The organism is Bowmanella yangjiangensis (assembly GCF_017255015.1).
In the GTDB taxonomy this organism is placed as follows: Bacteria; Pseudomonadota; Gammaproteobacteria; order Enterobacterales; family Alteromonadaceae; genus Bowmanella; species Bowmanella yangjiangensis.
Genome location: NZ_JAFKCS010000013.1, coordinates 57672 through 114532, shown reverse-complemented (window position 1 = coordinate 114532; position 56861 = coordinate 57672). Strand labels below are relative to the sequence as shown.

Below are 56861 nucleotides of genomic sequence, written 5' to 3'. Positions count from 1 at the left end.
TAATCTTTATCTTATCTTCAGTGATACGGTGCAAGCACCACCCGTTCCCTTTACCAACACGGGCATCACCGGCTCCAACCCAGTACCATCCACCATAATCTTTATCTTATCTTCAGTGATACGGTGCAAGCACCACCCGTTCCCTTTACCAACACGGGCATCACCGGCTCCAACCCAGTACCATCCACCATAATCTTTATCTTATCTTCAGTGATACGGTGCACGCACCACTCGTTCCCTTTGCCAAAACGTGCATCACCGATAATCCGAAATGTAGATAACGTTATAGAATTTGTGCTGTTTTAATTTTCTTAGTTAGCTATCCAGGCTTGAATACACAGCTATTTCAATTCCTATCCCCAAAATATTCTCTATATCGCGCTTATTTTTCCTTACCAAACAAAGTCGCTTAGCTGATAAAGCATTTAAGCATCCTGCAAAATATGCGATAAGCTAAGCCTAAGTGATGAAAAAAGAGCAGGGTTCTATGGATGCGAAGCTGGCCAAAACCTGTCGGGTACTCATTATTGATGAGCAGGTCCTGGCGCAGGGGTATATCAAATACTCACTGGAGGAATTAGGTTTTCGCGACATTACTTATGTGGATAAAGCTAATGCCGCATTGAAGATCATCGAAGAGGAACATTTTGACCTTATAGTTTGTTCCTACAATCTGAAAAAAGATCAGGACGGTTATTACCTTTACGACCAGCTTAAAAACAGCCACGCCTTGCCTCTTACCACCGCTTTTATCTTTATCAGTGCCGACACAAACTCTGAGCTGGTGCATAGTATTATAGAGCTCCAGCCTGATGACTTTCTTGCCAAACCCTTTAGCGTTAAGGATCTGGACAAACGTTTAAGCCGGGTTTTAAAACGCAAGAAAGTGCTTAATCCGATTTACCGCCTGATGGACAAGGACGATTTTGTAAACGCTCTGGATGCCATTGAAGAGTTTTTAACCCGCCCGGAATTTGCTGAATTTTTTCCACTGGCATTAAAGACCAAAGGTGAACTGCTGCTCGCCTGTGACAAAGCCAGGGAAGCCAAAGAATTCTATCATGCAGTGATCAATGTACAGCCCTTTACCTGGGCAAGACTCGGGTTAGTCAATGCTTTGATAAAGCTGGATGAAGATGAAGAAGCAGAAAAACTGATCCTGCAACTGGCCTTTAAACCCGACTCACAGCTAGTGGCCTATGATTTACTTTGCGGCTTGAACGTGAAGCTGCAGGATTTTGAATCTGCTTTAGAAGCGATACTAATGGCTGCGGAAATTTCCCCCCGCAACCTACGCCGTCATCGGGTAGCAATTAATTTATCCCGTCTAACCCATGACTATGAGACCCAATTTGAAGCTGCTAAGCGCATCGTAAAATTTGCCAAGCATTCCATTCACGATATGCCGCAAAACTATATCAATGTAGCCAGAGCAGGCATTGATTTCGCGATGACCGCCGATGAACAAGAGACATCCAACCTGATAAAACAGGCAAACGACTATATTCGTCAGTTTCAGCAAGCCTTCCCCAAATCGGAGTTACAGGAACAGATAAAGGTCGTTAATGCCCGCCTTTTGTACCTACAGGATGAGAAAGAAAGGGCCCGGGCACTGGTGGAACAGTTAAGCGAGGAACCCAACCAAAGCCAGGATTTAGAGGATTTGCTCGACAAAGCTAAAGCATTTCACACGCTGGGCTTATATGACCGTTGCCAGAATGTGTTAGACGAAATAGAGAGGCGCTGCCGACTCACGCCAGAGCACGGCGAGCTTTTCCTGCATTACATTCAGCAGGAAAAACGTGAGAAGGCAGAAATCCGTCAAACGCCTAAAGAGCTCAACAACAGCGCCGTTGATTTTTATCAAAGCGGTCAGTTGGAAGAAGCGCTCAAAGCTTTTCGTCAAGCTTACAGCCTGATGCCCAAGAATCCATCTATTGCATTGAACTTGCTACAGGCAATTGCCATGAAAGTACGCGAGCAGGGCTTGTCTGAAGGTGCAGCCAGCATGGTGGAGCGCTGCATCCTGACAATTGAAAACGGCAAACTGAATGATGAGCAGGAAGAACGTTATCTGAAGGTAAAGAGCTTTCTTCAAGAGGCGGTATAGATTTCTTCTGACGGTTGTTACAATCCGCCCCCTAACTACTCAATTTCAATAACATGCGCCGCAGTAAATTTCCCATAGATGAGGATCAACAGGTCAACTGGTCAGTTTTTTGGCAGCTCCTCCCTTACCTCAGAGAGTTCAAATCCCGGGTTTTATTGGCACTGCTATGTCTGGTCGGTGCCAAGCTTGCCAGTGTCGGCATGCCTTTTGTACTTAAGCACGTGGTAGATGATCTAAATGTCTCAACGCCAGAGGTGGCTTTAGTTGCAGTACCCATTGCACTCATAGTTGCCTATGGTTTGCTTAGGCTATTCAGCGTGTTAGCGGGTGAAATCCGCGACACCTTGTTTGGCAGAGTTACCGAGCGTGCCATGCGTCGTCTAGGCCTTAAAGTTTTTGAACATTTACACCGACTGGACCTGGATTTTCACCTGAATCGCCAGACCGGCGGCCTGTCGCGGGATATTGAGCGCGGCACCACGGGTATCGGTTTTCTGATGCGTTTTATGGTGTTCAATATAGTCCCAACACTGCTGGAAATCAGCCTGGTGGCCGGGCTGTTGCTGCACAACTATGGCGTTGGCTTTGCTGTGGTGATTATGCTGTCTGTATTTGCTTATGTATGGTTTTCGGTGAAAGCCACCCATTGGCGCACCCGCTATGTACGAGAAGTGAATCTGGCCGATTCCTCCACCAATTCAAGAGCCATAGATAGCCTGCTGAACTACGAAACCGTTAAATATTTTAATAACGAAGATTATGAAGCCAAACGTTACGACCAGGATTTAGCCGACTGGGAGCAAGCCCGGCGTAAAAACCGTTTGTCACTTTTTGTATTAAATGGTGGGCAAGCCTTTGTAATCGCTGCAGCCATGACGGCCATGATGTGGATGGCCGCCAACCAGGTAGCCGCAGGTAAAATGACTTTAGGTGATTTTGTCCTTATTAACGCCTTCACCATGCAAGTTTTTATGCCGCTGAACTTCCTTGGCTTTGTATACCGCGAAATCCGTGGTGCACTGGCTAATATTGAGAATCTGTTCAAGTTGCTGGATAAAGTCCCCGCTATCAGTGATGCCAATAACAGCACTTCGCTACACATAAGCAAGGGGAAAATAGAATTTAAAGATGTCAGCTTCCATTATCGACATGACCGCCCTATCTTACGCGGCGTCAATTTCAACGTTGAACCCGGTCAACGGGTTGCCGTAGTCGGCGAGTCGGGAGCAGGTAAGTCAACCCTGGTTAAGTTGTTGTTTAGATTTTACGATGTTTCCGACGGCGGCATTTTTATCGACGGTCAGGATATCAGAAAGGTTAGCCAATCATCGTTACGCAAAGCCATTGGTATCGTCCCGCAGGATACCGTACTGTTTAATGACACCCTCTACGAAAACGTGCACTACGCCAGACCCGATGCCAGCGAAGAGGAAGTCAAACAAGCCATTCGCTTGGCGCACTTGGAACATTTCGTAGAATCACTGCCAGATGGATATCAAACTATGGTGGGCGAACGAGGGCTGAAATTATCCGGAGGCGAAAAGCAGCGGGTTGCTATCGCCAGGGTTATCCTCAAACGTCCGCCTATTTTGTTATTTGACGAAGCGACATCATCGCTGGACAGTCAATCCGAGGGAGCCATACTCGCGGCGCTGCGCGAAGTAGCCCAAGGCCACACCAGCCTGGTGATTGCCCATCGCTTATCCACCATAGTTGATGCTGACAATATCCTGGTTATGCATCAGGGCCGCATTGTTGAGCAAGGTCAGCACAGCGAGTTGCTCGCAGACAATGGCTACTACGCCAGACTCTGGCAACACCAGCAGCAGGAGGCTAACGAATGAATGAGCAACAGCTGATGCTGGACGCCATTAACCAAACCATGCCCTTTGGCAAATATGCCGGTCGCAAACTGTTGGAATTGCCTGAACCCTATCTGGTGTGGTTTGCCCAACAGGGATTTCCTGCTGGCAAACTCGGAGAACAACTCGCATTAGTGCATGAAATTAAGGTTAATGGCTTAGAGCAAATGCTAAGACCTTTATTAAGGTAACAATATGCGCAGCCACCATAAAAAAGACCGCCCTTATCAAATTAAGAAAACCGGCATTAAGGATGAAAACATCGACCGGCAGATTCTTATTCTGCATAGAGCCATGCTAGATAAGCTTTGCCAGCACCCTATCCTGGTTGAAAATGTATTCAGCACCTTGGAAAGCCGAAAAGAGCAAGGACGGCTCGGTCATGGTGCCTATTTGACCTGGTACTGTGCTCTAGAGCACTTAACTGATGCGCCACAACAAATGTATGAGGCATTATTGGAAGACAGCCCCCGTATGCGCAAGTTGCGCCGCCAAACTCCGCTGGTAGGAATACTGACAGAAGAAGAGCGTCAGCAAGCACTATTGGCCGATGCGCTGGGCCAAACCAGTATCCAAACCCTGTTAGGTTAACCTGTATGTTTCACATCCCAAAGCCGCTTAAGAAAGGCGATACCGTTGCCATTACTGCCCCCTCTTCCGGCGTGCCGCAAGCAATGCATCCCCGTTTAGACGTGGTTTTAGCGCATCTACGTAATCAAGGCTATCACGTCATTGAAGGACAATGCCTACGCGCCAATCATCAGCATGTCAGCGCCAGTAAGGCGCACAGAACAAAAGAACTCATGGACTTTTTGCTGGATCCACAAGTTGACGCCATTTTGCCCCCCTGGGGTGGCGAGATTGGTATGGATCTATTAGACGCCCTTGATTACAACCAACTGGCCACAGTTCGTCCTAAATGGCTGGTCGGCCATTCAGATATCAGTACCTTGTTAAACGCCCTGACGAGCAAATTAGGTTGGTGCACTGCCCACACGACTAATCTGATGCAGATGGTACCGTCAGAAAGCGAGCCGCTAACCGCCTCAGCATTAATGCCGCTTAGCTTAGCATCAGGCCAGTCCTTTACTCAGCATGCATCCAGCCATTATCAACAGCATGGCGTGAGTTTTATTGAATATCCTGAGCAGGGACTGCAGCTAGGGCCAAAGAGCCAGTGGAAGATTTTAGGTCAGGCAGATGAAGTGGAATGTCGCGGTCACTTATTTGGTGGTTGCCTGGATATCCTCATCCACCTTGCCGGTACCGAATATTTTGACATAAATAGGTTTGAACAGCGGTCGCAAGGCCAGGGCATGATTCTCTATCTGGAAAATGCTGAGCTAAGCCCACCAGCTATGTTTCGCGCCTTGCAGGGGTTGAAATACCGAGGCTTCTTTAGACATCTCAATGGACTGCTAATCGGCCGCAATGCCGCTCCAAGTCATGACCCAACATTCAATGACCAGCAAATACTGACACAGCTATTTGCCGACGCGCCATTTCCGGTGATTTATGATGCTGATATAGGTCATCTGCCACCCAATATGACACTGCTAAATGGTGTTCTTGCAGTGGTCAAGGTTAGCAGAGCCAGCACTTCATTAACCCAGTATTTATAGACCTAGTTAGTTGGCATCAATACATGTCTGTTTTTTTTACACCGCATGTAAAACTCTTGCAAAGGAAAAACGTAACCAATTGAAATAAAAAGAATATAAACATTGGCACAAATTTAGCTTTGGCATGGCACAACTTCTTCATGCCGTACCTCCTGCATAACAAAAAGTTGTCACCCTCACACCGAATTAAGTAGTTACTTTTGGGAATAAAACATGAAAAAACTTATCACGCTTTTAAGCTTTTTCGGATTTTGTTGTACTGCGCAAGCCGCACTAATCACATCATCCTTTACCGGCAATTTTAACGATGACAATAGTCGCTACTACATCCAATTTGATGTAACAGCAGACAATACTCAGGTCAATTTGATCAGCTTCAGTTACGCGGGTGGCGTGAATGCTGCTGGTACCAGCATTGCAGATGGCGGCTTTGACCCGCAGTTGTTTGTATTTGATAGTGCAAACAATCTGCTGCAATCCGATGATGACAGCTCTAATGTAATATCAGCGAGCTCCGGCAATTCATGGGATGCCCTGATCAATATTTCGCTGAATATCGGCACTTACTTTGCCGTGCTGACACAGTACAACAGTGACTATCAATCTGGTGATCTAGTGACTGGTATTTGGTCAGATGCAAACACAACTAACTTTGTTGATGTTGATAATAACGTTCGCTCTTCATTTTTTGCTTTTGATATCAGTGGCGAGAACCTGGCCAATGTTGGTGGCATTGGCCACAATGTGACTACGGTTCCAGAACCATCCAGTCTGGCACTGCTGGGCTTGGCGCTGCTTGGTCTAGGTGCACGTCGTAAGTTTTCCTAACGTTAAGCACTTTAAAAACAACCGCCTATTGGCGGTTGTTTTGTTTATAGCGCAGAGAATCTACCTAATACTACACGCGAACGCTTAATCCACGCGATAGTGCTGTACGATATGACAAGATAGCCGGTATCAACGCCAACACAGCGGCCAACCCAACGATAATCCCCAGGTACCCCAAGGTTGAACCAGAAAGCGGCAAGCTATTGATAAACAAACCATACTCACTGCTTATCCAGCCCTTTAACAACGCCAATAAACCAGCTAAGCCCAGATAACCTGCCGCCGCCCCAACCAGAGCAATTAAAATGGCTTCCAGTTCTATCAGCAGCAACACAAAGCTGGCGTGTGCGCCGATAGCACGTAATACCGCAATCTCACGTTCACGCTCCCTCATTGAGGCCAACAGCATAGTCGTCATGCCCAATAAGCTGGCCAGTAATACAAGCAAGGCAATCAGTGCCAGGGCTTTTTCCACCATCCCCATCATCTGCCATAACTCGGCAAGGGCGACACCGGGGATAATCGCCAGTAGCGGTTCTGCTTTGTATTCATTGACCTTACGCTGAAAGGTCAGTGTACCGATACGGGACTTCAGCCCTACCAGCATGGCGGTAACCGAGCCGGGCTGAAGATCATGCCCTACTCCCTGCGCCGCATGGTCATGGTCATGGTCATCATCATGTTCTTGATTCGATTGAGCTTGAGAAGTTCCTTGCACTTTCGGATGGTCGCGCCCGCTATGACTGCCCGAAGCGTGAATCAACTCAATGGAAGCCAGATTGACGTGCACTGTCTGATCAACAGGTGTGCCGGTCGGTGCCAGGATCCCAACCACTTTAAACGGGTAAGCATCATGATGGGTAAAACTCACCTCACCGGTGCCATGAGAAATGACCAGCTCATCACCTAAATGATAATGCAGCTTGGCTGCCACCTCACTGCCCAAAACAACTTGCTGTGTGGTGGAAAAGGCTGCCCCTTTATCAAAGCTAAGAGCCTGACGACTACCATACTTAAAGTGCACAAAATAATCCGGCGTCGTACCCATCACGCGATATCCCTTGTGGGAGTCACCTAAAGAAATAGGCACTGCCCAGGCCACTTCTTTCGACTGACTTAGTGCCTGGTAGGTCTGCCAGGATAAGTTGTTGCTGGGATTGCCAATACGAAATACCGAGTACAGCAATAAGTTAGTAGAGCCGGTCCTGGCCCCTACAATCAAATCAACACCAGAAACCGTGCGACCAAAGCTGCTCTTCAGTTCATTTTTCAGATGATCCACCCCCAGCATAATGAATACCGAAACAGCGATGGAAAATGCGGTTAAAAGTACCGTAAGGCGACGATTCCATAAACTGGCAGAGGCAATACGTAGCAACATCAGGCAGTCTCCTCAATGACAGAAAGCGCACGCAAGTCCTGGTGAATATCAAAATAATCTTTGAGGGTCTTATCGTGACTGACAAATACCACTGTGGCCTTAGTCTCTTCTACGCAGCCAAGCAGTAAATGCAAAAATTGATCTCTTAAATCTGAATCCAATGCCGACGTTGGTTCATCAGCAATGATAATTTCGGGTTTGTTTAACAAAGCTCGAGCCACCGCCACCCGCTGCTGCTGTCCCACACTCAAATTACTGGCCCGGCGCGCCAGCAGCGCCTCGTGCAATTCCAAACGCTCCAGCATATGGGCTAGAAACCCTTGGTCACGCTCACCATTGCTGCCAAACTTCCAGGCTAATTCGATGTTTTCCCGTACGCTTAGATAGGGTAAAAGATTAAACTGCTGGAAAATCATACCGATATGCCTGGCCCGAAAACGATCCCGCTTGCCAGCGCTAAGCGCCGTTATATCCTGCCCCAACAGACTAATCTTGCCTTGCTGAGGTTTCAGAATACCTGACAGTAAGTTCAGTAAGGTGGACTTACCACTGCCGGACGGCCCGTATAAAAATACCCTTTGGCCTTTTTCCACTTGCCAGTGCTGGATATCCAGTAAAGGTTTACCTTCCCAGCCAAAACGAACTTTATCCAGTTGTATTACGGGTTGGATTTCTTGCATCGTCATGTTCTCTTCAGACTGCATTTTGTTATGATGTAACATTATTTGGTTTATTGTGTCGGTTTCCAATGCGACTTGCAATTTTGCTTATCCTTGTATTCCCTCCGTTGGTCTTAGCTGGAGATGTTTTTCGCACTATCGAGTGGCAAGCCTTGCTACCAGAACGTGATCAAAAGGCCTTTGATGAAGCGCCACCAATCAATCACAGTGAGGATCCTTTCGTTGTTCCACAGACAGATCAGCAGGAAGCCGACAGTATTCAACAACAAATTGATGAGATTAAACGCAAGCGACTAAGCGAAGCCTTGGTATCGACCCGCATACGCGCCGAATTCGACCAGCAGGCGTTGCGCCTAGCCGGGTTTGTCGTCCCCCTGGAGTACCATTCAGATAACACAGTACAAAGTGCATTTCTGGTTCCCTACTTTGGCGCCTGTATTCATATGCCCCCACCACCACCCAACCAAATTATCTATTTGCAGTTTTCTCCCGGACATAAGGTCGAGGATATTTATCAGGCCTATTGGCTGTCAGGCATTCTTTCCACACAGCTTACCGAAAACGAGGTTGCCACCGCCGCCTACAGCATGCAGGTAAAGGAAGTTCACCCATACGAGGGCTAAGTGAACTGAGTGGCCTTACCTGTTGTAATGACTTCAAGCAAACAAGCCAATGAGATTGATTCGCAATAGCACAATTGTTAAAGTTAGCGCGCTTTAATTTCTTCTCGCACACATCAACCTTGATGGATTTATCATGACACACAACGTTTCCAAGCTGGCACTGGCACTTGCTATTGCTGCTTCCCCTGCTTTAGCAAACGACGATATCGAAAAACTCACGGTTTTGGGCTCAACAACAGCCATCAATCATATTCCTGGTTCGGCCCACTACCTTGACAGTAAAGCATTGGCACAATTTGCTTATACCGATGTGATGCGCGCCCTGGTTAGCATTCCAGGTGTTTATGTTACAGAAGAAGATGGCTATGGCCTGCGTCCAAATATCGGCATGCGTGGCACCGGCCAGGATCGTTCAGACAAGCTGATTATTATGGAAGATGGCGTACTTGCGGCGCCCGCTCCTTACACCGCCCCAGCGGCTTACTATTTCCCCACCATGGGACGTATGCAGTCGGTGGAAGTGTTAAAAGGCACTTCCTCCGTTCGCTTTGGCCCCCGCACCACAGGTGGCGTAATTAACCTCAATTCCGTCGCTATTCCAGAGGTAGCCTTTGCCGGTCAACTTAAACTCGCGCTGGGCACAGACAACTTCAATAAAGAGCATCTTGTACTGGGCGGCTCAAATGAGCGCTTCGGAGCCGTGGTGGAAGGTTTTCGCTATGCGGCTGATGGTTTCAAATCGCTACCAGGAGGACAAGACACCGGCTTTGAAAAACACGATCTGCTAGGTAAGTTTTCCGCACAGCTTAGCGAAGATGGCCGTCATCACCTGTTAGTTAAACTGGCGCAAGCCGAAGAGCGTTCTGACGAAACCTATATTGGCATTCTCGATAAAGACTTCGCTAGCGACCCTTTCCGTCGCTACGCTGCCTCTCAGTTGGATGTGATGAACACCGATCACGACCTGATTCAGGTATCACACACCTGGCTGATAACTAATGACAGTAGTTTGGTTACCACTGTCTATCGTAATGAATTTGCCCGTAACTGGTATAAGGCCGATCGCATCGGCGGCAAGAGTTTAAGCGGTGGCGGTTTGGAGCTGGCCAGTGAATTTGAAGCCAATCCAAACGGTGAATTAGCCGTGCGTTTAAAAAACAATAACCGCCAATACCTTAGCCAGGGAGTTCAGACAGAGTACAGCCTGAGCCTTGGCGACCACCAGTTGGTGCTAGGCGCACGCCTGCATGAAGATGAGGAAGACCGTTTCCAATGGACGGACACTTATATGATGAACAGCAGCCTGGCTATGCGCCTGGACAGTGCTGGCGTGCCAGGTACAGATACTAACCGTTTGAGCAGTGCCAATGCTCTGGCCTTATATGCTCAAGGCAGCATGGTATTTGATGACCTTACCATTAACGCAGGCTTACGCTACGAAGATGTTGAAATGAAGCGTGAAGACTGGAATAAAGCGCCGGATCGTCTGCAAGACCCCAGTGTGAAAAAGCACAGTCTGTCGTTACTCAACCCCATGTTGGGTATCAGCTATCAGTTGGCTGACAACTGGGTCATGATCGGCAGCGTTCAACGTGGTGTGGCCCCCCCATCGCCGGGCAACGAACAAACTGCCGAAGAAAAGAGCCTGAATATGGAAGCCGGGGTACGTTATCGCGATAACGAACTGGCCTTTGAAGCCATCGCCTTCAACAGCGACTATGACAATATGCATGGTAACTGTACCGCCAGCCAGGGTTGTGATGACGCCAATATTGGCAATCAATACAACGCCGGCGAAGTAGATATTCAAGGGTTCGAAATGCTGGTCAGCCAGGCTTTCCAATTGGATAACCTGCGCATTCCGGTCAGCCTGACCTACACCTATACCAAAGGTGAATTTAAGAACAGCTTTGAGTCCGACAATGAAATTTGGGGCAGTGTACAAAAAGGCGACCAGTTGCCTTACCTGCCTGACCATCAACTACTGTTACAAACCGGCCTGCAAAACGGCGACTGGCAGGCGAACCTGAGTCTGCGTTATCAGCAGGAGATGCGCACCAGCGCTGGTCAGGGAAGTATTGCCGATCTGGATAAGGTCAAAGCCCAAACTGTGGTAGATGCCAGTGTCCATTATCAATTGGCTGACAATCAGCGCCTGTCGTTGCTGATCGACAATCTGTTTGACCGCGAATACGCCGCTACCCGCGTGCATGGCGGCTTGCAGCCGGGTAAACCGCGCTATATCACGCTTGGCTATGAACTGAGCTTCTAAGCCAATAAAGCCGCATCCAGATGCGGCTTTTCATTTATAAGTCATCGGTAAAATCCGTTTCCTCAGCGCTGCAACATACAAATTAAGAAGCATCAGCCTTGGCTTCTAAGGCCCGGGAAAATCGCTCATGGCCGCACTCCAGACAGGGACGAATTTTTTCAACATGGGTTACTGAGTGGCGGTGATGGCAGCGGGTACACTCAAGCTCGCCCAGCGCCACCAATTCACCAACATGATAGATACCCTGATGTTGAATGTCCCGCAGGGACTCATGCAGGGCTAAGCCACTTTTATCCGACGCATCAGCCAATAGTGACCATAGCTTGTCTTTCGTTGCCTGCCACCAGGGAGAAGCATCAGCATCTTGCTGCCAATGATGCGCAAAGGTTTCCAGATCTCTGGTCAAGGTGTTTTCAAGTAAACGCATCTCTTCCTTGCTCAGCTCACCGGCTGCCTGCAGATAGGCTTTTGCCCTGGACTGAATGGCGATCAGGTCTACCACATCCTGCTCTACCGATTTCGCTACCCAGTCAGATATTTGCTCAAGCAACTTGCTGTAGCGGGATGAATCGTTGTCTTTCATATTCACTCCTTATCATCAACTTTCAGGCTAAGAATCACCTTATATCCATCAACACGAACAAAATTCGCTGGCAAAGCCCGCTCACTGACCGTCAAAGCCAGAGAAATGCCCCCTTGCTATTGTTCCTGATGGCCCCAGTGAAGTATTCTATGGGGCTACACCTTTATCAACTTTTGTAGTTCGGAACCCAAGATTGATGGAAAGACAGTACAATCCCCAGCAGATAGAAAAAGACGCCCAGCAGTACTGGCAACAAAGCGGTCTATTCAAGGCCCTGCCAGATAACGACAAGGAGAAGTTCTACTGCCTTTCCATGTTCCCCTACCCCAGTGGCCGTCTGCATATGGGCCACGTACGTAACTACACCATAGGCGATGTGATCAGCCGTTTCCAGCGCATGCAAGGCAAGAACGTAATGCAGCCTATGGGTTGGGATGCTTTTGGTCTGCCAGCGGAAAATGCCGCCATCGACAACAAAACCGCACCGGCCAAATGGACCTACGCCAATATTGATTACATGAAAAACCAGTTGAAGTCGCTGGGTTTTGGCTATGACTGGGATCGTGAACTGGCCACCTGCCAACCGGATTATTACCGCTGGGAGCAATGGTTCTTTACCCGCCTGTATGAAAAAGGCTTGGTGTATAAGAAAAACGCCACGGTCAACTGGGATCCCATCGACCAAACGGTACTGGCCAATGAGCAGGTGATTGACGGTCGTGGCTGGCGCTCTGGGGCACTGGTCGAACAAAAAGAAATTCCACAGTGGTTTATCAAGATCACTGACTATGCTGAGCAGTTGCTGGCTGACTTGGATAAACTGGAAAGCTGGCCGGATCAGGTTAAAGCCATGCAGCGCAACTGGATTGGTCGCTCTGAAGGCATTGAAATGACCTTCCAGGTCAAAGACAGCGACGCCAGCTTCGATATCTACACCACGCGTCCGGATACCTTGATGGGCGTCACTTACGTAGCACTGGCAGCCCAACACCCGTTGGCATTGGAAGCAGCCAAGCAAAACCCGTCTTTAGCCGCATTTATTGAAGAATGTAAGAACACCAAAGTGGCTGAAGCTGATATGGCGACCATGGACAAAAAAGGCTGTGCCACAGGTATTACCGCTGTTCACCCTATTACAGGTGAAGACGTACCGGTTTGGGTTGCCAACTTTGTTTTAATGGATTACGGCTCCGGCGCAGTGATGGCCGTTCCAGGCCACGATCAGCGTGACTGGGAATTTGCCACAAAATATGGCTTGAACATCAAACAAGTTATTGCCCCCAGTAATAGTGACGACGTAGATCTGTCCAAAGCGGCCTACACGGAAAAGGGCCTGCTGGTCAATTCCGGTGCATTCGATGGCCTGACCTCAGAACAAGCCTTCAACGCGATTGCCGATAAGTTAAATGCCGAGGGTAAAGGCCAGCGCAAGGTGAACTACCGTTTGCGTGACTGGGGCGTATCCCGTCAGCGTTATTGGGGTGCCCCCATCCCAATGTTAAATTTACCAAACGGTGAATCTGTGCCCGTGGCTGCAGATGAATTGCCGGTGCGTTTGCCTGAAGATGTGGTAATGAATGGTGTCACCTCACCAATCAAGGCCGATCCAGAGTGGCGAAAAACCACCTATGAAGGCCAGCCTGCTGAGCGTGAAACCGATACCTTCGATACCTTTATGGAGTCGTCCTGGTATTACGCCCGTTACTGTTCAGCGCAGTTCTCGCAGGGCATGCTGGATGCCAAGGAAGCCAATTACTGGTTGCCGGTCGATCAGTACATCGGCGGTATTGAGCACGCTATTTTGCATTTGCTTTACTCACGTTTCTTCCACAAATTATTGCGTGATGAAGGCCTGGTGCAGTCTGATGAGCCGTTTAAGCGCCTGCTGTGTCAAGGTATGGTGCTGGCGGACTCTTTCTATCGCGAAGATGCCAAAGGTGCCAAAACCTGGTACTCCCCTGCTGATGTGGATGTAGAAAAAGACGAGAAAGGACGAGTTGTGCGCGCCATATTGCGCAGTGACGGCCAGGAAGTGATCCATGGCGGCATGACCAAAATGTCCAAGTCAAAGAACAACGGTATCAACCCGCAGGAAGTTATCGACCTGTACGGTGCAGATACGATACGTTTGTTTACCATGTTCGCTGCACCGCCCGAGCAAACCCTGGAATGGGTAGAGTCAGGCGTAGAAGGCGCCAACCGCTTCCTGAAGCGCTTGTGGAAACTGGTACAAGATCATCTGGCCGCCGGTGAGGTGAGCGCCTTAAATACCGACGCACTGAGTGCTGACCAAAAAGCCCTGCGCCGTGAGGTGCATAAGACTATCGCCAAAGTGTCAGACGATATCGGCCGGCGCCAAACCTTCAATACCGCCATTGCCGCGGTAATGGAACTGCTTAACCACCTGCAACGTGCACCGCAGCAAGAGGCGCAGGATCTGGCAGTGATGCGTGAAGGTATCGAAGTGATTCTTGCCCTGCTTAACCCTATCACCCCGCATATTTGTCACAGTTTGTGGACCCAGCTAGGTCATCAGGACATTGAATACAGCCCCTGGCCACAAGTAGATGAATCTGCGCTGGTAGAAGATGAAAAACTTATCGTAGTACAAGTCAACGGCAAAGTGCGGGCCAAGCTGACTGTGGCCACCGATGCTACGCAAGAGCAGGTACAGGCCCAGGCACTGGAGCAAGAGAATGTGCGCCAGCATACCGAGGGTAAAACACTGCGTAAGGTAATTTACGTGCCCGGCAAACTACTTAATATTGTGGCTAATTAATGGGCAGGCTGAGTGTCGTACTGATTGCAGCGCTACTGCTGAGTGCATGCGGGTTCCATTTACGTGGAACCGGCTTACTGGGCGACAAAGTGACTAAGGTACATGTCGCCAGCGACAATCAGCATGCACCACTGCCACGTGTATTAAAGACCAGTTTAAAGGGATACAAGGTGCAGGTATTACCTGCACCAAAAGAGCAGGAAATTACCCTCTACCTTTATCCCGAACAACTGGAGCGTAGTCTGTTATCCCTGTTCTCTACCGGCCAGGTAGCCGAGTACGAACTCAATTATCATGTGCGTTTCGAAGTCAGGCTACCGGGACAGGACGCTCAGTTGGTGGAATTCACCTTGAACCGTGAGTACCAGGATGACCCCAATGCCGTCTTGGCGAAGTCCAGGGAACTGAATCTGATCCTTGACGAGCTGCGTAAGCAAGCGGCTGATCGCATCATTCGTCAGTTGAGCCAGCTAACCGAACAGCAGCCCTGATGCAGCTTTATCCCAATCGCCTTCAAGATGCTCTGAATAAAGGCCTGGCAGCGTGTTACCTGATCTTTGGTGATGAGCCGCAGCAGAAACTGGAAAGTCTGGAAGCCATTCGCCAACAGGCTCGTCAGCAAGGTTTTGATGAGCGAACCTCATTGGTTGCGGACACTAGTTTTAACTGGAATCAGTTGCTGGAGGCCAGTCAAACCCTTTCCTTGTTCGCCAACCGACAGATTATCGAAGTTGAGATGCCAAGTGGCAAACCAGGCATTGAAGGGGCAAAAGTGCTCACACAGCTAGCTGAGCAGCAAAACCCCGATGTATTACTTATTTTGCATGGGCCACGTATTGGCAAAGATGTGCAAAATGCCAAATGGTTTAAACACCTCGACAAGCACGGTGCTTATATTCCCTGCTACCCGCTGGAAGGCAAACAGCTAAGTGGTTGGATAACCGACCGTCTTCGCCGTGCTGGCCTGCAAGCCACGCCCGATGTCACTAAGCTTCTAAGCGACTATTGTGAGGGTAATTTGCTGGCCGCCCGCCAGGAAATCGACAAGCTTGCGCTCCTCTATCCCGGTGGTCAGTTAGATCAGAGTAAGGCCGAGCAAGCGCTGGTTGATCAATCCCGTTTTAATGTTTTTCAACTAGTGGATGTATTACTGGCAGGCGATGCACAAAAAGCCGTAAAGATGCTGTATAGGCTTGAAAGCGAAGGAATAGAACCGACCATTGTATTATGGGCTTTGGTACGTGAATGGCAGACCCTGTCAAATTTGCAGTTTGCCCGCAGCCAGGGACAGAACCTCTCAGGCCTCTGGAGCAAGTACAAAATCTGGAGCAATCGACAGTCTCTCTATCAGCAAGCACTCCAGCGTTTGGATGCTAAGCATCTGCAGCAGATGCAAAGCAAGCTAGCCAGTCTGGACCAGGCGCTTAAGCAGTCAGCCTTGACCAGACCTTATATTGAATTATGCCACCTTTGCCTGCTATTTATTCCCATGCCACTGCAGGGTATCCCTCTGGAGTATACATGAGTGAGGTCATTGCTTTATTTGGCGGCACCTTTGACCCCGTACATATGGGCCATCTGCATGCCGTTTCTGATGCAGCCAAACAGGTTGGGTTAACCAAGGTTCATCTGCTGCCCTGCCATATTCCACCGCATAAATCAGGCCCCAAGGTCAGTGCAGAACATCGGCTGGCCATGTTAGAACTGGTTTGCCAGGATTGGCCTCTGTTTTCGGTGGACAAGCGAGAGCTAGAGCGAGATACGCCTTCCTATACAGTTGAGACTCTGCGGCAGTTCCGTCAGGAATCGCCAAAGGCGGCACTGATTTTTATCATAGGCATGGACTCATTAAAAAGTCTCGACAGCTGGTATCACTGGCCAGAGTTACTCAAGCTTTGCCACCTGTTGGTTTGCCAACGAGGAGACTGTCCCGCCGAGTTTAATCCGACCATTCAGGCCCTCTTGGCTCAGCACCAGACGGATAACCCAGAGCGTTTGAAAGACACACCCAATGGTCATATTCTGCTGGCCGCAACTCGCGCGGTACATCAGTCGTCCACCGCGTTGCGTCAAACGCTTGCTCAGGGCCATGAGCCGGATTTGTTGCCCCCAGCAGTTCTGGCCTATATTCAGCAACACAAGCTGTATCAGGCGCCTTGTTAGGCATGCTAGAATATGCGCCCATTTTTTTACTGCGGTTCAACCGCGAATTGAGCCTTTTTGTCTTGTAAGGAGAACCTTTGGAACACGAGCAGCTCAAACAATTTGTTATTGATAAAGTCGAGGATATGAAAGGCCGCGACCTTGTGGACTTGGATGTGGCCGAGAAATCCACCATCACCGATACCATGCTGGTATGCTCAGGTAACTCCAAACGCCATGTAGTGTCCATTGCGGAAAAAGTGGTCATCGAAGCTAAGCAAGCTGGCATCACGCCACTTAGCATCGAAGGTCAGGACACAGGTGAATGGGTGCTGGTGGATTTCGGCGATGTGATCTTGCATGTGATGCAGGATGAAGCCCGTGATTTCTACCAATTGGAAAAACTCTGGGGATAAGCTGAGGTGAAACTTCAACTTATCGCTGTCGGCACCAAAATGCCGGACTGGGTGGAAACGGGCTATAACGAATATGCCCGGCGCTTTCCGTCAGATATGCCGCTGCAATTGGTAGAGATAACCGCCGGGAAACGTGGCAAAAATGCAGATATTCAGCGCATTTTACACAAAGAAGGCGAGCAAATGCTGGCAGCCGTCTCCAAAGGAAACCGTATTGTAACGCTCGAGGTAACAGGCAAGCCCTGGGATACCGGCCAGCTCGCTGGGCAGATGCAGCGCTGGCAAATGGACGGGCGGGATGTCAGTCTGTTAGTCGGCGGACCAGAGGGATTAGCGCCGCAATGTATACAGGCATCCGAGCAAAAGTGGTCTCTTTCAGCCCTGACCCTGCCTCATCCGCTGGTGCGTATTGTGCTGGCGGAAAGTCTTTACCGGGCCTGGTCGTTGAATAATAATCACCCCTATCATAGGGAGTGAGGTGTGGAAAATTAGTCGTTAATGCCACCAAAACGCATAACTATCCGAGATCATAGTGCTGAAGCAAATCTGTTTGCCAGGCGGACCGTCATTACCTTGCTTGGTATACTCGGCTTGTTGTGTGTGCTTATCAGTAATCTGTATTATTTACAGGTTACCCGCTTTCAGGATTACCAAACCCGCTCCAACGGCAATCGAATTAAAGTGTTGCCGGTCGCTCCAAATCGCGGTCTGATATACGACAGAAACGGCGAATTGCTGGCCGAGAACCGCCCTTCATTCAGCCTGGAAGTCATCCCCGAACAAGTCGAAAACCTGGATAACACACTGGCAGAGCTCGCTGAACTGTTAAATATCTCGTCTGAGGATATTGAAGATTTTCGCGAAGAGCTGAAAAGCCAGCGCCGCTTTAAACCCGTAGCATTAAAGACCCGTCTTAGTCATGAAGACGTGGCCAAATTTTCTGCCAAACAACATAGATACCCCGGGGTATCCGTCGAAGCACGCCTGACCCGACATTACCCTTATGGGGATACTCTTACCCATATGCTTGGTTATGTAGCTAAGATCAATAAGAAAGATCTGCAAAAACTGGTAGAGGCTGGGCAGGAAGACAACTACGCCGCCACTTATAATATCGGCAAGCAAGGTGTCGAGAAGTTCCATGAAGACAGGCTACATGGCCAGGTTGGTTATCAGGAAGTAGAAGTTAACAACCAGGGGCGAATCATTCGCACATTGGAATTTCAACCCCCGATCCCCGGCGATGATATTGTCCTGAATATCGACGTTAAACTACAAAAAGTTATACAAGATCTGATGGCCGGATACCGCGGCTCTGTGGTGGTTATAGACCCTAACAACGGTGCAGTGCAGGCACTGTACAGTAACCCCAGCTATGACCCTAACTTGTTTGTGCATGGCATTAGCAGCAAAGATTATCGCCAGTTGTTACAGTCTCCAGATCGGCCATTGATTAATCGCGCCACACAAGGCCAGTATCCTCCCGCCTCAACGGTTAAGCCTCACTTAGCCCTGCTGGGCTTGGAGGAAGAAGTCATTACCCCGCAGACGCGCATGTTTGACCGCGGCATCTATCAGCTCAAAAATGTTGAGCGTCCCTGGCGAGACTGGAAAAAATGGGGGCACGGCTGGGTGGACGTCACTAAATCCATTGAAGTGTCCTGTGATACCTTCTTCTACGACTTAGCCTACCGACTGGGCATAGATCGCATCAGCGATATGATGGTTAAATTCGGATTTGGCGATTATACCGGCATAGACTTATACGAGGAATCAGACGGCAACATGCCCAGCCGCGGCTGGAAACGGGCAAAACATAATCAGCCCTGGTATATTGGCGATACTATATCGGTGGGTATCGGCCAAAGTTACTGGACCACCACCCCCTTGCAATTAGCTAAGTCTGTAACCGTGCTGGTTAATCATGGCACCCGTTACGTCCCCCAGTTACTGCGTGGACGCTATGTGGATGGTCAATTGCAATTGAATGAACCCCGCGAATTGGCGCCACTGGTATTAAAACATCCTGAGAACTGGGATGTAGTGATGGACGCCATGTACGGCACAGTCAATCGTGAACATGGCACCGCACGCAAAGCGTTCAAAGACACTAAGTACATCTCCGCCGGTAAAACCGGTACGGCACAGGTCATTAGTATTGCCGAAGGCGAAGAGTATGATGCTGAAAAGATTGCTGAGCATCATAGGGATAACGCCATGTATATAGGTTATGCCCCTTATGATAACCCGCAGATAGTGGTTACCGTTGCCATGGAAAACGCCGGTGGTGGCAGCTCTCAAGCCGCCCCTATTGCACGCCAGGTAATGGACTATTTCTTTACTATCCACCCACTTGAGTCTCATGCAGAAAACCAAGTTAGATCCGAATAAGCAAAGTATCTGGCAAAAGATACACATTGACCTGCCATTGCTGCTGGGGCTGCTTACCCTTATGGGCGTGGGCCTGTTTGTTATCTATAGCGCAGGCGGACAAGACTGGGATCTGATCAAGCGACAGTTAATTCGCTTGGCTCTGGCACTCACAGTGATGTTAGTGGTCGCACAAATCCCTCCTCTTGCTTACCGCCGCTTATCCGTGCATTTTTATGTGGTCGGCATATTAATGCTGGTGGCGGTGTTAGCCATAGGAACAGTAGGTAAAGGCGCGCAGCGCTGGCTGGATCTCGGTTTTATGCGCTTTCAGCCATCTGAAATTATGAAGTTGGCAGTGCCTATGATGATGGCATGGTATATCAGCCGCTTTAATCTGCCCCCCAGACTCTTGCATATTGTCGGCGGTTTTTTACTGCTGGTGGTCCCCACTCTACTTATCGCCAAACAACCGGACCTGGGCACCTCATTGCTGATTGCCAGCTCTGGACTATTTGTGCTGTTTTTGGCGGGCATGAGTTGGAAGCTAATTGGCTCAGTGGCCGTATTGGCCTCCGCCTTTGCACCTGTGATGTGGTTTTTCCTAATGAAAGACTATCAAAAACAACGTGTACTGACCTTTTTGAATCCCGAGTCGGATCCTCTCGGTTCCGGCTATCATATTATTCAATCTAAAATTGCTATTGGCTCGGGTGGCTTTTCTGGCAAGGGATGGCTGCATGGTACACAGTCACAATTGGAGTTTTTGCCTGAGCGCCATACTGATTTTATCTTTGCAGTCTTCAGCGAGGAATTCGGCTTTACCGGCATCCTGCTGCTGCTAGTTTTATATTGTTTTATCATTGTACGTGGCATGATTATCGCCACCCGAGCCCAAGAGGCATACAGTAAGTTGTTGGCAGGCAGTCTCACGCTAACCTTTTTTGTCTATGTATTTGTCAACATGGGCATGGTTTCGGGCATTTTGCCGGTAGTTGGTGTTCCACTGCCGTTAGTCAGCTATGGCGGTACATCCATGGTGACATTGCTGGCGGGTTTTGGCATGCTGATGGCCATTGGTACACAAAGACGTCTGTTATCAAGATAGAAGAACAACATGAGACTATTGTTGGCCATTTCCCTGACAACTCTAATTGCAGCTTGCAGTACAGCTCCCACAGGACGCTACAGTCAGCGGCATGATTCTGCACCACATCGTTTGCCCACCGAGATTTCATTGCATGACGCGGTGCCGGCTTATGAAGACCAAAGCCGGGGTGGTAATGCCCCATACCAGGTATTTGGGCAGCACTACACCCCCATAAAAACCGCCAAAGACTTTCAACAACAAGGTGAAGCCTCCTGGTACGGTCAGAAATTTCATGGGCATTTGACCTCAAACGGCGAAGTTTATGATATGTATGCCATGACAGCAGCACATAAAACCCTGCCGCTTCCCTCATTTGTACGAGTGACCAACCTGGCAAATAACAAACAGGTTATAGTACGGGTTAATGATCGCGGCCCTTTTCACGGTGGGCGAATCATTGATTTGTCCTACGCTGCCGCTATGAAACTGGACATGCTTAAGACCGGCACAACCAAAGTCAAACTGGATGCCATTCATGTGGAACCAGACGGCACAGTGATGATCGCCGGCGAGCCTCAATTACCGCCTCTAAAACCTATCGATGGCCTATCTAAGGCTTGGTTTGTACAAGTTGCCGCCCTCTCAGATGGTGCACGTGCTGAGCAGCTAGCCAAAGGGTTGGAAACGCTTTATCAACTCCCCACTCACGTGCCTCAGGATAATGGTATTTATCGTCTGCGATTAGGTCCGCTCGATGACGAAGGCCATGCCAGACAGTTGATGGAAGAGCTCAAACGGAACGGCTATGACAAAGCCTATCCGTTGTTTGCGCCACACTAGCGCCCTTACCAGCAAGAATAATCCGAAAATTCAGCTAAGTTGCGGCACTTTTTCGGCTAAATGCACTCTAAAATTCGCTAACCTGGCGGCACAAGACAAGTGATTAATGTTATATTGTCGCTCCAGCTGTGATTGACACCGTAACCATCAGGAATCGGTGTGCAATAGAACATGACAGATACAATAAAGTGGACGGGTAATGCTTAAAACCAAACTTTCTTCGACAACATCAGTTGTCAGCTTCATTTTCCTACTCTTTAGTACTTTCTCTTATGCGGCCGTGGTTATTCCAAGCCCTCCTGAGGTTGCAGCTAAGGGCTATATCCTGATGGACTTTAATACCGGCAAAGTCATCGGCGAAAGTAATGCAGATATTCGTCTGGCCCCCGCTAGCTTGACCAAAATTATGACCGCCTATGTGATTGGCATGGAGCTGAAAAGCGGTGCCATCAAAATGGATGATATGGTCACCGTGTCCCAGAATGCCTGGGCTAAGAACTTCCCTGAATCTTCTAAAATGTTTATTGAAGTGGGCAAGCAGGTCAAAGTATCTGATTTGCTCCACGGCATCATTGTGCAATCGGGCAATGATGCGTGCGTCGCTATGGCTGAGCACATTGCAGGCAGTGAAGAAGCCTTCGCGAGCATGATGAACAGCTATGCAGAAAAGTTAGGCATGACCTCTACTCATTTTGTCAACAGTCATGGTTTGGATGATGCCAACCATTACACTACACCCCGCGACATGGCTTTACTTTCAGAAGCAATCATCCGCGATGTGCCCCAGGTTTACGGGGTTTACTCGGTTAAAGAGTTTGAATTCAACGGCATCAAGCAATACAACCGTAACGGCTTGCTTTGGGACAAAAGCCTGAATGTTGACGGTATCAAAACCGGTCACACCAATGATGCAGGTTACAGTCTGATCACATCCGCCACTCAGGATGATATGCGTTTGATTTCTGTGGTAATGGGTACCGACAGCGAGCGCACCCGTAAAGAAGAAAATCGTAAACTGTTAAAGTATGGCTTCCGTTTCTTTGAAACCATCGTCCCTTACAAGGCTGGCGAGAGTTTTGTTTCGCACAAGATTTTCATGGGCGACAAAGACACAGTCGATTTGGGTATCAGCGCAGACACACCTATCACCATCCCCCGTGGCCAACGTAAAAACCTTCAGGCCAACTTTGAGTTGAACAAAAAGCTTGAAGCGCCCCTGGCTAAAGGCGAAGTGGTAGGTACTCTATATCTGCAACTGGATGGCGATGATGTTGCCCAGTACCCGTTAGTAACTCTACAAGAAGTTCAGGAAGGCGGAATATTCAAGCGCCTGATGGACTGGGCAAAAATGAGTGTAGGCCTGGACGGCTAAAGATAAAAAAACCAGCCTAAGCCTAATGCCGCTCACTTAAGGTGAGCGGCATTTTTATTTTTAGCCACCGGGTAGCGATTTTTCGATACCTTTAGCGTTCTTAGATAACTTCGTTCCCGCTTTCCTTCGAGCTTAAATTGACAGGCATTTCTGTCTATTTCCAAGATGAGTCCTGGCACATTACCCGGCGTATAAATTGGCATCAGAGTGAGCTTGTGGATGATGTGTGATGAGGCATCCCTAAAGCTCAGCCGGTTAGAGAATAAACCTTTAAGTGACTTGTCCATCAGCCCCATTTGATATCGGATTAAGTTGTAAGCCATAGGGTCGACCATAGACGCGAGTATCCTTACCTCTTTTCCGTTGATTTGCTTCGTCAGCAGGCGTGCTTCGATGGCCAGGAGTAACTCAGGTCGCTTCTTTCTGGCCTGCGGCGTGATTGTCAGACGGATGTGTTTATCGTGCCGGCCAAGACTTTTTCTTACATCTACACAGGATCGGTCAACCGATCAGGAAAATATTTCTTAACTGATCGGCATTAGGCAATCGCCCCTTTTTTATGGCACCGGATACCAAAGTTCTTTTCTTGTCAGCGGCGTCTGCGCTGGAAGAATCGGATTATCCAGATGCAAGATAGTGCGTTTCTCCAACCCGGCGTTTTCCAGCATGGCTTTATGTTCAAACATAAAGAGCTCGTCAAACTTGCCGTTAGCAATAATTTTTTCCAACCCGCTTTCAATCAGCTTAGCCAGCACGACATTTTTACGATTAACAAAGAAGTACGTCGCGGTGGGATAGTAAAGTGCCACATTACGATCAATGCTCAGCGGTTGCTGATCAACATGCAATTCAAACTCATACCAGATTTCAACAACAGAGCGCGGAAGAAAATCACCACGTTCCTGCTCCAGCATAGAGAACAACTGGTCATAGTCATCAGCCAATACCACTTCAAAACCGCTGGCCTGCAAAATCTTCGTGTCTGGCCAGTCACTGCCAGAGATTGGCCTGAAGTTCAGCAACCCTTCAAGGTAATTGATGTTAGTAAAGTTGGCGCGACTGCCAATTTTGACCAGAGGTAAACGTAAGCCAATCAGGCCCTTAAAAATCGGTATACGAATGGGTAACAGGTCTGCTTCGCGCTGGTTGTCAGTCATGCTCCATAGCACGTTAATTTCGCGGTTGGACTCAAGCTGACTGATGGCTTTACCCTGTAACATGATTCGGTCACTGGCAGTCAGATTAAAGTTCACACCGGTGTGCTCAAGGGCCAGGGTAAGAAGCTCAACTGGATAACGAGTACGATCATCCAGCTCCGACATGGGCCTTGGATAGACAATATTCCAGGTGGCTGCAGCCACTGTACTGCTAAACCATAATCCAGCAAATGCCAACAATAATTTGGACTTCAACATGTTACTCTCTTCACAACAGCATAAAGCTATTCTATGCCTATATACTTGTGGGTTTGAAGGGATAAACGCCAATTGCGTTGAATACAGGTCGCTACAGCCAAATCAGTGGCGCGTTTTTGCTGGCTGATAGGTTGCAGAAAGATTTGTGCGGCGGGATTAGTCGCCGGTCTTGCCAACAACGCATCTAACTCTTCTACGTGCTTCAGCATGGCGATGGGATGTTTAATCTCATCTGCGCGTGCTAATGCCTGGTCGACTATTTCATAGCCGCCCTGCATATTCACTTTAGGCGACAGGGTGACCCAGGTTTTATCATCTACCAGGATCTCAAAGGTACCACTGGTTTCAATTTGCACTGAATACCCTGCATCAATCAGTACGCTTGTCAGCGGTCGGAGGTCGTACATGGCAGGTTCACCGCCAGTGATCACTACATGTTTTGCCAGATAACCTTGCGTGGCAAACAACCTGAGAATGCCATCAGCTGTCTCGCTGAACCAGCTATCATCCGGCGCTTGTTTAACCAGCACCTGTTGAACACTTTGCTCGCGCTCAGGATTAATCTCCCAGGTATGTTTGGTATCACACCAGGGGCAACCAACCGGGCAGCCCTGCAGACGGATAAAAATTGCCGGCATGCCGGTAAAGCTGCCCTCGCCCTGAATGGTTTCGAACATTTCATTGATTTTCAGGCTGTTGCTCAAAGGATATTCCTGCATGTAAATAAGCGATACCGACCGCCCCTGAACATAGAGCCTGGTCGGACAAAACTGGTATGATTAGCACCAAGTTGGCAGATTATAGAGAAGGCAGCCAGATGGCACAAAAAGTAGTAGTGATTTTTTCCGGAGGCATGGACTCCTTTACGGTACTCAACAAAGCACATCGTGAGGGGTTCGAGGTATATGCACTTTCCTTTGACTATGGTCAGCGTCACAAGAAAGAACTGGTCTATGCCGCCAAGGTATGTGAAACCTTGGGCGTTCACCACAAGGTGGTGGACATCAGTGCGATTAATCAACTGATTGGCAATTCTTCACTAACCAGCACAGATATTGACGTGGCTGAAGGCCATTATGCCGCTGAGAACATGAAAAACACTGTGGTGCCCAATCGCAATATGATCCTGCTCTCCATGGCAGTGGGCTACGCTGTGTCGCTTGGTGCCAGCAAAGTCTATTATGGTGCCCACTCCGGCGACCACAATATCTACCCTGACTGTCGCCCGGAATTCGTGATTAAAATGAATGATGTGTGTGCCATCGCTAACTATGAGCCAGTGGAAATAGTCAGCCCTTATTTGCATGAAAGCAAAATAGCCATTCTCACCGACGGACTTGCCATGGGATTAGACTACAGCCAGACCTGGACCTGCTATAACGGCAGAGAAAAAGCCTGCGGGAAATGTGGCGCCTGTAATGAAAGGTTAGAGGCATTTGCCGAAAACGGGGTCACAGACCCTCTGCCCTACGAATAGCCATAAAAAAGCCGCCCAGGGGCGGCTTTTTATTAGGTATTCTTGCTAGCGAAATAGGCTAACTCTCGAATGCAGTGTTTTAGCACGGGATTCAGTATGGTGTTTTTCCCGTTAATCGCATAAAACTCATGCTTAAAGCTAAAGTCTATTCCCCCCACTTGCACCAGTCCCAATCCTGGGTTGCTGTTAACCAGTGAGTGTGGGAGTAGTCCCAGATAATTCCCCGTCAGTATCGCCGCCATACAGGACTCAAACGAATCGGAGAAGGTGTGAATCGACATGCGCTGATTCTCACCAATGTAGTTCGATGAGGATAAACCTGTGATGCCGATTGAAGCATAATCCTCTAAACGCACTTTATCTGGAAATTCATCCCGGTACTTAGCCAGCGGGTGCGACTCGTGGCAATAAAGTCCACCACTGTTAGCCACACCTAGGGGATGAAATACCAGGGATTCAGGCTTCACCATATCGTAGCTGGATACCACTAAATGGCATTCCCCCGACAGCGCCACATGCTCAACTTCGTTGTAAAGACGAGTTTGGATATTGAAATGAATATCATCAAACTTCTGCATGGTACTTTTTACCGCCTGACTAACCGCTTGAGACAAGCTCATCGGCAAGCTGGACATCAGCACCAGAGTGATATGACCTGAATAGTCATCATGCAAACTTTTGAGATTGAAGACAAAATTGTCGAAGGCATTAAAAATTCGCTTGGTTTCCTGAAAAACCACTTCGCCTTCTTTGGTCATTTGGAAACCACCTCGACCACGATGACACAACACCAAATCCAGTCGCTCTTCCAATTTTTTGATTGCAGCACTGATGTTGGGACGCTGCATGCGCAAAACCGGTTCAGCTGCGGTGAAGCCATTACAGGACGCTACAGCGTAAAACACCCGCAACAATTTGATATCAGATTCTTGTAGTCTGTTTAGCATATGGGTCCAGATCTTATAGGTATGCCAAAAGATACTACACTTGTTTAGACCAGCCTTGCAAACAACAATTTATCGATTACAGGTATATTTCATTATCCTGTAACCGGTACTTATCGCGAATATTGGCTTATTTGTCACGAAATAGCGACTAATTGCTGGCGTAATTGCTCGATCTGGTCTCTTACCGCAGCAGCCTGTTCGAACTCCAGTTCTCTGGCGTGCTTGAACATTTTTGTCTCAAGTTCAGAAATTTCATGCAGCAGCTTATCGGGCGAATTCACTTTGTAACCCTTGGATCTTTCCGCCACTTTCGCCAGTCGCTCGCTACGACTGCGATCTCCGAGATCCATGACATCGGTGATGGGTTTGTTCAAAGCCTGCGGCTTAATACCATGTTCTTCATTATAAGCTTGCTGTTTCTCACGACGTCTATTGGTTTCGTCAATGGCCCGCTGCATCGAGCCGGTAATAACATCGCCATACAGAATCGCCCGCCCATTAGGGTGGCGAGCCGCGCGCCCGATAGTCTGAATCAATGATCGGTCGGAACGCAGAAACCCCTCTTTGTCAGCATCCAGAATGGCCACCAGCGAGACTTCTGGCATATCCAAACCTTCGCGTAACAGGTTAATACCCACCAGCACGTCAAACTTACCCAGACGTAAATCACGGATAATTTCCATCCGCTCAACCGTATCGATATCTGAATGCAGATAACGCACTTTGACCCCGTGCTCATCCAGGTAATCACTCAGATCCTCTGCCATACGCTTAGTCAGTGTAGTGACCAATACGCGTTCGTTCACCGCAACCCGCTTACGCACTTCGGAGAGCAGGTCATCCACTTGTGTGCCCACCGGGCGAACTTCCAATTCGGGGTCTACCAAGCCAGTAGGCCTGACTACCTGCTCCACGATATCGCCAGCAGACTTCTCCAGTTCATATTTTCCTGGCGTGGCTGACACATATATGGTCTGGGGCGACATTTGTTCAAACTCTTCGAACTTAAGCGGCCGGTTATCAAGTGCAGACGGCAGACGGAAGCCATACTCCACCAATGTTTCCTTACGCGAACGGTCACCTTTATACATGGCCCCAATCTGTGACACGGTTACATGGGATTCATCAATAAACAGCAAACCATCAGCAGGGAAATAGTCGATCAGGGTCGGAGGCGGTTCGCCTGGTGCCCTGCCGGATAAATAGCGCGAGTAGTTTTCAATACCAGAGCAGTAGCCCAATTCCAGCATCATCTCTACATCAAACTGACAGCGCTGGGCTATGCGCTGCTCTTCAATCAGCTTATTCACGCTTTTTAGCTGCTCACGTCGTTCCTTTAATTCCACCTTGATATGCTCTATGGCATCCAGGATTTTCTCTCTGGGGGTAACATAGTGAGTCTTAGGAAAGACAGTGGCGCGCGCCACGGACTTTTCAATAGCGCCGGTGAGCGGATCAAACAGGCTGATCTTCTCAATCTCTTCATCAAATAATTCGACCCTGACGCCCTGACGGTCTGAGTCTGCGGGAAAAATGTCGATGACATCCCCACGTACACGAAAAGTACCGCGCTCAAAGCTGACATCATTACGGGTATATTGCAGTTCAGCCAGGCGACGAAGAATATCGCGCTGATCCATCAGATCGCCCTGACGCAGATGCAACAGCATTTTCATATAGGACTCGGGATCGCCTAAGCCGTATATGGCTGACACACTGGAGACAATCACGACATCTCGCCGCTCCATCAAGGCTTTGGTCGCCGATAAGCGCATCTGCTCGATATGGTCATTGATAGACGCATCTTTCTCAATAAACGTATCTGTAGTAGGTACGTAGGCTTCTGGCTGATAGTAATCGTAATAAGAAACAAAATACTCCACCGCGTTGTTGGGGAAGAACTCTTTCATCTCCCCATATAACTGGGCAGCCAGGGTCTTATTGTGTGCCAGGATCAGCGTGGGTCGCTGCACCTTTTCAATCACACTGGCCATGGTAAAGGTCTTACCGGACCCCGTTACCCCAAGCAGGGTTTGACACGCAAGGCCACTATCCAGCCCTTCCACTAGTGCTTCTATGGCTTTAGGTTGGTCGCCAGCAGGACGGTAGCTAGCCCTGAGTTCAAATCCTCGGTTCATCCTGCGACCTCCTGTGTCTGCTGCAACTGATATTCTTCTTCCAACAATCGTTTAAACCAGAAAAACGCCACCAGGGCAGTCAGCAAATTCGCCAATATTCCGGCAGCGAACATACCCGGCAGTTCGTACAAGCGACTGCCCAAATAGGAAATCGGTACGAAAAACACAAACAACCTCAGCAAGCTGAGAAGCAGCGCACTCATGGGTTTATGCATAGCGTTTAAGGAGGAGTTGGTCAGAATGATAATACCCTGAAGACCGTAACCGAGCGGCACTATCATTAAAAACAGTTGGATCAGCTCCGCCACCTTTTGCTCTTCAGCAAAGGCCATCGCAATTAACGGAGAAGCAATCCAGAGTAATAAAAAGATCCCAAACTGCCACAGCATGACAAAACGCATACACAGCAGGTAGCCCTCTTTAACCCTGTCAATCCGGCCAGCGCCGAAATTCTGGCTGATAAAGGGCGGCAAACTCATCGACAGTGCCAGTACAACAATACAGGCTATGGACTCCAGACGATTCCCAACTCCCCAGGTAGCCACCGCTTCAGCCCCATAAGTGGCGACAATAGCCGTTAACACGCCATTAGCGATTGGCGTCAGCATATTTGCACCCGCAGCGGGTAAGCCAATCTTTAGCACAGCACGGCTGGTCATGCGAAACTCACTGAGCGTCAGCAAGCGAGGCAGAACCAGTTCCCTTTTTGCTACCAGCAGATGCAGAATGTAAACGCAGCCAAACATCCAGGCTATCATGGTCGCGATAGCAGCCCCCTGTATACCTAGTGCGGGAAATGGCCCCCAACCAAAGATCAGTAAAGGATCTAATATTGCGTTAATCAGTCCCCCAACGGCCATAACAGCACTGGGTGTTTTGGTGTCACCAAAGGCCCGAAGTACCGCATTGCCCACCATAGGTAAGGCTAAAAACACACCGGCAACATACCAGATATGCATGTAGTCGCGAATATGCACAAGCTGTGATTCGGATGCCCCAAGTAAACGGAACACCGGATCAATGGTTAGAAAGCCTGCTACGGCCAAAATTCCAACCAGCAAAAAGGATAACATCAAGGCACCGGTCCCAAACTCCTTGGCCAGATGTGCATTACCCGACCCCAGATAACGAGCAATAGTAGCTGATGTGCCTATTCCCAGGCCAATATTCAAACTGATTAGGGTAAAGGTAACAGGAAAAGTAAAACTGATTGCCGCCAACTCTTCGGTGCCAAGTAAACTCACAAAAAAAGTGTCGACCAAACCAAATGTCATCAGCATCACCATGCCCATAATCATGGGAAGGGTCATTCTTTTCAGCGTGCTGGCAATAGGCTGGTTTATCAAATCATGGCTGGCAGAAGATCGCACAATATCGCTCAGTCTTTAAAAGGGGCTCACATAATAAGGGAGGATCCATCAGAAGACCATCCAATAGACAGGCAGCATTTGTGTAGAAATGTGAGCATTTCCCCTTTCAGGTTTAGCAATCGATGACGGTGGACTAAGTCAAGCGCTATACAAATAGAACTTGCGTTATCCATTTAATCGACTGATTTAAAGGAAAATTTAATTTCCCTTGATTAAAACAACTAACAAGGAATACGTGATCGCGTGCAAAAATCGGCCAAGATGTCCAACCATTCACCAAGAAGCAGGTTATCTATATGTTTTTATTTGATTTTCTCAAAATAAACAGGTTTTCATGCCTTAGCCCCTTGACAGCATTTTTACTGCGCTCAGCGCATTTCTTCCCGATTCATCAACATAGTTATCCACAGATTTAGTGGATAACTCATGCCCGCCCAGTGAGCTCGCGTTTTTCATCCAGCTGTGGACAAAAAATGGTAAGTCGCCACTAACCTTTGGGACGTGAGTGCTATGTTGCAGTTTTGTTAAACACTGTTCATTTAAACAGTCAGCAAGGATTTTGTAATAACAAATGCTGCTAATAGGTCATTTTTTATGCCCAATAGCGATCCCCCGATCATTACCACAGTGAGAAGCCATTTCCTGCTTGATCCTCCTCGTTCTTAATTCGCGCTGGAGGATGAAAAGCACTCATTGCCTAGCAAATAGGCAAACAGTCATAAACTAGTAAAATTTATTGATTCGGTTGTTGACACCCATCAGGCAGCTCATTAATATTCGCCTCCGTTGAAACAGCCTGACTAACCAGTCAAATCCTTTCAACAGTGAATATCTACTCCCCCTTAGCTCAGTTGGTTAGAGCGACGGACTGTTAATCCGCAGGTCCCCCGTTCGAGTCGGGGAGGGGGAGCCAAATTCACTTGCAATTTTCTGCTCCCCCTTAGCTCAGTTGGTTAGAGCGACGGACTGTTAATCCGCAGGTCCCCCGTTCGAGTCGGGGAGGGGGAGCCACTTCACATTTCCTAAAATTACCTCCAAGCCTTATAACACCTTAGTTGTACCCATAATAACCCTAGTAATATCAAGTTGTTAATCTGGTCGTAAAAACGGATAATAGCACCAGCAATTCGAATCCCCGTATTAGGCATGACTGAATATCTCCTGCTGCTTATTGGCACAGTGCTGGTAAACAATTTTGTATTGGTCAATTTCCTCGGCCTTTGCCCTTTTATGGGCGTGTCTGGCAAGTTGGAAACGGCTATTGGCATGTCCATGGCCACGACCTTTGTATTGACGCTAGCTTCTTTGACCAGCTACCTGGTCGAACACTACATTCTGCTGCCTCTGGGCATTGGCTATCTGCGCACCTTAAGTTTTATTCTGGTGATAGCTGTGGTGGTGCAATTTACCGAGATGGTTGTGCATAAAACCAGCCCCACTCTTTACCGATTGTTAGGGATCTTCCTGCCCCTTATTACAACAAACTGCGCGGTGCTGGGTGTGGCGCTGTTAAACGTTCGCGAACAGCATAATTTTATGCAATCCGTGGTATATGGCTTTGGTGCCGCCGCTGGATTTTCTCTGGTATTGATACTGTTTGCTGCCATGCGTGAACGTTTGGCTGCCGCTGATGTCCCCTCCCCATTCAAAGGGGCGTCCATTGCCATGATCACCGCAGGTCTGATGTCACTCGCCTTTATGGGCTTTACCGGTTTGGTCAAACTCTGATGACGCTGTTGTATGCACTTTTTGCCATAGGTTTGCTGGCATTAGTCTTTGGATTGGTGCTTGGCTACGCAGCCATTCGCTTTAAAGTGGAAAGCGATCCGCTGGTAGAACAAATCGATGCCATTTTACCGCAAACTCAGTGCGGACAATGTGGTTTCCCGGGTTGTCGGCCTTATGCAGAAGCCATTGCCAACGGAGACGACATCAACAAATGTCCGCCGGGCGGTGAAGCTACAATAAAGCAACTGGCCGATTTGATGGGGGTGGAAGCCAAGCCCCTGGACGGCGCCCATGGCGAAGCCGACGTAAAGAGGGTGGCCTTTATTCGTGAAGACGAATGCATTGGCTGCACTAAGTGTATTCAGGCTTGTCCTGTCGATGCCATAGTCGGTGCCTCAAAACAAATGCATACCGTTATATCTGCGGAATGCACGGGCTGTGACTTATGCGTTGAGCCCTGCCCAGTGGACTGTATTGATATGCTGCCGGTTAAACCAACGGCAGCCTCATGGCGCTGGCAGTTAGATGCTATCCCGGTAAAAACCCTAGATTGAAGAGCGAAGTACATTGCAATCATTGATAGACAAAATTCGCCAGGGCCGTTTTTTTGATTTTCCCGGAGGAGTCCATCCACCGGGACGCAAAGAAATGTCTAATCAAGATCTTATCGGTAAAGCGGGTTTGCCTGAACGCCTGTATCTGACGGTTAAGCAACACATAGGAACCGAAGGACAGTTACAGGTTGCCGTAGGCGACCAGGTCTTAAAAGGACAAGCGCTGACCCGCAGCACTAATCTGTTCTCACTGCCGATTCATGCGCCGACTTCAGGGCAGATAACCGCTATTGGCCCCCATGTTTCCGCGCATCCGTCTGGCATGGCGGAACTGACCGTGGAAATCACCCCGGATGGACAGGATCGGTGGCACAGCCTAACGCCCCTGCCCGACTACCAGCAGTTGCCCAAGATCAAGATTATAGAAGCCATCTGTGATGCAGGGATTGCCGGTATGGGGGGGGCGGGCTTCCCCACTCATATCAAGGTGAGCCCTAAAAAGGATGTCGAGTTCCTGATCATTAATGGCGCGGAATGTGAACCCTACATAACGGCTGATGATCGCTTAATGCGAGAACATGCCTGGCAAATCCGTCAGGGCATTGATGTACTTTGCCACTTGCTTAATCCCGGCCATGTACTTATTGCCATCGAAGACAATAAACCTCAGGCAATCCAGGCCATGCAGGTAGCCTGTCAGGAAAATCCGGATTACATCGTCTGCCCCATCCCCACTAAATATCCTGCAGGCGGCGAAAAGCAGCTGATACAGGTATTAACAGGCCGTGAAGTGCCCCACGGCAGGCTTCCCATTGATGTGGGCGTGATCATGCAAAACGTCGGCACCTGCTTTGCGGTAGCCGATGCCATTTTTACCGGTAAACCACTGATACAACGTGTGGTGACTCTGACCGGCGAGGCGATGCAGCGCCCATCCAATGTGTGGGCCTTGTTAGGCACACCGGTCAATCATCTGCTTGCCCAAGCCGGTTACCAGGCACAGCGGCAAAACACCCCTCGACTGATTATGGGTGGGCCCATGATGGGCTTTAGCCTGGTATCCGACCAGGTTCCCGTGGTGAAAAGCACCAACTGTATACTGGCGCCCACCGATCAGGAGATGATCCTGCCAGAGGAAGAGCAGGCCTGTATTCGTTGTAGCGCATGCGCCGATGCCTGCCCGGTAAGCTTATTGCCGCAGCAGCTTTACTGGCACAGTAAAGCCAAAGAGCTGGATAAAGCGCAGGACTACCATCTGTTCGACTGCATTGAATGTGGCGCTTGTGCTTATGTGTGCCCCAGTCAGATCCCACTGGTACATTACTACCGAGTGGCAAAAGCGCAGGTGCGCCAGCAAGAAGAAGAAAAGCAAAAAGCCGATAAAGCCAGAGACAGATTTGAAGCACGCAAAGAACGCCTGGAGCAAGAGAAAACAGAGCGCGAACTTAAACATCAGCAAGCCGCTGAGGCGCGCCGGCAGGCTATGGCAAGCAAAGAGACGCAAGCCTCCTCAAATGCCGCTGCTGCGCTCGATAGAGCCAAACAGCGCCAGGCTCTGGACCAACCTGCATCCGATTCTGGCAGTAATGACAGAGTCGCCGCAGCTATTGCCCGTGCCAAAGCCAGAAAAGAAGCTCAGGCAGCCGAAGGCAATACAGTAGCGCCGGCGGAGCAGCCACCAGAGCAGAATAAACAAGATAAAGTCGCGGCGGCCATCGCCAGGGCTAAAGCGAAGAAAGCCGCACAAGCTGCTGAAAATACCCAAGCCTCAGACAACGCGCCAGCCGAAACCGATAAGCAGGCCAAAGTGGCCGCCGCTGTCGCCAGAGCCAAGGCAAAAAAAGCCGCACAGGCTGCTGAAAAGACCGAAACGTCTGATAGCACGCCGGCCGAAACCGATAAGCAGGCCAAAGTGGCCGCCGCTGTCGCCAGAGCCAAGGCTAAAAAAGCCGCACAGGCTGCTGAAAAGACCGCAACGTCTGACAGCGCGCCGGCCGAAACCGATAAGCAAGCCAAAGTCGCCGCCGCTGTCGCCAGAGCCAAGGCCAGAAAGGCCGCTCAGGAAGCGAGCACAGATAACCAAAGTGACACACCGGCAGAAGCCAAGGAAAAGCCGGTAAAGGCTCCCAGGGCCCCTCGCAAAGTAAACAAAACCGCAACGGACAATGCCAAGGCAGAGACTGACGATCCCAAAGCCCAACGCATTGCGGCAGCCATAGAACAAGCCAAGGCCCGCAAGGTACAAAAAGACCAAGCCGCCAAGCCAACCGATGAAGAGCCAGGAATAGCAATGGCTCCTGAGGTGACCATAGACGAAGATAAGAAGCAGCGTGTGGCCGCCGCTATTGCCAAAGCGAAGGCACGTAAAGCCAAACAAAATGCGCAAAGCAGTGCCGCTAACCAGCAGGAAAACACTGAAGAATGAGCCTTAGATTAGCCAGCTCCCCTCACCAACATCAGCAGCGCAGCACCGCTCAGTTAATGCGGCTAGTCTGCTATTGTGCCCTGCCCGGCTTTGCTTTGCAGTGCTGGTTTTTTGGCTGGGGAAGCTTGATCCAGTTTGCTATTGCGGCAGTATTTGCCTTAGGTATTGAGGCGGCCATATTAGAGATTCGTAAAAAAGACTTCGAACGCGCGTTGGCCGACGGCAGCGCACTGCTCACTGCTTTATTGCTGGCTATTTGCATTCCGCCACTAACCCCTTGGTGGATAACCGCAATTGGTGCCTTTTTTGCCATAGGCATTTCCAAACAGCTGTATGGCGGGCTTGGCTTTAATCTGTTTAACCCGGCCATGGTGGCCTATGTCACACTGTTGGTGTCCTTCCCCGTCGCCATGACATCCTGGATGCCACCCGTTGCCCTCGCCGAACAAGGGTACGATTTCTTTGATGCACTACGCGTGATTTTCACCGGATTCACTGCCGACGGTTACAGCCTGAGTCAACTTAGGATGGGTGCTGACGGTTTTACCATGGCGACACCGCTAGACAGTGTTAAGACCGATATTGGCCTGGGTTTAACCCTGCAAGAAGCCACCAGCAAGGTACAATTTGCTGATGGATTCGGCATTGGCTGGCTATGGATTAATTTGGCCTATCTGACCGGTGGTTTGCTACTGCTCAAACTGCGCGCCATCAAATGGCAAATTCCCGTGAGCATGTTGGGCGCCATCTTACTGGTTGGTGGTGTGATTCATCTCGCCAGCCCGGATCTCTTCACTTCGCCCTGGTTTCATCTGCTAAGTGGCGGCACTATGCTGGGGGCCTTTTTTATTGCCACCGATCCAGTGTCTGCCAGCACCACGGACAAAGGCCGCCTGATTTTTGGTGCGGGTATCGGCGTACTGGTAATTGTTATCCGCACCTGGGGAGGCTATCCGGATGCCATTGCCTTTGCCGTGGTACTAATGAACATGACGGTACCACTGATTGACTACTACACCCGCCCTCGCACTTATGGTTATCAAAGCAGAGGCAAGAAAAGATGAAAACCCATCTAAAACGCAGTGGCACCACACTGACCGCCTTTGCGCTAGTAACCACAGGTCTGATAGCCATAACCAATGAACTAACCGCGCCGCGCATTAAAAGCCAGGAGCAACAACAGCTGCAGAAAATTCTTGGCAGCATTGTGCCTCCCGCGCTGCACGACAATGATATTGAACATGACTGTACCTTGGTCACCGATGCCAATTTGCTCGGCGATGACAGCCCTAAGACCGTTTATCGCGCCCGTTTACAAGGTGAGCCTGTTGCCCTGGTGCTGCAAACCATGACGCCCGATGGCTACAGCGGCGATATCGATTTATTGGTGGGCGTCAACTTGGCAGGAAAAGTGACTGGGGTTCGGGTACTTAAGCATCAGGAAACCCCCGGACTGGGCGATAAAATAGATATCAGGATCAGCGATTGGATCTTGAGCTTTGACGGCAAAGGGATAGACAATGGCGAGCAGAAAAACTGGGCGGTGAAAAAAGACGGTGGTCAGTTTGATCAATTTACCGGCGCCACTATTACCCCTCGCGCTATGGTAAAAGCCGTTAAAAATGCCTTGTTACTGGCATCCGAGCAACAGCAGATGCTGTTTGCAGCCCCCAATCAATGCCAGCCCCATAATTCAGATAGCGGAGACCACCATGAGTGAGCTCAAAACCCTGTCTTGGCAGGGGCTTTGGAAAAATAACCCGGCCCTGGTTCAGCTCCTGGGTTTATGCCCGCTACTGGCGGTTACCGGCAGTTTTATCAATGGCCTGGGCTTGGGGCTTGCCACCACGGCGGTATTAATCGGCTCCAACACCACGGTATCACTAGTACGAAATCTGGTGCCCAACGAAGTGCGTATTCCCATTTTTGTGATGGTCATCGCTGCCTTTGTTACCGTGATCCAGCTATTGATGAATGCGTATACCTATAACCTGTATTTGGCTTTGGGTATTTTTATTCCGTTAATCGTGACCAACTGCGCCATTATCGGGCGGGCGGAAGCCTATGCATCAAAGAACCCGGTTGGCCATGCCGCCTTCGATGGGTTAATGATGGGTATTGGCTTTACCCTGGTATTAGTCACACTGGGCGCTCTGCGTGAAATTCTCGGCAATGGTACCCTATTCAGCGGGGCGGAAACCTTGTTTGGCGACTGGGCCTTAAGCCTTAAGCTGACTTTATTTGTCACCGAGCATAAATTCCTGTTGGCCATTCTTCCACCGGGGGCCTTTATCGGCATGGGGCTGCTGATTGCCTTAAAAAACTACCTGGACAAACGCTTTGAACAATTACACAAGCAGCCAGCTAAAGTCGTGCAACGAGCGCGGGTGACCGCAGAAAGCCAGTAAGCGAGCTACGAGCTACGAGCTACGAGCTACGAGCTACGAGCTACGAGCTACGATAAAATAATAAGAACTAAGCATGAATCAAAAAAAACGTATCGACATACTTAGCCGCCTGCGCAATGAGAACCCGCATCCCACCACGGAGCTGAATTTCTCATCGCCATTTGAATTACTGGTCGCCGTTACTCTTTCGGCCCAGGCGACCGATGTGAGTGTGAATAAAGCCACTGACAAATTGTTTCCGGTTGCCAATACCCCCGAAGCCATTTATGCCCTCGGCGTTGATGGTTTAAAGGAGTACATCAAAACCATCGGCCTGTATAACGCCAAGGCCGAAAACGTTATAAAAGCCTGCAAAATTCTGATCGAGCAGCACAACTCCATCGTTCCGGAAAATCGCGAAGCCCTGGAAGCCCTGCCCGGCGTTGGCCGTAAAACCGCCAATGTGGTACTCAACACAGCCTTTGGCTGGCCGACCATAGCCGTGGATACCCATATTTTCAGAGTCAGCAACCGCACAGGGCTGGCACCCGGCAAAAATGTGCTTGAAGTGGAAAATAAACTACTTAAGGTTGTGCCTGCCGAGTTTAAGGTGGATGTACACCACTGGCTGATTCTGCACGGCCGCTATACATGTGTAGCGCGTAAGCCTCGTTGCGGCAGCTGCATTATTGAAGATTTATGTGAATTTAAAGAGAAGACTGAGCACTAAATATGGTTGTTTGCAGCAAAGTAATCTTAAAACACTGCACCGCGTTCATTCATCTGCGAACGTAATTTTTAGGTTAGGTCCCCGTTAAGTCGACTGCAGTTATTTACCACATAAACAAAACGTCGTCTCAAAATCATGGTGACAGGCTTTCTTTTAGCTGTTTGCTAAAGGTTCTGCTGACTTTTAGCGACTTATGATTCACTAAAATTAGGTTGTACTCTGAATTAATTAAGGGTTCGAGTTTAACCACGTGCTGCAAGTTCACAATAGTTGACTTATGAATACGCAGAAAACCATCAGGTAACACATCAGTTATCAGACTTTTCATTCTGGCACGCATTACAAAAGTGTCGCTGCTAGTGTGAACACACATATAGTCGCCAGCGGCATCTATCCATAGTATATCTTTATAGGGCAGCAGTTGAGCAGGATGGTGCCCGTCCTGTATCACCAGTTTTTCTTGCTCAACCCGATATGCTGTACTGGTGTCAGTTGGATGTGTAGCGCCACCATTTTGCAAAAAATCCGCAACTTCCAGCATTTGCGGCTTTTTTGCATGAGTATCAAAATTGGAAGTGACCCTGGCGATAGCTTCTGCTAAACGCTCTCTTTTCACCGGTTTTAGTAAATAATCCAGCGCCCTTACTTCAAAGGCTTTAACCGCGTATTGGTGAAAGGCAGTAACAAAGATAATAGCCGGACATAACTCAGGTTGTAACTGCTTTATCAATTCAAACCCCGACTTTCCCGGCATTTCTATATCGAGGAAAATCAAATCTGGCTGCGATTCGGAAATGAGTGCCAACGCAGCATCAACATTACGCGCGTGACCAATAATCTTGATCTGCGGAAACGCGCCAAGCCTGATAGCCAGCCCCTCGATCGCACTGTATTCATCATCTACCAACAAGGTTTTCAGAACCTTCATTGCACCCTCTCTGAATATTCCAGAGGGATCGCAATGCTGACGTTGGCACCACCATTCTCGCCGTTATTAAGACTTAAATGAGCACAATCTGAATAAATCAATCGCAGTCTGTCCTGACAATTTTTAATACCAATGCCATTAGAAGTTAAGGTTGAAAAGTCAAACCCTACACCAGTGTCACTGACAGTAATAAGCAGTTGGTTGGCAACCCGCGCAAAATTGACGGCAATAACGATACCGCTGTTTTGAACGATGCCATGTTTGAGTGCATTTTCAACCAAGGGCTGTAACAACAATGAAGGTATCAATAGATTGAAACAGGATGGGTCCGCGGTTATTTTTACGTTAAGTTCACTTTGAAACCTACCCTGCTCAATATCGAGATAAGTTTGCAATATCGCTATCTCATCCTGGACTGTTATCTTGGCCAATGGATCGGTATACAGGCTATAGCGCAAAAAATCACATAGCTTCTCTAGCATTGCTACGGCATTGGCGTTGTGCTGCTTAAGAATAAGCGTACAAATTGCATTGATACTATTGAACATAAAATGCGGGTTTAACTGATAACGCAACATCTTAAGTTGCGACTCTTTAGCCAGGTGTAGCGCTTCTGCCGCCTGGTGCCGCTGCTCTGCATTGTCCAGGTACATTTTTATACCATAATAGCCTGCAGTCCAGGTAGCCAGCATAGTGAGAGAGGCAGATGTCCAGGTCCCAAAGTCAAACCAGGTCATTGGCTGCCACAAGGTACCATAAAACCACTGTAAGCTGTGCCACTTGAACTGGGTCCACAACAGTGAAGCAAGCAGTAAACAGATTATGTGTAAAATTGCGCTAACTAAAATTTTCCGTAGCCTGAACCGCGCATAAAATTTTCTCAACAACAAAGTAACAGAGAAGCCGCAACAGGTGTCCAATAACAAATGTGGAAGATGGATAGCCCAAGGTTCCTGCCCTGGTATTTTAATCATCAACTCGGTCAGTAACGCATAGGCTAACCAACCACAATACTGGCACAACCAAAACAGCTGTTTTTTCGAGTCAATCTTTATCAATTAATTGCCTTAACCCTGAAGATCATCCCCGGTATCACTCATTACTGGGCATGATCTTCACTTTTACTGCTTACATTCCAGTGTCAGTGTTGACGCATCGACTGTTTTAACTAAGGCTACATCTGCAATAGCCAGGCTAAATGTCTGTTTTGTACTGAACCGCACCGCTTCTTCTGCCAATGACGGTGTGCTTAACGGGTCACCACAAGACAACGGCAGCGCGATAGTAAGCCATTGCCCCGGCGTCATCTTCTGCAGCCATGGTTGCAGAGAGACTGAGCGCAAACAACGGTTTTGCTGACACATTAAGCCAATTTCCACATCGTCAGCCGGAAACTGATCAATCCGGATATCCATTTGCAAAAATTTGCTGTTGATTGTCTCCGTTAAAACTTGCACATCTGTGTACGACAGACTGGCTGAAGCGGTTTCACCGGAGCTTTGCCAGACAAATTTTCTGCCGTCTTCCTGATAAGCCAAGTTGACAGACTGCATCGTTATACTTTTGCCGTCGGCACTGACTGCGGAAGGTGTCGTAAACTTGTTCAGCGACTGAGTGCTATCTGACAAAGCCCACGACATGCCGTCGGCCAAATTTCTGACAAACAACGGTATCTGTTCGCCAGTATTTTGTTGTATCACCGCGCGGGTCGTTTCAGAGAGTGGCTCAAGCTCAGTGTGCTCGGCATAAGTGAGGCCATAACCGTAAGCAAACAAGGGAGTATACTGCTCCTGACCAACATTCAGCCGATACTGATCATCATATTGGGGCCAGGAGAAGCTTAGTTTGCCGACAAAATCATACTGAATGTGACCATCCTTGTTTGTCAGCAACACATCCGCAATACCCTGACCTTCAGAGCCCGGCAACCAGGCCGCCACAAAGGCATCAGAGGCATTCAACTCTTTGTTAACCCAAAGCGGCCTGCCACTCAGAAATACCGTTACCACCGGAATATTCTGCTGCTTTAAACGTTGCAGCAGCGCTAAATCTCCCTTATTGCTGTGCTGGTATTCCAGTTGCTGAATATCACCAAACCATTCAGCGTAAGGCTCTTCACCAATGACTACAATGGCAACATCCGGTTTGTCGCTATAATGCCCGTCTATACTCAGCTCTACCTTACCCCCGGCAGCCTCTATCTGTTGGCGCAAACCGGCATAGATTGATGTTGCGTTGGGGAAATCAGCATTAGTATTATCGGTTCCCTGCCAGGATACACTCCAGCCACCAGCCTGCTTGGCGATGTTATCCGCGCCATCGCCGGCAATAAGCACTTTGCTTTTGGGCGAAAGCGGCAGGATGTTGTTCTTGTTCTTCAGCAACACCAGTGACTTACGCACCGCCTCTCGGGCAAGCAAGCGGTGCTCTGGCGCATTAAACCATTGCGGATTGGATTCAGGCCGGCTGGATGGTTTACCGCGGCTAAACACGCCCCAGCGTATTTTGGCACGTAAAAAACGTCTGACCGCATCATCCAGGCGCGCAGCAGAAATCACACCGCTTTTTACCTGCTGTAATGTATTGTGGTAAAAAGCTTCAAAGTGCTCTGGCACCATCATCACATCGACACCAGCATTAAAAGCAGCCGCGCATTGCTCTAAATCACAGCCATCAACAAACTTATGCGCATTCCAGTCGCTGATCACAAAACCGTCGAAACCCATTTGCTGTTTCAGCACTTCAGTCAGCAGGTAGTGATCGCCGTGCACCCGCTTGCCATTCCAGCTGTTAAAGGACGCCATTACAGACTGCACGCCTGCCGCTATAGCGGTATAGTAACCAGCGGCATGAATATCTCGCAGTTGCTGCTCGGTGCTAACCGTATCTCCTCGGTCTATACCGTTTTCGGTGCCTCCATCACCAACAAAGTGTTTTGCGGTGGCGATACGACGATAATCTGTTAAAAACGTCTCGCCAATCTCACCCTGAACGCCGGTTACCATAGGGCCGGCATAAGCGGCAACAATGTCCGGGTGTTCCGAAAAGCTCTCGTAGGTGCGCCCCCAGCGGTCGTCTCTGACTACAGCAACGGTTGGTGCAAACATCCACTCAATACCTGTTGCCGCCACTTCTTTGGCTGTCGCCTGACCAATTCTGTGAATTAACTCTGCGTCCCGCGCCGCGCCAAGGCCAATGTTATGTGGAAACAGGGTGGCGCCATACACATTGCTATGACCATGCATCGCATCAGTCCCCCAGATAGTGGGAATACTGCTGCCATCCTCGCTGTTATCGACAGAGGCTGCATACATTTCATCAGCATACCTGAGCCAGGTTTTAGCATCGGCTTGCTTTTGGCCATAAGGTGCAGAGTTACCGCCATTCAGATATGACCCAAAACCATATTTGCGCATTTGCGCCACGCTTAAATAGCCAATCTCAGGCTGAATAATCTGCGCCACTTTCTGTTCCATGGTCATGCTGGCCAACAGAGTATCAAGCTGCTGCTCTACCGCCTCGTCAGGCTGCAGTGTAGTGTTAACTTTAGGCCAACTGACTCTCGCCGGGTCAGCGTGAATGTTGCAGACAACCAGCGCTGCGCAAATACACAAGGTTTTAGTAAACGCAGAATGTAAAACAAAAGACATAATGAAATCCTATGCGTCTGCTGTAACGGGATGCCGCAATGACATACCTACAGACACTTGTACTTAATGGGGAATGTATTCAATAAAATCGTAATAAGCCGAGGCCGTGTCGCCATAGTACTGACCAGGAAAGTAAATACCGCTTTGAGAATTGTCGCCATGCCAGGTGTAAAGCCGCAACCAAAAGGCGAAGCATTACTGCCAGATCTGGCGGACCAGATATCACTGTTAGCCCCCCAACTAAAGTCATCTTTAAAGTACCCGGCCTGTACAGTCGTCGTGCTGAAAAAACATAAAGCAGCACAGATCCAGCTCTTAGGCATGTATTTCATTTTGATATCCTGTCATTTACAAGAAAGTGCGCCCGGCGCAAAACCGCGCAGGTACGGGCGCATCATGAACCTAAGCCAAGCTTAGAAATTAAAACCAGCCCGGATACCGTAATACCGCGGCATCCCAAAACTGCCTTTATTGAACCCTTTGCCGGTATTGTTCCAGTACTGCACAAGCTCATCAGTGGCATTGTTGATAAAGACTTCGGCGTACCAGCCCTGGCTTTGCGGTTCATATTTAAGCGACGCATTGACCATGGTATAGGCATCTCGCTTGTCGGTAATGTACAGGGCTGCTTCATCACTAACAGTAAAGTCCATATCGTCCAGATGTTTATCCAGATTCCAAAGGGTGGTGTAGGACTTATCTTTGAAGCTCAGATTAAACCAACCATGCACATAGCCAAACCGACCCAGTTCGAAGCTGTGGGTATAGCTGACATTGGCGGTAAATCGCGGTGTCATCGCCAGGTCATTGCCTTTAAGGTTGGTCGTCAGCAAGGTGTTCTCTGGGTCTATTGAATCTTCATACGACAAGCCAAACAAATATTCCGGGTCGTAATCCCACTTGGTGATCCAATCTTCGCTAACGCGGGCATGAGTCCAGGTGGCGTAGCCAGTGATACGGCCATTTGGATAAGGTTTCCAGTCAAACTCAAACTCAACGCCTTTAATGGTGGAGCCAGGCACGTTTTGCGTGTAGTAGGCAATCACCGGCTGGTTTTGATAATCCAGCACCGGCATGCCGTTTTCATCCAGGATGGGCGCCCCGTCTTCATCTTCAACCGGTGACAAGCGCTCAACATTACCAATTGAGCCAACCGAGGCATACTGCATATCGGTGTAGTCGGTATAGAAAAATGCCGCCTGCAGGTTCAGCGAGTTATTAAGAAAACTTGATTTGGCACCAAGTTCCAGCGTCAGCACTTTCTCCGGGTCAAACTGGGTTTCAAACCGGCTGACTTCGCCAGTCCTGTCGTTGACTACTTCAAACACATCACCTATGCCGCCAGCTTTAAAGCCCGACGCCAGGTAACTATACAGCATAGTGTCCTGGTTCAGGTTGTAATCCAACCCGATCCTGAAATCGTGATTACGCCATTGCCCCTTGTTGTCATTTGCAAAGTAAGAAGCATAAAGCCCCGGGTCATTGAAATAATCAACCGCTAGCTCGCTCAAGACGGTTCGGTTTAACCAGCCAGGGGCACAACCATCGGCATTCGAGCAACGATAAGTGCGGCCACCTTTATCCTGCTTGGTTTCGTGGCTAAAACGGTAGCCAAATGTAGCGTGCAGATCCCCGGCGACTTTGTATGTTGCCTGGCCAAACAACGCATACGCCTCGGTAGAGCGATCTGGCTGGTCCCAAAAGGCTTTATCATCCATGGGGTTGTCGTAATAACCCAGGGTTGTTGTCTTTTCATGGAAATAATTAATACCAGCTATCCATATCAGATCGCCAAACTCATCAGATTGCAACTGCAGTTCTGTGGAATACGATTTTGCGCCGGTTCCTTTGAGGAAATAGGTCGCCCCATCCCACGGATCCAACCCTGTTTCACTGTCCTGGGCCGATGACCTTTCCATTTTTTCATAGCCAAGTAACCACACCAGGCTTAGCTCATCGCTAAGACTGTAGTTCAGGGTATTGCGCAGGTAGGTAATATCCAGGTTGAGTTTGCCGGGCACATTCACTACTGCCTGATACGTATTATCACTGGGCAAAAATGATGAACAATCGCCGCCGTATTCCTCAGGTCGTCCTCGCAGTTGGTCACAGTTCACTAAATCTAACGTGCCGGCACTGTCGTTCACATATTGCTGAAAAACCGTATGGTTGCTGAACTGTCCATCCGATGGTTCCCATAAGGTACTGATTCGAAAAGAGTGTTCGTTTGCATTGTTATAAAAGTCGCTTTTGTCAGCTGGGGTCAGCGCACGTACCCGCTGTGCCTCTGGATTGGTACCAGCACCATCTATCCACCAGTTTTCTCTCTGCGTCACAGTGGAGCCGACGCCCTGATATGAGTTTTCCGAAATGACCGGTGCATTAAGCACCTCATCACTCAGATGACGAGTGTCATACTGGTTAGGATCCCAGTACCCTTCAAGATAAGAATCGCGCTTTAAGCCTTTCGCTGCGATGCGCACAGCAAACTCGTCATTCAGCGGAATATTGACAAAACCGCCCAGACTCTTGTTCTTAAACCTACCGGCTTCAGCGTTGAGATTACCGAAAAGGCCGGAGAAATCAGGCTTAGCAGATATCACATTGATACTGCCGACGGTTGAGTTACGACCAAAAAGGGTGCCTTGTGGCCCCCGTAACGCTTCAACCCGCTCTACATCATACATTAGCGCCAGGGCGCCTTGCATTCGCGGAGAGTAAATACCGTCTAAATGCACACCCACAGCCGGGTCGCCCAGTTCTGTTATGTTAGTAGAACGCACACCGCGCATTGAAATAACAGGGGCAGCCTGATCAGTGGCGGACGAGATATCAAGGCCCGGCACAAGGTCAGCGATGTCTTTCACATTGTTGACACCGCTTTGCCTCAGTTGTGCTTCACTTAGCGCTGATATCGCAACGGGGGTTTCCATTAATTTGGTTTTACGCTTGGTTGCAGTCACAGATATTACTTCAATAGCAACATCGTTCTTGGCGGCTTGATTCGCTGGCGCATCAGACCTGACTTCCGCTTCCTGCGCAATAACGGGTAATGAAAAAGCCATTAGCATGGCCGTGGTTATAGTGTTGATTTTTTGCATATTTGCCCTTCCACCCAATGTGTACTTACTTTTTGCAGGTACAAGAACCCTGCTGTTATTATTTTGTTAAGTACTTTAGTCTTGCCATCTGAGCGAAGGCTATGTCATTGCGGTAAGCCGAAGCACTGGTAATACAACCCGAATGCTTTATCACTTCCCTCGTTATCCTTTTAAGAGAAACTAAAAACAAACCAACCACGCTCAAAGATAAATGAACCTCAGTTCGGTAAATCGGCATGCTTTCAGGTCAGGGAACAATACCGGGCAAGAGCGCAGATGCAGTTGAGTAAACATGGTGTAAATTCGTTTTAGGCTGAATGTAAACTGGATATTCACCATTGGCTCTTGTGCGGTGATCGTTATACTGTGTCGCGTTTAAACCAAGATGCAGCTTATGCATAACGAAGATCTCTGTAAGTTCAGAGATAAAACTGAAACATAATAAGATTACACTCACCACAGACCAAAAAGGACCAGAAGTATGAGACTACTGCATACCATGTTGCGCGTTGGCAATCTGGAGCGTTCCATTGAATTTTATACCGAGTTACTTGGTATGAAACTGCTGCGCACCAGTGAAAACTCTGAGTATCAATACACCTTGGCGTTCCTTGGCTACGGTGAGGAAGACACTCATACTGTCCTCGAATTAACCTACAACTGGGACAAAGACAGCTACGATATGGGCACTGCCTATGGCCATATCGCTATCGGCGCCGACGACATTTACGCCGTATGCGAAGAACTTGAGCGTCGCGGCGCAGACGTGTACCGCAAGCCAGGGCCGGTGAAAGGTGGCTCCACGGTTATTGCCTTTGTACGCGATCCTGACGGCTATGCGGTCGAACTGATTCAGGAATAATAAACACATGATAAGGACGTTGATTACCTTAGTCCTGCTGTCAACATTGAGCCTGGCGGCCATCGCCAGGCCAGTGGTAATAGCCCATCGCGGTGCATCCGGTTATTTGCCCGAGCATACCCTGCCAGCGGTCATTTTGGCCCATGGTATGCGGCCGGATTATATTGAGCAGGATTTGGTGTTATCCAAGGACGGGATATTAGTGGTCTTACACGATATTCATCTGGATACCGTAACTAATGTGGCGGATATTTTCCCGCAGCGAAAACGCACAGATGGTCGCTTCTATGCGATTGATTTCACCCTGGCGGAATTAAAAAACCTGCGGGTGCAGGAAAGGCGCGATGAAAAAGGTCTACAGGTATTTGCCAACCGTTACCAGGAGGATGGCAGTAATGCTGAACTTTTCCGCATCGCCACCTTCGAGCAACAGATTACCCTGATCCGAGAACTCAATCGCAGCCGCGGCACGAATATTGGCTTGTATCCTGAGCTAAAATCTCCCGCGTTTCACAGAGCTGCCGGGCAGGACATCAGTAAGATTTTTATGGCGATGTTGGCAAAGCACAACCTCAATCACGCTGAGGCTAATGTTATTGTGCAATGCTTCGACTTTAACGAAACCCGCAGACTGCGCAATGAATTGGGGCTTAAAACCAGCCTGGTACAATTGCTGGCGGAAAATAGCTGGCAGGAGTCCGATAACGACTACGCCTACCTACGTTCCCCTCCGGGCCTCAAAGACATTGCAAAAGTGGCCGATGGTATAGGACCTTGGTTACCTCAGTTGGTTGACTTTACTTCCAGGCAACCGACCTCGTTGCTGCTGGATGCCAAAGCCCTTGGTCTGAAGATTCACCCTTACACCTTAAGGGCCGACCAGCTCCCGCCTAATATGAACTGGCAGCAAGCATTGAATCTGGTGTTTGACTGGCTGAAAGTAGATGGCATCTTTACCGACTTTCCAGATAAAGTAATTGATTATCTACAAAACAAGCAAAAATAAGGGCGCTCTTGGCGCCCCTATTTTTAATAGACAATCACAGCCCTTTTTCCATACGGATAATCACCCGCCGGTTCTTAGCTCGCGATAACTCGTTACTGTTTTCCGCCACATGACGCCGCTCGCCATGGCCTGTCACTTTGATTCGCTCGGCATCCACGCCCTGCTCTTCGAAGAATTTTTTGACCCGCTCGGCCCGACGAATAGACAACTGCATATTACTCGAACTGCCACCGTAGCTGTCTGTGTAGGCATCCAGCAGCACCAACTCAATATTGGTGTCTTCCTTCAGATAATCACTGATCATGCTGAGCTTTTTGCGCGAACCACGGGTAAACTCATCCGAGCTTTTTTGATAAGACAGCACAGTGTAGGCAATATCTTCAAAATTAAATGGCAGCAGATTTGCCACACATTGTGAAAACTGCCGATATTGGTCGAGGAAGTTGCTGGCATTCAATCCAACTGCGACGCGATCCTGCTCGTTGTACCAGTCCCGGTAATAAATAGTCGGCCAAAAGCCCTTTTCCAGTTCCGATAAAATGGTCCAGGCGGCCTGTTCAGGCAAATCGCCGTTGTACTGTTTACGGATAGGCATTTCAGCGATCTGGCGTTGCATCATACCTGGCATCCAACTGGGCGGAACCGAATATACCGCTGCCACACCATAGTTTTTGGGGAGCTGCAGTATGTCCAGTTCAAACTCCATATTCAACTGCTTACTGGCCATACTGGTAAACATGGCATCACCATAACCCGGCACATTGTGCTTCAAGGTGCACTGCAAGCGGCTTTGGCTACTGAGCTGCCAAGACGACGTTTCGACAGGTGCGGCATAGTGACGCAGCCCAGCTGACGCCGGCACGCTCAGAAAACCTAGTAGAACACAAAAGAGTTTATTCATAGCGTCTCAGTCCAATTCCTTATCCAGATATCGGCCGTTATGCCAGGTTCTTGACCTGCATATTGCGCATTCACTGGATAGCCTCGGCCAGACTTGTCATAATCGCGGCCCAGATGAGGCGGATGCCCTAGCCAAAGAGTAAACAGAGTAAAAGATGACAGCAGAAACGCAACAACTCAAGCAAAGATTCAGGGGCTACTTCCCTGTCGTTATAGATGTCGAGACCGCCGGATTCAATCCTCTCACTGACGCCTTGCTGGAGATTGCTGCAGTCACCTTGAAACTGGACGGCAACGGCCAACTGGTACGCGATAAAACCATTCACTTCCATGTTGCCCCTTTTGAAGGCGCCAACCTTGAGCCCGCCGCTTTGGAATTCAATGGTATCGATCCTCACTGTGCCCTGCGCGGAGCCCTGTCCGAAACTGAGGTAATGAAAGAGCTCTGTAAGCAAATCCGCAAAGCGCAAAAAGATGCAGACTGTCAACGCTCGGTCATTGTCGCCCACAACGCCGCCTTTGATCAGGGCTTTGTCAATGCTGCCATTAACCGCTCGGCGATTAAACGCACGCCCTTTCATCCATTTGTCTCTTTTGACACCACTAGTCTGTCAGCCCTTGCTTTTGGACAAACCGTACTGATTAAAGCCTGTAAAGCCGCTGGTTTGGCTTTTGATCAGGCACAGGCCCATTCGGCCTTATATGATGCAGAACAAACCGCCGATTTATTTTGTATTATCGTCAACAAATGGCAGGAATTGGGCGGCTGGCCGCCAGCCATCGAACAAAGCTAGGCCGTTGATTCTGTTTCTGATATAACTCAGCTACCCGAGCCAGATTTACCTGGTTGAAAACAAAAAGGAATGTGCTGATGAAACAGATTTTGGTGATTGCAGATCTGCCAGGCAGTAAGCCCAAGGCCTTAGCCAAAGCCAAGCTGATTGCCGATGCCCAGAATGCGAAAGTAACTGTACTTAGCTTTGTCTATGAGCAACTGAAACACTTACCCGACAACCTCAGTGCCAGTCAGCAGAAGGCCATTCAGCAAAGCTTAGTAGAGCAGCGTCAGCAATGGCTGGAACGCCAGATTAAGGACCAGGATCTCAACCCCGAGCAAGTCACCTGTCAGGTGATTTGGGAAAAGAACATTGCCAGTTGGACAGAAGAATTCAGCCGCAAGCACAAGCACGACCTGATTGTTAAGACAGGGCGACGCAGTGAAGGCATGTTTTATACCCCCACGGATTGGCATCTGCTTAGAACCAGTCAGGTACCTGTACTGCTTGTTTCAGAAAAGAAATGGAAGAAACAGCATAATGTCATGGTAGCGCTGGATTTAGGCAGCAAGTTACAAAGCAAGCAGGCCCTAAACCAACAACTGCTCAGCACGGGTATTGACTGGGTCAGACACTTTGGTGGCGAATTGCACTGTGTATATTGCCTGCCTATGTCACCGGTATTGAAAGATTTAATGGGACTGAGTGGCAAGCAGATGGCCAGTGACGCCAAGGCGCAATATATGCCTTTGATTCAAAAAATGGCCGGTGATTTTCCACTTAGTCCAGAAAATGTACACATTAAGGCCGGCGACCCAGACAAAGTGATCCCCAGTGTCGCGGCAGATATTAATGCCGGATTAGTTACCATTGGTACAGTCGGGCGTAAAGGTTTAAAAGGCAAGTTGCTTGGCAATACGGCAGAAAATATTCTGTCGCTGCTGAAGACAGACATTATTGCCTTGCAACCCTAAGTCGGGATGAATAGCACAAAAAAAGCCGCGATAACGCGGCTTTTTTATCTTTGGGCAATTACAGCTTGTCGCTGTTCTCAGCCAGGTATTTAGCAACGCCTTCTGGGCTTGCTTGCATACCTTCTTTACCTTGCTGCCAGCCGGCTGGACATACTTCGCCGTGCTCCTGGTGGAAGTTCAGCGCATCAACCATACGCAGCATTTCGTCAACGTTACGGCCCAGTGGCAGGTCATTGACGACCTGGTGACGTACATTACCTTCCTCATCAATCAGGAAAGAACCACGGAACGCCACACCAGCTTCAGGATGCTCTACATCATAAGCCTGACAAATTTCATGCTTCACGTCAGCCACCAGAGTGTACTTCACAGGACCAATACCACCCTGGTTAACTGGGGTGTTACGCCATGCGTTGTGGCTGAACTGAGAATCGATAGATACACCAATCACTTCCACACCACGCTGTTTGAACTCATCATAGCGCTTATCAAAAGCGATTAGCTCTGAAGGACATACAAAGGTGAAGTCCAGAGGATAGAAAAACACAACGGCTTTCTTGCCTTTGATGGCATCTTTCAGGTTATAGCTGTCAACAATTTCGCCATTGCCCAGTACGGCAGCAGCGGTAAAATCCGGGGCAGGACGACCAACTAATACACTCATCATCTTCTCCATTTCTTGGTTGATGTTCGGCTTTTTCCCCTAGTGGGGCTGTAAGCCAATAAAAAGCTAGAACACAAGATAAGGGCAGTAGTGCAGCAAACCAAGGGCAAAAGTACAGTTAAATGCATAAATGTCCAATTAGTGTACTTCGTTATGTCATTCCGCGAAATCAAGCACCCCATTAGCCAATTTTGTTTGATGATTAATAAATCACTTGGCAAAACCTCTAATAACAATTATTATCATTTGTAATGTTATAGGAGTTGTATTTTGTTCGTTTGCCTCTGCCACGGTATCACCGACAAACAAATTGCCCGCGCCGTTCGCGAAGAAGGCGTTGGAAATATGCGTGACTTACGTAAGCAGTTTGGCGTGGGTAGTCAATGTGGCAAATGTGTACAACTGGCACAGCAGGTTATCGACAATACCATAGTTGATGAATCGCTGTTCAAGGAAGTCTGCTAACAGCAAATCCGAATTGTGCGGTGACGCTTAAGTTTTTGTTCTCTATAATGAACAAATCTTAGCTCGCTGATTTTTGCCTATCTGCAAAACAGCACGTCACGGAGTCCGGCTATGAAAGGCGATAAGTCCCTTATCAAACACCTGAATAAAGTCCTGGGTCATCAACTGGTGGCAATCAACCAATATTTCCTGCATTCCCGTATGTTCAAGAACTGGGGCTTAAAAGGCCTGGCCGACAAGGAATATCATGAATCTATCCGGGAAATGAAACGTGCCGACGATTTGATTGAGCGCATTTTATTTTTAGATGGTATTCCTAACCTACAGGACCTGGGAAAACTGCAGATAGGTGAAGACACCGAAGAAATGCTCAATTGCGATTTAACCTTCGAGCATAAAGCCATTCCAGACTTGCGCAGCGCCATTGAGTACGCAGAATCTGTGCAGGATTATGTTAGCCGGGATCTACTTGGCAAAGTACTAGATGGCCAGGAAGAGCACGTAGATTGGCTGGAAACTCAGTTGCAGCTTATCAGCAAACTGGGCATTGAAAACTACAACCAATCACAAATGCATGATGATTAATTGAGAAGGGGCCGATACGAGCCCCTTTTTTGTGTCAGTTATTCAGTGCTGTCCTGCTCTTCACCTTTACTGGCTTTAGCACGGGCGACGGCCTCTTTGATTAAGGGCTGCAATTCACCTTGCTGGAACATTTCCAGCATAATGTCGCAACCACCCACCAGCTCACCTTCAACCCAAAGCTGAGGGAAAGTTGGCCAATTGGCGTAAGCAGGCAACTCCGCACGGATATCTGGATTCTGCAGAATATCCACATAAGCGAAAGGCTCACCACAAGACATAAGTGCCTGAGAAGCCTGCGCCGAAAATCCACAACTGGGCAGCTTAGGAGAGCCCTTCATATAAATCAGGATAGGGTTTTCAGCGATTTGCTGTTTGATTTTTTCCAATGTTTCCACGATAACTGCCTCTTAATTGGGTTAATACCGATTTGTGGTCATTATACGCCTTTTCAAGGTCTGGCCCACGGCTTTGTTTGGACATCTTGTTTTTCCAGCGACAAGCCTCATATTCAGAAGGTGAGTTAGCTGGCTATTTGCCCCTATTGGCTTTAGACTAATTAATAAACCAATAACTTTATAAACAACGATACAAAGCACGCTTTGTCTTGTGTCGTCTTTTTGACCAACATGGAGAATTTACATGGCTTTCGAACTTCCGCCCCTGCCGTATGAAAAAAATGCCCTAGAACCGCATATCTCTGCTGAGACTCTGGAATATCATTACGGTAAACACCACAACACTTACGTGGTGAAACTGAACGGCCTGATTGAAGGTACAGAATTCGCCAATAAATCACTGGAAGAGATTGTTCGTACTTCTCAAGGTGGCGTATTCAACAACGCGGCGCAGATTTGGAACCACACTTTCTACTGGCACAGCCTGAGCCCTAACGGCGGCGGCGAGCCAAGCGGTGCACTGGCTGACGCCATCAATGCCAAGTGGGGCTCTTTTGCAGCTTTTAAAGAAGCTTTCAACGATAAAGCCGTTAACAACTTCGGCTCAAGCTGGACCTGGTTGGTAAAATTGGCAGACGGCAGCCTGGATATTGTTAACACCAGCAACGCCGGTACGCCCCTGACTGAGGCCGGTGTAACCCCGCTGATGACAGTGGATCTGTGGGAACACGCCTACTACATTGACTATCGCAATCTGCGTCCTAAGTACATGGAAGGCTTCTGGGCCTTGATTAACTGGGATTTCGCTGCACAAAACTTCGCCTAAGCGATAAACCCAGTCACAAAAAAAGCGCCTTAAGGCGCTTTTTTTACGGACACTTATTCTTAATCCACTAAATCTTGTGGCATTTCCTCACGGATCTCATGCCATATCTTGCCGCTGGCAATACCGTATTTACGGATCAGGCCAGGCACCTGCTCATGCGCGCCAGTTTGGGCAAGCTGAAGCAATTGCGAATAGTAGTCTCGTGCCAGGTTTCGAGATTTGCTATTGGAGAAATAGTAACCACCAATTCGAGCGTATAAGCCTCTGAATCCGTTCATCATAAGCACATAAACTTTGTTACCTGAAGCCAGCGCCAAATCATGATTAATCTGATAATCATAGTCAGCAAAGGCTTGGCCATCTTCCGCTACATCGGCATAACCTTTAAGTATGTCTGCCGCTTTCTCCGGAGAGTGCTTAATGGCGCCACGAATAAACACTGCACTAACGCTGGTACGAGCAGCCAAAAGGTGATCTACCAACTCTGGGATGCCATCCTGATCCAGACGAGCCAAAGTTTCGAGGATATTCAGACCACAGGTCTCCCAGAAGTTATTCACTTTAGTCGGTTTACCATGCTGAATAGTTAACCAACCATCGCGAGCCAACCTTTGCAAAACTTCACGCAGGGTTGTGCGTGTCACCCCAATCAGTTCGGACAATTCACGTTCAGCAGGCAATATAGTGCCGGGAGGAAATCTGCCGCTCCAAATTGACTCGACAATATATTCTTCGGCAAATCCGGCTGGACTTTGGGATTTATAGATCATGCAAAAGCTCGCTTAACACCGCTTAATTGTTATTATCCAACTGATTGTACCAGATGTCATTGCTAATTAAACCAAATAACTGTAACACCAGAAAGTGCCTGAAAAACGGCTTTTCGCCACCATCCTCACACAGATTAAAGCCCCTTCCGCTCACCGCAATATAAGGGGTAAGCATAAGAATTGGCTTGCTTTTTTGTAAACTTCTCATTAAAACATTCTAAGCCGGATTCCCTCGCTGGGAACCCAGCGGCTAAATACATCAGGGATTTGCATAGCGGACAAGAAGATCCGACCTTAATGCTTAGCCGATGGCACCACCGACATGTAATCCGCCCTACTCACTGAAAGGACCACATAGCATGCAACAATCCATGGTCGTCGCACTGTTCAGAAATTTTCTCGGGAATGCGCCTGACTGGTATAAAAAGGCCATTATTGCGTTTTTAATTATCAACCCCCTGCTCTTTCAGGTCAGTCCGTATTTAGCGGGTTGGGCACTCATACTAGAGTTTATTTTTACCTTGGCTATGGCATTGAAATGCTATCCATTGCAACCCGGCGGCTTGCTGGTCATTGAAGCGGTGTTTATCGGCATGACCAGCCCTGAACATATCAAACATGAAATAGTGGTGAACATTGAGGTGCTGTTGCTACTGATTTTTATGGTGGCAGGTATCTACTTTATGAAAGATCTGTTGCTGTATCTGTTCACTAAGCTTTTAATCAGATTACGCAGTAAAACAGCACTTGCACTGGCATTCACGCTCTCTTCGGCGGTACTTTCCGCCTTCTTAGATGCATTGACCGTGATTGCGGTGATTATCAGTGTCGCTACCGGTTTCTACTCCATCTACCATAAAGTCGCATCTGGCAAAGATTATCATCACGAACACGATCACACCGCGGATGACAGCATGCCTATGCCCAGTCGAGAAGACTTGGAAGGTTTCCGCAGCTTTTTGCGCAATTTGATGATGCATGCTGCCATTGGTACGGCACTGGGCGGCGTTACTACCATGGTGGGTGAACCACAAAACCTGATTATTGCTGATAAGGCCGGTTGGAACTTTGTTGAATTCCTGGTACGCATGGGCCCTATTACCTTGCCAGTGCTGATCGCCGGGTTATTGACCACTATTCTCCTGGAGAAATTCAAACTTTTCTCTTATGGTGCACAGCTTCCCGAGACCGTGCGCACTATCCTTGCTGACTATAGTAACCACGTAGATAAGCAGCGCACGAAGCGCGATACCGCAAAGTTAATGATCCAGTCTTTGATTGCCGTTTGGTTGGTAATTGGTCTGGCTTTCCACTTGTCTGCCGTAGGCTTAATTGGTCTATCTGTTATCGTGCTGGCGACCGCCTTCTGCGGCGTTGTTGACGAGCATCAAATTGGTAAAGCATTCGAAGAAGCCTTGCCCTTTACTTCACTACTTTGCGTATTTTTTGCTGTAGTAGCGGTGATTATTGATCAGGGATTGTTTACTCCTGTTATCGATTGGGTATTAACCTTTGAAGGCAAAACTCAGTTAGTCATGTTCTATCTGGCTAACGGATTGTTGTCTATGGTCAGTGACAATGTGTTTGTGGGCTCCGTGTACATCACTGAAGTCAGTACCGCCTTGAAACACGGTCATATTACCCGTGATCAGTTTGATATGCTGGCTGTCGCCATTAACACCGGGACTAACCTACCGAGTGTTGCTACGCCTAATGGTCAGGCTGCGTTTTTATTCTTACTGACATCGGCATTAGCGCCATTGTTAAGATTGTCATACGGTCGAATGGTTTATATGGCTTTACCCTATACGGTAGTGCTTACCCTGGTCGGCCTGGCTGCAACCTATTTTGGTTTATTAGAGTCCACTGAGTGGCTATATCACATGGAGTGGATTAATCACCATAGTCCTTCTGAGATGCCTCACGAATAACTAATCAGACGCCTCGCAAGAGGCGTTTTCACTTTTGGTAAGAGAGCGTATGCAATTGTTTTCTCAAATAGCAGAATGGCCAACCAAACGCTGGCCCTGGGCATTGTTATTTATCTCAGCTTTGATACTGGAACTCACTGCATTGTACTTCCAGTATGGTATGGGCCTTGAGCCTTGCATCATGTGTATTTATCAGCGCAATGCAGTATTCGGCCTGCTGTTTGCCGGTCTGTTTGGCCTGCTTCTATACAAAGCCTGGTTTGGACGACTGTTGGCCTTTGGCTTATGGGCTGTATCAGCCATTTGGGGATTACTGGTCGCTATTGAACATGTGGATATTCAAACTGCTGCGAACCCATTTTTTACTGTCTGCGAAATTGTTCCCAACTTCCCCAGTTGGTTGCCTCTGCATGAGTGGATCCCGCAAATTTTCGCAGCTACAGGTGATTGTGGGGACATTGACTGGTCATTTATGGACATGAGTATGCCGCAGTGGATGGTCGTGATTTTCGCGGTCTACACAACACTGCTAGCCACAACACTTGTCGCCAGACTGGCAAGATTCAAAAACATATAAATACTGAGGGCTGGTAACACAATGCTGGCCCATTTTCTTTGCGGTCAAATATAAATATCCAGGTGCCCAGGACCTGCTCGGTTTTCTCCTTCAACCGGCTTTTCCGCTTCCTGTTTTGGTTTTTTCTTGCCCTTCTGCTCTTGCTGCTGTTGCCGACTTTGCCGCTCTTCAGCGGTCAGATTTCGGTCATCTTCTTCAAGTGAACGAAGCTTGGCCTCTTTACTGACCTGCTCGACACGCTGTTCATCCTGAACTGGGTTCGTTTTTCCCTGCTTAGGCAAGATTGGAAACAATAAATCGCTAACCATCT

General features: G+C 48.7%; 53 protein-coding genes, 2 tRNA genes and 1 pseudogene. 37 read left to right on the top strand and 19 right to left on the bottom strand.

Going from position 1 to position 56861, the window contains the following annotated elements; all coding sequences use genetic code 11:
* The first annotated feature begins 487 nt into the window (after positions 1 to 487).
* The 6 genes from J0A65_RS13950 (at position 488) to J0A65_RS13925 (ending at position 6422) form a co-directional block, all read left to right on the top strand.
* A complete protein-coding gene (locus J0A65_RS13950; protein WP_206594793.1) occupies positions 488 to 2110 on the top strand; it encodes a response regulator in 1623 nt (540 codons plus the stop codon).
* Between the two features lie 53 nt (positions 2111 to 2163).
* Positions 2164 to 3954 carry an ABCB family ABC transporter ATP-binding protein/permease gene (locus J0A65_RS13945; protein WP_206594792.1) on the top strand — a complete coding sequence of 597 codons (1791 nt, stop codon included), beginning with the start codon at positions 2164 to 2166 and terminating at the stop codon, positions 3952 to 3954.
* A complete protein-coding gene (locus J0A65_RS13940) occupies positions 3951 to 4163 on the top strand; it encodes a DUF3820 family protein (RefSeq protein WP_206594791.1) in 213 nt (70 codons plus the stop codon). Before J0A65_RS13945 ends, J0A65_RS13940 begins: the two co-directional genes overlap by 4 nt.
* Before the next feature lie 4 nt (positions 4164 to 4167).
* Positions 4168 to 4563, top strand: a complete 396-nt coding sequence (locus J0A65_RS13935; RefSeq protein WP_206594790.1) for a hypothetical protein — start codon at positions 4168 to 4170, stop codon at positions 4561 to 4563.
* A gap of 5 nt (positions 4564 to 4568) precedes the next feature.
* Positions 4569 to 5594, top strand: coding sequence for a S66 family peptidase (locus J0A65_RS13930; RefSeq protein WP_206594789.1), 1026 nt, complete (start codon positions 4569 to 4571; stop codon positions 5592 to 5594).
* A 213-nt stretch (positions 5595 to 5807) separates the two neighbouring features.
* Positions 5808 to 6422 carry a DVUA0089 family protein gene (locus J0A65_RS13925; RefSeq protein ID WP_206594788.1) on the top strand — a complete coding sequence of 205 codons (615 nt, stop codon included), beginning with the start codon at positions 5808 to 5810 and terminating at the stop codon, positions 6420 to 6422.
* A gap of 70 nt (positions 6423 to 6492) precedes the next feature.
* On the opposite strand, the gene J0A65_RS13920 is transcribed toward J0A65_RS13925, so the two are convergent.
* The gene (locus J0A65_RS13920; RefSeq protein ID WP_206594787.1) at positions 6493 to 7803 is read right to left on the bottom strand and encodes an ABC transporter permease; all 1311 of its coding nucleotides are present in this window, start codon (positions 7801 to 7803) and stop codon (positions 6493 to 6495) included.
* Complete coding sequence (locus J0A65_RS13915; RefSeq protein ID WP_232849956.1) at positions 7803 to 8489, bottom strand: ABC transporter ATP-binding protein; 687 nt, start codon at positions 8487 to 8489, stop codon at positions 7803 to 7805. Before J0A65_RS13915 ends, J0A65_RS13920 begins: the two co-directional genes overlap by 1 nt.
* Before the next feature lie 62 nt (positions 8490 to 8551).
* Between J0A65_RS13915 and J0A65_RS13910 the strand changes: the two genes are divergently transcribed.
* Positions 8552 to 9106: a DUF3299 domain-containing protein gene (locus J0A65_RS13910; RefSeq protein WP_206594786.1), complete on the top strand. Its 555-nt coding sequence runs from the start codon at positions 8552 to 8554 to the stop codon at positions 9104 to 9106.
* 133 nt (positions 9107 to 9239) lie between these two features.
* A complete protein-coding gene (locus tag J0A65_RS13905; RefSeq protein WP_206594785.1) occupies positions 9240 to 11378 on the top strand; it encodes a TonB-dependent receptor family protein in 2139 nt (712 codons plus the stop codon).
* 82 nt (positions 11379 to 11460) lie between these two features.
* On the opposite strand, the gene J0A65_RS13900 is transcribed toward J0A65_RS13905, so the two are convergent.
* Positions 11461 to 11961 carry a zinc ribbon-containing protein gene (locus J0A65_RS13900; RefSeq protein WP_206594784.1) on the bottom strand — a complete coding sequence of 167 codons (501 nt, stop codon included), beginning with the start codon at positions 11959 to 11961 and terminating at the stop codon, positions 11461 to 11463.
* Positions 11962 to 12157: 196 nt separating this feature from the next.
* On the opposite strand from J0A65_RS13900, the gene leuS reads away from it, so the two are divergent.
* The 10 genes from leuS (at position 12158) to J0A65_RS13850 (ending at position 22970) form a co-directional block, all read left to right on the top strand.
* Positions 12158 to 14740 (top strand): leucine--tRNA ligase, encoded by a 2583-nt coding sequence (leuS, locus tag J0A65_RS13895; RefSeq protein WP_206594783.1) that lies wholly within the window; start codon positions 12158 to 12160, stop codon positions 14738 to 14740.
* The gene (locus tag J0A65_RS13890) at positions 14740 to 15231 is read left to right on the top strand and encodes an LPS-assembly lipoprotein LptE (protein WP_206594782.1); all 492 of its coding nucleotides are present in this window, start codon (positions 14740 to 14742) and stop codon (positions 15229 to 15231) included. Before leuS ends, J0A65_RS13890 begins: the two co-directional genes overlap by 1 nt.
* A complete protein-coding gene (gene holA / locus J0A65_RS13885; RefSeq protein WP_206594781.1) occupies positions 15231 to 16265 on the top strand; it encodes a DNA polymerase III subunit delta in 1035 nt (344 codons plus the stop codon). The genes J0A65_RS13890 and holA overlap by 1 nt, the downstream gene beginning before the upstream one ends.
* A complete protein-coding gene (nadD, locus tag J0A65_RS13880; protein WP_206594780.1) occupies positions 16262 to 16903 on the top strand; it encodes a nicotinate-nucleotide adenylyltransferase in 642 nt (213 codons plus the stop codon). The genes holA and nadD overlap by 4 nt, the downstream gene beginning before the upstream one ends.
* A gap of 77 nt (positions 16904 to 16980) precedes the next feature.
* The gene (rsfS, locus tag J0A65_RS13875) at positions 16981 to 17298 is read left to right on the top strand and encodes a ribosome silencing factor (protein WP_206594779.1); all 318 of its coding nucleotides are present in this window, start codon (positions 16981 to 16983) and stop codon (positions 17296 to 17298) included.
* Between the two features lie 6 nt (positions 17299 to 17304).
* Positions 17305 to 17775 (top strand): 23S rRNA (pseudouridine(1915)-N(3))-methyltransferase RlmH, encoded by a 471-nt coding sequence (gene rlmH / locus J0A65_RS13870; RefSeq protein WP_206594778.1) that lies wholly within the window; start codon positions 17305 to 17307, stop codon positions 17773 to 17775.
* Positions 17776 to 17796: 21 nt separating this feature from the next.
* Complete coding sequence (gene mrdA, locus J0A65_RS13865) at positions 17797 to 19689, top strand: penicillin-binding protein 2 (protein WP_206594777.1); 1893 nt, start codon at positions 17797 to 17799, stop codon at positions 19687 to 19689.
* Positions 19661 to 20776, top strand: coding sequence for a rod shape-determining protein RodA (gene rodA, locus J0A65_RS13860; protein ID WP_206594776.1), 1116 nt, complete (start codon positions 19661 to 19663; stop codon positions 20774 to 20776). Before mrdA ends, rodA begins: the two co-directional genes overlap by 29 nt.
* A 9-nt stretch (positions 20777 to 20785) precedes the next feature.
* The gene (locus tag J0A65_RS13855; RefSeq protein WP_206594775.1) at positions 20786 to 21598 is read left to right on the top strand and encodes a septal ring lytic transglycosylase RlpA family protein; all 813 of its coding nucleotides are present in this window, start codon (positions 20786 to 20788) and stop codon (positions 21596 to 21598) included.
* A 199-nt stretch (positions 21599 to 21797) separates the two neighbouring features.
* A complete protein-coding gene (locus tag J0A65_RS13850; RefSeq protein ID WP_206594774.1) occupies positions 21798 to 22970 on the top strand; it encodes a serine hydrolase in 1173 nt (390 codons plus the stop codon).
* 32 nt (positions 22971 to 23002) lie between these two features.
* On the opposite strand, the pseudogene J0A65_RS13845 reads toward J0A65_RS13850, so the two are convergent.
* The 3 genes and pseudogenes from J0A65_RS13845 to queE all read right to left on the bottom strand — a co-directional run.
* A pseudogene (locus J0A65_RS13845) lies at positions 23003 to 23458 on the bottom strand (IS4 family transposase); the annotation flags it as partial.
* Positions 23459 to 23527: 69 nt separating this feature from the next.
* Positions 23528 to 24385 carry an amino acid ABC transporter substrate-binding protein gene (locus J0A65_RS13840; protein ID WP_206594772.1) on the bottom strand — a complete coding sequence of 286 codons (858 nt, stop codon included), beginning with the start codon at positions 24383 to 24385 and terminating at the stop codon, positions 23528 to 23530.
* 26 nt (positions 24386 to 24411) lie between these two features.
* Positions 24412 to 25062, bottom strand: a complete 651-nt coding sequence (queE, locus tag J0A65_RS13835; RefSeq protein ID WP_232849961.1) for a 7-carboxy-7-deazaguanine synthase QueE — start codon at positions 25060 to 25062, stop codon at positions 24412 to 24414.
* A gap of 140 nt (positions 25063 to 25202) precedes the next feature.
* Here queE and queC point away from each other — a divergent pair, with 140 nt between their 5' ends.
* Positions 25203 to 25862, top strand: a complete 660-nt coding sequence (gene queC, locus J0A65_RS13830; protein WP_206594803.1) for a 7-cyano-7-deazaguanine synthase QueC — start codon at positions 25203 to 25205, stop codon at positions 25860 to 25862.
* 32 nt (positions 25863 to 25894) lie between these two features.
* Here queC and J0A65_RS13825 read toward each other — a convergent pair whose 3' ends face one another.
* The 3 genes from J0A65_RS13825 to J0A65_RS13815 form a co-directional block, all read right to left on the bottom strand.
* Positions 25895 to 26809 (bottom strand): LysR family transcriptional regulator, encoded by a 915-nt coding sequence (locus J0A65_RS13825; RefSeq protein WP_206594770.1) that lies wholly within the window; start codon positions 26807 to 26809, stop codon positions 25895 to 25897.
* Between the two features lie 134 nt (positions 26810 to 26943).
* Positions 26944 to 28947: an excinuclease ABC subunit UvrB gene (uvrB, locus tag J0A65_RS13820; protein WP_206594769.1), complete on the bottom strand. Its 2004-nt coding sequence runs from the start codon at positions 28945 to 28947 to the stop codon at positions 26944 to 26946.
* Complete coding sequence (locus tag J0A65_RS13815) at positions 28944 to 30320, bottom strand: MATE family efflux transporter (RefSeq protein WP_416135311.1); 1377 nt, start codon at positions 30318 to 30320, stop codon at positions 28944 to 28946. Before J0A65_RS13815 ends, uvrB begins: the two co-directional genes overlap by 4 nt.
* 833 nt (positions 30321 to 31153) lie before the next feature.
* Between J0A65_RS13815 and J0A65_RS13810 the strand changes: the two genes are divergently transcribed.
* The 9 genes from J0A65_RS13810 to nth all read left to right on the top strand — a co-directional run bounded on the left by J0A65_RS13810 (position 31154) and on the right by nth (position 38141).
* Positions 31154 to 31230: transfer RNA gene (locus J0A65_RS13810), tRNA-Asn, on the top strand.
* A 21-nt stretch (positions 31231 to 31251) separates the two neighbouring features.
* Positions 31252 to 31328, top strand: a tRNA-Asn gene (locus J0A65_RS13805).
* Between the two features lie 135 nt (positions 31329 to 31463).
* Positions 31464 to 32045, top strand: coding sequence for an electron transport complex subunit RsxA (gene rsxA / locus J0A65_RS13800; RefSeq protein ID WP_206594768.1), 582 nt, complete (start codon positions 31464 to 31466; stop codon positions 32043 to 32045).
* A complete protein-coding gene (gene rsxB, locus J0A65_RS13795) occupies positions 32045 to 32599 on the top strand; it encodes an electron transport complex subunit RsxB (RefSeq protein ID WP_206594767.1) in 555 nt (184 codons plus the stop codon). Before rsxA ends, rsxB begins: the two co-directional genes overlap by 1 nt.
* Before the next feature lie 94 nt (positions 32600 to 32693).
* Positions 32694 to 35024, top strand: coding sequence for an electron transport complex subunit RsxC (rsxC, locus tag J0A65_RS13790; protein WP_232849955.1), 2331 nt, complete (start codon positions 32694 to 32696; stop codon positions 35022 to 35024).
* Complete coding sequence (gene rsxD, locus J0A65_RS13785) at positions 35021 to 36088, top strand: electron transport complex subunit RsxD (protein WP_206594766.1); 1068 nt, start codon at positions 35021 to 35023, stop codon at positions 36086 to 36088. Before rsxC ends, rsxD begins: the two co-directional genes overlap by 4 nt.
* Positions 36085 to 36744, top strand: a complete 660-nt coding sequence (gene rsxG, locus J0A65_RS13780) for an electron transport complex subunit RsxG (RefSeq protein WP_206594765.1) — start codon at positions 36085 to 36087, stop codon at positions 36742 to 36744. Before rsxD ends, rsxG begins: the two co-directional genes overlap by 4 nt.
* Complete coding sequence (locus J0A65_RS13775) at positions 36737 to 37432, top strand: electron transport complex subunit E (protein ID WP_206594764.1); 696 nt, start codon at positions 36737 to 36739, stop codon at positions 37430 to 37432. The genes rsxG and J0A65_RS13775 overlap by 8 nt, the downstream gene beginning before the upstream one ends.
* A 73-nt stretch (positions 37433 to 37505) precedes the next feature.
* Complete coding sequence (gene nth / locus J0A65_RS13770) at positions 37506 to 38141, top strand: endonuclease III (RefSeq protein ID WP_206594763.1); 636 nt, start codon at positions 37506 to 37508, stop codon at positions 38139 to 38141.
* A gap of 133 nt (positions 38142 to 38274) precedes the next feature.
* Here the strand turns inward: nth and J0A65_RS13765 are convergent, their stop codons facing one another.
* From J0A65_RS13765 to J0A65_RS13750, 4 genes are all read right to left on the bottom strand, one after another.
* Complete coding sequence (locus J0A65_RS13765; RefSeq protein WP_206594762.1) at positions 38275 to 39069, bottom strand: LytR/AlgR family response regulator transcription factor; 795 nt, start codon at positions 39067 to 39069, stop codon at positions 38275 to 38277.
* Positions 39066 to 40043, bottom strand: coding sequence for a sensor histidine kinase (locus J0A65_RS13760; protein ID WP_206594800.1), 978 nt, complete (start codon positions 40041 to 40043; stop codon positions 39066 to 39068). Before J0A65_RS13760 ends, J0A65_RS13765 begins: the two co-directional genes overlap by 4 nt.
* A 147-nt stretch (positions 40044 to 40190) precedes the next feature.
* Positions 40191 to 42719: a glycoside hydrolase family 3 protein gene (locus J0A65_RS13755; protein WP_206594761.1), complete on the bottom strand. Its 2529-nt coding sequence runs from the start codon at positions 42717 to 42719 to the stop codon at positions 40191 to 40193.
* A gap of 413 nt (positions 42720 to 43132) precedes the next feature.
* Positions 43133 to 45820: a TonB-dependent receptor gene (locus J0A65_RS13750; protein WP_206594760.1), complete on the bottom strand. Its 2688-nt coding sequence runs from the start codon at positions 45818 to 45820 to the stop codon at positions 43133 to 43135.
* A 481-nt stretch (positions 45821 to 46301) separates the two neighbouring features.
* Here J0A65_RS13750 and gloA point away from each other — a divergent pair, with 481 nt between their 5' ends.
* Positions 46302 to 46682 carry a lactoylglutathione lyase gene (gene gloA / locus J0A65_RS13745; RefSeq protein WP_206594759.1) on the top strand — a complete coding sequence of 127 codons (381 nt, stop codon included), beginning with the start codon at positions 46302 to 46304 and terminating at the stop codon, positions 46680 to 46682.
* A gap of 7 nt (positions 46683 to 46689) precedes the next feature.
* Entirely contained in the window at positions 46690 to 47688 is a 999-nt protein-coding gene (glpQ, locus tag J0A65_RS13740; protein WP_206594758.1) for a glycerophosphodiester phosphodiesterase, read from the top strand.
* 34 nt (positions 47689 to 47722) lie between these two features.
* On the opposite strand, the gene J0A65_RS13735 is transcribed toward glpQ, so the two are convergent.
* A complete protein-coding gene (locus tag J0A65_RS13735) occupies positions 47723 to 48589 on the bottom strand; it encodes a flagellar protein MotY (RefSeq protein ID WP_206594757.1) in 867 nt (288 codons plus the stop codon).
* 154 nt (positions 48590 to 48743) lie between these two features.
* Between J0A65_RS13735 and rnt the strand changes: the two genes are divergently transcribed.
* Both rnt and J0A65_RS13725 read left to right on the top strand, forming a co-directional pair.
* Positions 48744 to 49382: a ribonuclease T gene (gene rnt, locus J0A65_RS13730; protein ID WP_206594756.1), complete on the top strand. Its 639-nt coding sequence runs from the start codon at positions 48744 to 48746 to the stop codon at positions 49380 to 49382.
* Positions 49383 to 49459: 77 nt separating this feature from the next.
* Positions 49460 to 50338: a universal stress protein gene (locus J0A65_RS13725; protein WP_232849954.1), complete on the top strand. Its 879-nt coding sequence runs from the start codon at positions 49460 to 49462 to the stop codon at positions 50336 to 50338.
* 58 nt (positions 50339 to 50396) lie between these two features.
* Here the strand turns inward: J0A65_RS13725 and J0A65_RS13720 are convergent, their stop codons facing one another.
* Positions 50397 to 51002 carry a peroxiredoxin gene (locus tag J0A65_RS13720; RefSeq protein ID WP_206594754.1) on the bottom strand — a complete coding sequence of 202 codons (606 nt, stop codon included), beginning with the start codon at positions 51000 to 51002 and terminating at the stop codon, positions 50397 to 50399.
* Positions 51003 to 51272: 270 nt separating this feature from the next.
* On the opposite strand from J0A65_RS13720, the gene J0A65_RS13715 reads away from it, so the two are divergent.
* Positions 51273 to 51467, top strand: a complete 195-nt coding sequence (locus J0A65_RS13715; RefSeq protein WP_188697032.1) for a bacterioferritin-associated ferredoxin — start codon at positions 51273 to 51275, stop codon at positions 51465 to 51467.
* Positions 51468 to 51578: 111 nt separating this feature from the next.
* Complete coding sequence (gene bfr / locus J0A65_RS13710; protein ID WP_206594753.1) at positions 51579 to 52052, top strand: bacterioferritin; 474 nt, start codon at positions 51579 to 51581, stop codon at positions 52050 to 52052.
* A 38-nt stretch (positions 52053 to 52090) separates the two neighbouring features.
* On the opposite strand, the gene J0A65_RS13705 is transcribed toward bfr, so the two are convergent.
* Entirely contained in the window at positions 52091 to 52447 is a 357-nt protein-coding gene (locus J0A65_RS13705; protein WP_332874347.1) for a Grx4 family monothiol glutaredoxin, read from the bottom strand.
* A gap of 244 nt (positions 52448 to 52691) precedes the next feature.
* On the opposite strand from J0A65_RS13705, the gene J0A65_RS13700 reads away from it, so the two are divergent.
* Positions 52692 to 53273, top strand: coding sequence for a Fe-Mn family superoxide dismutase (locus J0A65_RS13700; protein ID WP_206594752.1), 582 nt, complete (start codon positions 52692 to 52694; stop codon positions 53271 to 53273).
* Positions 53274 to 53332: 59 nt separating this feature from the next.
* Here J0A65_RS13700 and fadR read toward each other — a convergent pair whose 3' ends face one another.
* Together fadR and J0A65_RS13690 are read right to left on the bottom strand one after the other, a co-directional pair.
* Positions 53333 to 54043 (bottom strand): fatty acid metabolism transcriptional regulator FadR, encoded by a 711-nt coding sequence (gene fadR / locus J0A65_RS13695; RefSeq protein ID WP_206594751.1) that lies wholly within the window; start codon positions 54041 to 54043, stop codon positions 53333 to 53335.
* Positions 54044 to 54065: 22 nt separating this feature from the next.
* The gene (locus tag J0A65_RS13690; protein WP_206594750.1) at positions 54066 to 54251 is read right to left on the bottom strand and encodes a hypothetical protein; all 186 of its coding nucleotides are present in this window, start codon (positions 54249 to 54251) and stop codon (positions 54066 to 54068) included.
* A gap of 151 nt (positions 54252 to 54402) precedes the next feature.
* Between J0A65_RS13690 and nhaB the strand changes: the two genes are divergently transcribed.
* Positions 54403 to 55974, top strand: a complete 1572-nt coding sequence (nhaB, locus tag J0A65_RS13685) for a sodium/proton antiporter NhaB (RefSeq protein ID WP_206594749.1) — start codon at positions 54403 to 54405, stop codon at positions 55972 to 55974.
* Between the two features lie 49 nt (positions 55975 to 56023).
* Positions 56024 to 56551 (top strand): disulfide bond formation protein DsbB, encoded by a 528-nt coding sequence (dsbB, locus tag J0A65_RS13680; RefSeq protein WP_206594748.1) that lies wholly within the window; start codon positions 56024 to 56026, stop codon positions 56549 to 56551.
* Between the two features lie 44 nt (positions 56552 to 56595).
* On the opposite strand, the gene J0A65_RS13675 is transcribed toward dsbB, so the two are convergent.
* Positions 56596 to 56859 carry a hypothetical protein gene (locus tag J0A65_RS13675; RefSeq protein ID WP_206594747.1) on the bottom strand — a complete coding sequence of 88 codons (264 nt, stop codon included), beginning with the start codon at positions 56857 to 56859 and terminating at the stop codon, positions 56596 to 56598.
* Positions 56860 to 56861 lie beyond the last annotated feature (2 nt).

Excerpts from the sequence above, each read along its gene's own strand:
- J0A65_RS13950 (WP_206594793.1), top strand. The coding sequence starts at position 488 with ATGGATGCGAAGCTGGCCAAAACCTGTCGGGTACTCATTATTGATGAG.
- J0A65_RS13945 (WP_206594792.1), top strand. The coding sequence starts at position 2,164 with ATGCGCCGCAGTAAATTTCCCATAGATGAGGATCAACAGGTCAACTGG.
- J0A65_RS13940 (WP_206594791.1), top strand. The coding sequence starts at position 3,951 with ATGAATGAGCAACAGCTGATGCTGGACGCCATTAACCAAACCATGCCC.
- J0A65_RS13935 (WP_206594790.1), top strand. The coding sequence starts at position 4,168 with ATGCGCAGCCACCATAAAAAAGACCGCCCTTATCAAATTAAGAAAACC.
- J0A65_RS13930 (WP_206594789.1), top strand. The coding sequence starts at position 4,569 with ATGTTTCACATCCCAAAGCCGCTTAAGAAAGGCGATACCGTTGCCATT.
- J0A65_RS13925 (WP_206594788.1), top strand. The coding sequence starts at position 5,808 with ATGAAAAAACTTATCACGCTTTTAAGCTTTTTCGGATTTTGTTGTACT.
- J0A65_RS13920 (WP_206594787.1), bottom strand. The coding sequence starts at position 7,803 with ATGTTGCTACGTATTGCCTCTGCCAGTTTATGGAATCGTCGCCTTACG.
- J0A65_RS13915 (WP_232849956.1), bottom strand. The coding sequence starts at position 8,489 with ATGACGATGCAAGAAATCCAACCCGTAATACAACTGGATAAAGTTCGT.
- J0A65_RS13910 (WP_206594786.1), top strand. The coding sequence starts at position 8,552 with ATGCGACTTGCAATTTTGCTTATCCTTGTATTCCCTCCGTTGGTCTTA.
- J0A65_RS13905 (WP_206594785.1), top strand. The coding sequence starts at position 9,240 with ATGACACACAACGTTTCCAAGCTGGCACTGGCACTTGCTATTGCTGCT.
- J0A65_RS13900 (WP_206594784.1), bottom strand. The coding sequence starts at position 11,961 with ATGAAAGACAACGATTCATCCCGCTACAGCAAGTTGCTTGAGCAAATA.
- leuS (WP_206594783.1), top strand. The coding sequence starts at position 12,158 with ATGGAAAGACAGTACAATCCCCAGCAGATAGAAAAAGACGCCCAGCAG.
- J0A65_RS13890 (WP_206594782.1), top strand. The coding sequence starts at position 14,740 with ATGGGCAGGCTGAGTGTCGTACTGATTGCAGCGCTACTGCTGAGTGCA.
- holA (WP_206594781.1), top strand. The coding sequence starts at position 15,231 with ATGCAGCTTTATCCCAATCGCCTTCAAGATGCTCTGAATAAAGGCCTG.
- nadD (WP_206594780.1), top strand. The coding sequence starts at position 16,262 with ATGAGTGAGGTCATTGCTTTATTTGGCGGCACCTTTGACCCCGTACAT.
- mrdA (WP_206594777.1), top strand. The coding sequence starts at position 17,797 with ATGCCACCAAAACGCATAACTATCCGAGATCATAGTGCTGAAGCAAAT.
- rodA (WP_206594776.1), top strand. The coding sequence starts at position 19,661 with ATGCAGAAAACCAAGTTAGATCCGAATAAGCAAAGTATCTGGCAAAAG.
- J0A65_RS13855 (WP_206594775.1), top strand. The coding sequence starts at position 20,786 with ATGAGACTATTGTTGGCCATTTCCCTGACAACTCTAATTGCAGCTTGC.
- J0A65_RS13850 (WP_206594774.1), top strand. The coding sequence starts at position 21,798 with ATGCTTAAAACCAAACTTTCTTCGACAACATCAGTTGTCAGCTTCATT.
- J0A65_RS13840 (WP_206594772.1), bottom strand. The coding sequence starts at position 24,385 with ATGTTGAAGTCCAAATTATTGTTGGCATTTGCTGGATTATGGTTTAGC.
- queE (WP_232849961.1), bottom strand. The coding sequence starts at position 25,062 with ATGTTCGAAACCATTCAGGGCGAGGGCAGCTTTACCGGCATGCCGGCA.
- queC (WP_206594803.1), top strand. The coding sequence starts at position 25,203 with ATGGCACAAAAAGTAGTAGTGATTTTTTCCGGAGGCATGGACTCCTTT.
- J0A65_RS13825 (WP_206594770.1), bottom strand. The coding sequence starts at position 26,809 with ATGCTAAACAGACTACAAGAATCTGATATCAAATTGTTGCGGGTGTTT.
- uvrB (WP_206594769.1), bottom strand. The coding sequence starts at position 28,947 with ATGAACCGAGGATTTGAACTCAGGGCTAGCTACCGTCCTGCTGGCGAC.
- rsxA (WP_206594768.1), top strand. The coding sequence starts at position 31,464 with ATGACTGAATATCTCCTGCTGCTTATTGGCACAGTGCTGGTAAACAAT.
- rsxB (WP_206594767.1), top strand. The coding sequence starts at position 32,045 with ATGACGCTGTTGTATGCACTTTTTGCCATAGGTTTGCTGGCATTAGTC.
- rsxC (WP_232849955.1), top strand. The coding sequence starts at position 32,694 with ATGTCTAATCAAGATCTTATCGGTAAAGCGGGTTTGCCTGAACGCCTG.
- rsxD (WP_206594766.1), top strand. The coding sequence starts at position 35,021 with ATGAGCCTTAGATTAGCCAGCTCCCCTCACCAACATCAGCAGCGCAGC.
- rsxG (WP_206594765.1), top strand. The coding sequence starts at position 36,085 with ATGAAAACCCATCTAAAACGCAGTGGCACCACACTGACCGCCTTTGCG.
- J0A65_RS13775 (WP_206594764.1), top strand. The coding sequence starts at position 36,737 with ATGAGTGAGCTCAAAACCCTGTCTTGGCAGGGGCTTTGGAAAAATAAC.
- nth (WP_206594763.1), top strand. The coding sequence starts at position 37,506 with ATGAATCAAAAAAAACGTATCGACATACTTAGCCGCCTGCGCAATGAG.
- J0A65_RS13765 (WP_206594762.1), bottom strand. The coding sequence starts at position 39,069 with ATGAAGGTTCTGAAAACCTTGTTGGTAGATGATGAATACAGTGCGATC.
- J0A65_RS13760 (WP_206594800.1), bottom strand. The coding sequence starts at position 40,043 with ATGATTAAAATACCAGGGCAGGAACCTTGGGCTATCCATCTTCCACAT.
- J0A65_RS13755 (WP_206594761.1), bottom strand. The coding sequence starts at position 42,719 with ATGTCTTTTGTTTTACATTCTGCGTTTACTAAAACCTTGTGTATTTGC.
- J0A65_RS13750 (WP_206594760.1), bottom strand. The coding sequence starts at position 45,820 with ATGCAAAAAATCAACACTATAACCACGGCCATGCTAATGGCTTTTTCA.
- gloA (WP_206594759.1), top strand. The coding sequence starts at position 46,302 with ATGAGACTACTGCATACCATGTTGCGCGTTGGCAATCTGGAGCGTTCC.
- glpQ (WP_206594758.1), top strand. The coding sequence starts at position 46,690 with ATGATAAGGACGTTGATTACCTTAGTCCTGCTGTCAACATTGAGCCTG.
- J0A65_RS13735 (WP_206594757.1), bottom strand. The coding sequence starts at position 48,589 with ATGAATAAACTCTTTTGTGTTCTACTAGGTTTTCTGAGCGTGCCGGCG.
- rnt (WP_206594756.1), top strand. The coding sequence starts at position 48,744 with ATGACAGCAGAAACGCAACAACTCAAGCAAAGATTCAGGGGCTACTTC.
- J0A65_RS13725 (WP_232849954.1), top strand. The coding sequence starts at position 49,460 with ATGAAACAGATTTTGGTGATTGCAGATCTGCCAGGCAGTAAGCCCAAG.
- J0A65_RS13720 (WP_206594754.1), bottom strand. The coding sequence starts at position 51,002 with ATGAGTGTATTAGTTGGTCGTCCTGCCCCGGATTTTACCGCTGCTGCC.
- bfr (WP_206594753.1), top strand. The coding sequence starts at position 51,579 with ATGAAAGGCGATAAGTCCCTTATCAAACACCTGAATAAAGTCCTGGGT.
- J0A65_RS13700 (WP_206594752.1), top strand. The coding sequence starts at position 52,692 with ATGGCTTTCGAACTTCCGCCCCTGCCGTATGAAAAAAATGCCCTAGAA.
- fadR (WP_206594751.1), bottom strand. The coding sequence starts at position 54,043 with ATGATCTATAAATCCCAAAGTCCAGCCGGATTTGCCGAAGAATATATT.
- J0A65_RS13690 (WP_206594750.1), bottom strand. The coding sequence starts at position 54,251 with ATGAGAAGTTTACAAAAAAGCAAGCCAATTCTTATGCTTACCCCTTAT.
- nhaB (WP_206594749.1), top strand. The coding sequence starts at position 54,403 with ATGCAACAATCCATGGTCGTCGCACTGTTCAGAAATTTTCTCGGGAAT.
- dsbB (WP_206594748.1), top strand. The coding sequence starts at position 56,024 with ATGCAATTGTTTTCTCAAATAGCAGAATGGCCAACCAAACGCTGGCCC.
- J0A65_RS13675 (WP_206594747.1), bottom strand. The coding sequence starts at position 56,859 with ATGGTTAGCGATTTATTGTTTCCAATCTTGCCTAAGCAGGGAAAAACG.